This window comes from Falsiroseomonas sp. CW058, from assembly GCF_050563535.1.
GTDB lineage: Bacteria > Pseudomonadota > Alphaproteobacteria > Acetobacterales > Acetobacteraceae > Falsiroseomonas.
In genome coordinates this window covers 1-56,184 of the sequence record NZ_JBNXUO010000010.1, presented here as the reverse complement: position 1 = coordinate 56,184, position 56,184 = coordinate 1, and the positions used below count along the sequence as shown (strand labels likewise).

The 56,184-nt window shown below is 74.0% G+C and carries 49 protein-coding genes (1 of these 49 only partly in view); 33 read left to right on the top strand and 16 right to left on the bottom strand.

Going from position 1 to position 56,184, the window contains the following annotated elements:
* Nucleotides 1-684: the 5' portion of an SDR family NAD(P)-dependent oxidoreductase gene (locus tag ACK8OX_RS10370; RefSeq protein WP_430663965.1), read on the bottom strand. Its footprint begins 72 nt before the window's first position; only the first 684 of its 756 coding nucleotides appear in the window; it begins with the start codon at nt 682-684; its stop codon lies beyond the left edge, outside the window.
* A gap of 128 nt (nt 685-812) precedes the next feature.
* Here ACK8OX_RS10370 and ACK8OX_RS10365 point away from each other — a divergent pair, with 128 nt between their 5' ends.
* Nucleotides 813-1,658 carry a universal stress protein gene (locus ACK8OX_RS10365; RefSeq protein ID WP_430663964.1) on the top strand — a complete coding sequence of 282 codons (846 nt, stop codon included), beginning with the start codon at nt 813-815 and terminating at the stop codon, nt 1,656-1,658.
* 36 nt (nt 1,659-1,694) lie between these two features.
* Here the strand turns inward: ACK8OX_RS10365 and ACK8OX_RS10360 are convergent, their stop codons facing one another.
* Nucleotides 1,695-2,603: a DUF6282 family protein gene (locus tag ACK8OX_RS10360; RefSeq protein ID WP_430663963.1), complete on the bottom strand. Its 909-nt coding sequence runs from the start codon at nt 2,601-2,603 to the stop codon at nt 1,695-1,697.
* Nucleotides 2,604-2,617: 14 nt separating this feature from the next.
* Entirely contained in the window at nt 2,618-3,358 is a 741-nt protein-coding gene (locus ACK8OX_RS10355) for an amino acid ABC transporter ATP-binding protein (protein ID WP_430663962.1), read from the bottom strand.
* An 83-nt stretch (nt 3,359-3,441) separates the two neighbouring features.
* Here ACK8OX_RS10355 and ACK8OX_RS10350 point away from each other — a divergent pair, with 83 nt between their 5' ends.
* From ACK8OX_RS10350 to ACK8OX_RS10335, 4 genes are read left to right on the top strand one after another with little or no spacing between them, the layout of a single operon-like run.
* A complete protein-coding gene (locus ACK8OX_RS10350) occupies nt 3,442-3,714 on the top strand; it encodes a (2Fe-2S)-binding protein (RefSeq protein ID WP_430663961.1) in 273 nt (90 codons plus the stop codon).
* The gene (locus tag ACK8OX_RS10345; protein WP_430663960.1) at nt 3,711-5,168 is read left to right on the top strand and encodes an FAD-dependent oxidoreductase; all 1,458 of its coding nucleotides are present in this window, start codon (nt 3,711-3,713) and stop codon (nt 5,166-5,168) included. Before ACK8OX_RS10350 ends, ACK8OX_RS10345 begins: the two co-directional genes overlap by 4 nt.
* Complete coding sequence (locus ACK8OX_RS10340) at nt 5,168-6,292, top strand: NAD(P)/FAD-dependent oxidoreductase (RefSeq protein ID WP_430663959.1); 1,125 nt, start codon at nt 5,168-5,170, stop codon at nt 6,290-6,292. The genes ACK8OX_RS10345 and ACK8OX_RS10340 overlap by 1 nt, the downstream gene beginning before the upstream one ends.
* Nucleotides 6,289-7,221, top strand: a complete 933-nt coding sequence (locus tag ACK8OX_RS10335) for a dihydrodipicolinate synthase family protein (protein WP_430663958.1) — start codon at nt 6,289-6,291, stop codon at nt 7,219-7,221. The genes ACK8OX_RS10340 and ACK8OX_RS10335 overlap by 4 nt, the downstream gene beginning before the upstream one ends.
* On the opposite strand, the gene ACK8OX_RS10330 is transcribed toward ACK8OX_RS10335, so the two are convergent.
* From ACK8OX_RS10330 to ACK8OX_RS10310, 5 genes are all read right to left on the bottom strand, one after another.
* Nucleotides 7,166-7,906, bottom strand: a complete 741-nt coding sequence (locus ACK8OX_RS10330; protein ID WP_430663957.1) for an amino acid ABC transporter permease — start codon at nt 7,904-7,906, stop codon at nt 7,166-7,168. The genes ACK8OX_RS10335 and ACK8OX_RS10330 overlap by 56 nt on opposite strands.
* Nucleotides 7,906-8,574 (bottom strand): amino acid ABC transporter permease, encoded by a 669-nt coding sequence (locus ACK8OX_RS10325; protein ID WP_430663956.1) that lies wholly within the window; start codon nt 8,572-8,574, stop codon nt 7,906-7,908. Before ACK8OX_RS10325 ends, ACK8OX_RS10330 begins: the two co-directional genes overlap by 1 nt.
* Nucleotides 8,575-8,641: 67 nt before the next feature.
* Complete coding sequence (locus ACK8OX_RS10320) at nt 8,642-9,469, bottom strand: transporter substrate-binding domain-containing protein (protein WP_430663955.1); 828 nt, start codon at nt 9,467-9,469, stop codon at nt 8,642-8,644.
* A gap of 195 nt (nt 9,470-9,664) precedes the next feature.
* A complete protein-coding gene (locus tag ACK8OX_RS10315) occupies nt 9,665-10,837 on the bottom strand; it encodes an MFS transporter (RefSeq protein WP_430663954.1) in 1,173 nt (390 codons plus the stop codon).
* Nucleotides 10,834-11,214, bottom strand: coding sequence for a VOC family protein (locus ACK8OX_RS10310; RefSeq protein ID WP_430663953.1), 381 nt, complete (start codon nt 11,212-11,214; stop codon nt 10,834-10,836). Before ACK8OX_RS10310 ends, ACK8OX_RS10315 begins: the two co-directional genes overlap by 4 nt.
* A 124-nt stretch (nt 11,215-11,338) precedes the next feature.
* On the opposite strand from ACK8OX_RS10310, the gene ACK8OX_RS10305 reads away from it, so the two are divergent.
* Together ACK8OX_RS10305 and ACK8OX_RS10300 are read left to right on the top strand one after the other, a co-directional pair.
* Entirely contained in the window at nt 11,339-12,451 is a 1,113-nt protein-coding gene (locus ACK8OX_RS10305) for an FAD-dependent oxidoreductase (protein WP_430663952.1), read from the top strand.
* Nucleotides 12,448-13,146 (top strand): TVP38/TMEM64 family protein, encoded by a 699-nt coding sequence (locus tag ACK8OX_RS10300; protein WP_430663951.1) that lies wholly within the window; start codon nt 12,448-12,450, stop codon nt 13,144-13,146. Before ACK8OX_RS10305 ends, ACK8OX_RS10300 begins: the two co-directional genes overlap by 4 nt.
* On the opposite strand, the gene ACK8OX_RS10295 is transcribed toward ACK8OX_RS10300, so the two are convergent.
* Nucleotides 13,135-13,848 (bottom strand): aspartate/glutamate racemase family protein, encoded by a 714-nt coding sequence (locus tag ACK8OX_RS10295; protein ID WP_430663950.1) that lies wholly within the window; start codon nt 13,846-13,848, stop codon nt 13,135-13,137. The genes ACK8OX_RS10300 and ACK8OX_RS10295 overlap by 12 nt on opposite strands.
* A 126-nt stretch (nt 13,849-13,974) precedes the next feature.
* On the opposite strand from ACK8OX_RS10295, the gene ACK8OX_RS10290 reads away from it, so the two are divergent.
* From ACK8OX_RS10290 to ACK8OX_RS10280, 3 genes are all read left to right on the top strand, one after another.
* Nucleotides 13,975-15,087, top strand: coding sequence for an S-(hydroxymethyl)glutathione dehydrogenase/class III alcohol dehydrogenase (locus ACK8OX_RS10290; RefSeq protein ID WP_430664069.1), 1,113 nt, complete (start codon nt 13,975-13,977; stop codon nt 15,085-15,087).
* Nucleotides 15,088-15,181: 94 nt separating this feature from the next.
* Nucleotides 15,182-16,828 carry an NAD(P)/FAD-dependent oxidoreductase gene (locus tag ACK8OX_RS10285; protein ID WP_430663949.1) on the top strand — a complete coding sequence of 549 codons (1,647 nt, stop codon included), beginning with the start codon at nt 15,182-15,184 and terminating at the stop codon, nt 16,826-16,828.
* A gap of 1 nt (nt 16,829) precedes the next feature.
* On the top strand, nt 16,830-18,005 hold the full coding sequence (locus ACK8OX_RS10280) for an NAD(P)/FAD-dependent oxidoreductase (RefSeq protein WP_430663948.1): 1,176 nt from the start codon (nt 16,830-16,832) through the stop codon (nt 18,003-18,005).
* On the opposite strand, the gene ACK8OX_RS10275 is transcribed toward ACK8OX_RS10280, so the two are convergent.
* Together ACK8OX_RS10275 and ACK8OX_RS10270 are read right to left on the bottom strand one after the other, a co-directional pair.
* A complete protein-coding gene (locus ACK8OX_RS10275) occupies nt 18,006-18,386 on the bottom strand; it encodes a carboxymuconolactone decarboxylase family protein (protein WP_430663947.1) in 381 nt (126 codons plus the stop codon).
* Nucleotides 18,387-18,439: 53 nt separating this feature from the next.
* Nucleotides 18,440-19,783, bottom strand: a complete 1,344-nt coding sequence (locus ACK8OX_RS10270) for a hydrolase (RefSeq protein WP_430663946.1) — start codon at nt 19,781-19,783, stop codon at nt 18,440-18,442.
* A gap of 142 nt (nt 19,784-19,925) precedes the next feature.
* On the opposite strand from ACK8OX_RS10270, the gene ACK8OX_RS10265 reads away from it, so the two are divergent.
* The 18 genes from ACK8OX_RS10265 to ACK8OX_RS10180 all read left to right on the top strand — a co-directional run bounded on the left by ACK8OX_RS10265 (nt 19,926) and on the right by ACK8OX_RS10180 (nt 43,009).
* Nucleotides 19,926-21,656 (top strand): M28 family peptidase, encoded by a 1,731-nt coding sequence (locus tag ACK8OX_RS10265; RefSeq protein WP_430663945.1) that lies wholly within the window; start codon nt 19,926-19,928, stop codon nt 21,654-21,656.
* A gap of 94 nt (nt 21,657-21,750) precedes the next feature.
* Nucleotides 21,751-23,454 carry a M28 family peptidase gene (locus tag ACK8OX_RS10260; RefSeq protein ID WP_430663944.1) on the top strand — a complete coding sequence of 568 codons (1,704 nt, stop codon included), beginning with the start codon at nt 21,751-21,753 and terminating at the stop codon, nt 23,452-23,454.
* A complete protein-coding gene (locus ACK8OX_RS10255; RefSeq protein WP_430663943.1) occupies nt 23,451-24,209 on the top strand; it encodes an SDR family NAD(P)-dependent oxidoreductase in 759 nt (252 codons plus the stop codon). Before ACK8OX_RS10260 ends, ACK8OX_RS10255 begins: the two co-directional genes overlap by 4 nt.
* A gap of 12 nt (nt 24,210-24,221) precedes the next feature.
* Entirely contained in the window at nt 24,222-25,646 is a 1,425-nt protein-coding gene (locus tag ACK8OX_RS10250) for a M20 family metallopeptidase (RefSeq protein ID WP_430663942.1), read from the top strand.
* 79 nt (nt 25,647-25,725) lie between these two features.
* Nucleotides 25,726-27,297 (top strand): ABC transporter substrate-binding protein, encoded by a 1,572-nt coding sequence (locus ACK8OX_RS10245; protein WP_430663941.1) that lies wholly within the window; start codon nt 25,726-25,728, stop codon nt 27,295-27,297.
* 104 nt (nt 27,298-27,401) lie between these two features.
* The gene (locus ACK8OX_RS10240) at nt 27,402-28,751 is read left to right on the top strand and encodes a hypothetical protein (protein WP_430663940.1); all 1,350 of its coding nucleotides are present in this window, start codon (nt 27,402-27,404) and stop codon (nt 28,749-28,751) included.
* Nucleotides 28,752-28,765: 14 nt separating this feature from the next.
* On the top strand, nt 28,766-29,725 hold the full coding sequence (locus ACK8OX_RS10235) for a TAXI family TRAP transporter solute-binding subunit (RefSeq protein ID WP_430663939.1): 960 nt from the start codon (nt 28,766-28,768) through the stop codon (nt 29,723-29,725).
* Between the two features lie 75 nt (nt 29,726-29,800).
* On the top strand, nt 29,801-33,670 hold the full coding sequence (locus ACK8OX_RS10230) for a hydantoinase B/oxoprolinase family protein (RefSeq protein WP_430663938.1): 3,870 nt from the start codon (nt 29,801-29,803) through the stop codon (nt 33,668-33,670).
* Nucleotides 33,671-33,688: 18 nt separating this feature from the next.
* Nucleotides 33,689-35,293 (top strand): ABC transporter substrate-binding protein, encoded by a 1,605-nt coding sequence (locus ACK8OX_RS10225; protein ID WP_430663937.1) that lies wholly within the window; start codon nt 33,689-33,691, stop codon nt 35,291-35,293.
* Nucleotides 35,283-36,308 carry an ABC transporter permease gene (locus ACK8OX_RS10220; protein WP_430663936.1) on the top strand — a complete coding sequence of 342 codons (1,026 nt, stop codon included), beginning with the start codon at nt 35,283-35,285 and terminating at the stop codon, nt 36,306-36,308. The genes ACK8OX_RS10225 and ACK8OX_RS10220 overlap by 11 nt, the downstream gene beginning before the upstream one ends.
* On the top strand, nt 36,305-37,210 hold the full coding sequence (locus tag ACK8OX_RS10215; protein WP_430663935.1) for an ABC transporter permease: 906 nt from the start codon (nt 36,305-36,307) through the stop codon (nt 37,208-37,210). The genes ACK8OX_RS10220 and ACK8OX_RS10215 overlap by 4 nt, the downstream gene beginning before the upstream one ends.
* Nucleotides 37,207-38,202, top strand: a complete 996-nt coding sequence (locus tag ACK8OX_RS10210) for an ABC transporter ATP-binding protein (protein WP_430663934.1) — start codon at nt 37,207-37,209, stop codon at nt 38,200-38,202. Before ACK8OX_RS10215 ends, ACK8OX_RS10210 begins: the two co-directional genes overlap by 4 nt.
* The gene (locus ACK8OX_RS10205) at nt 38,199-39,155 is read left to right on the top strand and encodes an ABC transporter ATP-binding protein (protein WP_430663933.1); all 957 of its coding nucleotides are present in this window, start codon (nt 38,199-38,201) and stop codon (nt 39,153-39,155) included. The genes ACK8OX_RS10210 and ACK8OX_RS10205 overlap by 4 nt, the downstream gene beginning before the upstream one ends.
* 43 nt (nt 39,156-39,198) lie before the next feature.
* A complete protein-coding gene (locus ACK8OX_RS10200; RefSeq protein ID WP_430663932.1) occupies nt 39,199-39,564 on the top strand; it encodes a hypothetical protein in 366 nt (121 codons plus the stop codon).
* A 101-nt stretch (nt 39,565-39,665) separates the two neighbouring features.
* On the top strand, nt 39,666-39,914 hold the full coding sequence (locus ACK8OX_RS10195; RefSeq protein ID WP_430663930.1) for a hypothetical protein: 249 nt from the start codon (nt 39,666-39,668) through the stop codon (nt 39,912-39,914).
* Nucleotides 39,915-40,004: 90 nt separating this feature from the next.
* The gene (locus tag ACK8OX_RS10190) at nt 40,005-41,402 is read left to right on the top strand and encodes an aspartate aminotransferase family protein (protein ID WP_430663929.1); all 1,398 of its coding nucleotides are present in this window, start codon (nt 40,005-40,007) and stop codon (nt 41,400-41,402) included.
* Between the two features lie 126 nt (nt 41,403-41,528).
* Complete coding sequence (locus ACK8OX_RS10185) at nt 41,529-42,503, top strand: uroporphyrinogen decarboxylase family protein (RefSeq protein WP_430663928.1); 975 nt, start codon at nt 41,529-41,531, stop codon at nt 42,501-42,503.
* Nucleotides 42,504-42,559: 56 nt separating this feature from the next.
* Complete coding sequence (locus tag ACK8OX_RS10180; RefSeq protein WP_430663927.1) at nt 42,560-43,009, top strand: MgtC/SapB family protein; 450 nt, start codon at nt 42,560-42,562, stop codon at nt 43,007-43,009.
* A 163-nt stretch (nt 43,010-43,172) separates the two neighbouring features.
* Here the strand turns inward: ACK8OX_RS10180 and ACK8OX_RS10175 are convergent, their stop codons facing one another.
* Genes ACK8OX_RS10175 through ACK8OX_RS10155 form a run of 5 tightly spaced genes read right to left on the bottom strand, consistent with a single transcriptional unit; the run spans nt 43,173 to nt 49,051 of the window.
* On the bottom strand, nt 43,173-44,459 hold the full coding sequence (locus ACK8OX_RS10175; RefSeq protein WP_430663926.1) for an amidase: 1,287 nt from the start codon (nt 44,457-44,459) through the stop codon (nt 43,173-43,175).
* Nucleotides 44,456-45,745: an amidase gene (locus ACK8OX_RS10170; RefSeq protein WP_430663925.1), complete on the bottom strand. Its 1,290-nt coding sequence runs from the start codon at nt 45,743-45,745 to the stop codon at nt 44,456-44,458. Before ACK8OX_RS10170 ends, ACK8OX_RS10175 begins: the two co-directional genes overlap by 4 nt.
* Entirely contained in the window at nt 45,742-46,809 is a 1,068-nt protein-coding gene (locus ACK8OX_RS10165) for a GntG family PLP-dependent aldolase (RefSeq protein ID WP_430663924.1), read from the bottom strand. The genes ACK8OX_RS10170 and ACK8OX_RS10165 overlap by 4 nt, the downstream gene beginning before the upstream one ends.
* 14 nt (nt 46,810-46,823) lie before the next feature.
* The gene (locus tag ACK8OX_RS10160; protein WP_430663922.1) at nt 46,824-47,807 is read right to left on the bottom strand and encodes a Bug family tripartite tricarboxylate transporter substrate binding protein; all 984 of its coding nucleotides are present in this window, start codon (nt 47,805-47,807) and stop codon (nt 46,824-46,826) included.
* A gap of 23 nt (nt 47,808-47,830) precedes the next feature.
* Complete coding sequence (locus ACK8OX_RS10155; RefSeq protein ID WP_430663921.1) at nt 47,831-49,051, bottom strand: aminotransferase class V-fold PLP-dependent enzyme; 1,221 nt, start codon at nt 49,049-49,051, stop codon at nt 47,831-47,833.
* Between the two features lie 46 nt (nt 49,052-49,097).
* On the opposite strand from ACK8OX_RS10155, the gene ACK8OX_RS10150 reads away from it, so the two are divergent.
* The 5 genes from ACK8OX_RS10150 (at nt 49,098) to ACK8OX_RS10130 (ending at nt 56,107) form a co-directional block, all read left to right on the top strand.
* A complete protein-coding gene (locus ACK8OX_RS10150; protein WP_430663920.1) occupies nt 49,098-51,176 on the top strand; it encodes a hydantoinase/oxoprolinase family protein in 2,079 nt (692 codons plus the stop codon).
* On the top strand, nt 51,173-52,756 hold the full coding sequence (locus ACK8OX_RS10145; RefSeq protein WP_430663919.1) for a hydantoinase B/oxoprolinase family protein: 1,584 nt from the start codon (nt 51,173-51,175) through the stop codon (nt 52,754-52,756). Before ACK8OX_RS10150 ends, ACK8OX_RS10145 begins: the two co-directional genes overlap by 4 nt.
* A 13-nt stretch (nt 52,757-52,769) precedes the next feature.
* Nucleotides 52,770-53,609 (top strand): creatininase family protein, encoded by an 840-nt coding sequence (locus tag ACK8OX_RS10140; protein WP_430663918.1) that lies wholly within the window; start codon nt 52,770-52,772, stop codon nt 53,607-53,609.
* Nucleotides 53,610-53,676: 67 nt separating this feature from the next.
* On the top strand, nt 53,677-54,927 hold the full coding sequence (locus tag ACK8OX_RS10135; protein WP_430663917.1) for an NAD(P)/FAD-dependent oxidoreductase: 1,251 nt from the start codon (nt 53,677-53,679) through the stop codon (nt 54,925-54,927).
* A gap of 88 nt (nt 54,928-55,015) precedes the next feature.
* Nucleotides 55,016-56,107 carry an isocitrate/isopropylmalate dehydrogenase family protein gene (locus ACK8OX_RS10130; protein ID WP_430663916.1) on the top strand — a complete coding sequence of 364 codons (1,092 nt, stop codon included), beginning with the start codon at nt 55,016-55,018 and terminating at the stop codon, nt 56,105-56,107.
* Nucleotides 56,108-56,184: the final 77 nt, after the last annotated feature.

Sequence of the window (56,184 nt, the reverse complement as noted above, 5' to 3'; positions counted from 1 at the left end):
GGCAAGCAGCAGCAGCGGGCCCGTCAGGTCCCCGACCTGGCCCAGGCGCCGCTGCGGGATGCGCCGGACCAGGGCCTGCCCGGCCTCGGTGGCGAAGAAGTCGCGGTTGATGTCGGTCTCGATGTAGCCGGGCGCGATCGCGTTCACCCGGATGCGGTGGCGGGCGAGTTCCACCGCCATCTGCCGCGTCAGGTGAACCAGCCCCGCCTTCGCCGCGCTGTAGCCCGCGACGCCCGGGATCACGCGGGCCGCGAGGATGGAGGCGATGTTGACGATGCTGCCGCCACGCCCCGCCGCGACCATCCGCCGCGCCGCCTCCTGCGCGACCAGGAAGGCGCCGCGCAGGTCCACGTCCAGCACGGCGTCCCAATCCGCCTCGGTCTGTTCCAGGAAGGGGCGGGTGGCGGCGATCCCGGCATTGTTGACCAGCAGGTCGCAGGGGCCGAAGGCGGCCTGCACGGCCTCGAAGGCCGCCGCGACGGAGTCCGGGCGCGTGACGTCGAGCGCCACGGCCATCGCGGCCGGGCCGAGCGCCGCGACCTCCGCCTCCACCGCCGCCGGGCGGCGCGCGGCAAGCGCCACGCGGGCGCCGGCGCCGTGCAGCACGCGGGCGAAATGCCGCCCCAGCGCGCCGGAGGCGCCGGTCACGAGCGCCACGCGCCCTTCGAGCGAGAACAGGTCCATGCCGCCCCTCCCTGCCGGGCAGTTAGGCGGCCGGGCGCCGCCGGGTCAACCGGGCGCCGCTTGCGCGGGATCAACGCCGCGCGCCGGCGCGGGCGACATATGCTGAGGCATCACGCGGAGGGACGAAGATGCGGATGAAGGACATCCTGGTTCACCTCGATGGCTCGCCCCTGGCGGCCAGGCGGCTCGACGTCGCGGTCGCGCTTGCGGGGGCGCAGGGCGCGCATCTGGCGGCCCTGCATGCGGTGGAGGCGCTGCTGCCGCCCGGGCTGACGGCCGATGCGGGCGGCGCCGCGCTGGGCACCCTGCTGGAACGCCTGCGGGAGGAGGCGGATGCGCTGGCGCAGCGCCAGCGCGCGGCCTTCGAGGCGCGGGTGGCGCGCGACGGCATCGCGGCCGAATGGCGGCAGGCGGATTTCGCGGCGGCGGAGACGGTGGCGCTGCACGCCCGATACGCGGACCTGACGGTGCTCGGCCAGCCCGAGCCCGGCAGCGGGGCGGAGGGGGCGGCGACCGCGATGCTGGAGGCGGTGCTGTTCGGGTCCGGCCGGCCGGTGCTGATGGTGCCCTATGCGGGCGACCATGCCGGGCTCGGCCGGCGGGTGATGGTGGCCTGGAACGCCAGCAAGGAAGCGGCGCGCGCGGTGGCGGATGCGCTGCCGCTTCTGCGGGCGGCGGCCGAGGTGACGGTGCTGGCGGTCAACCCGCGCCGCGGCATCGGCGGCCATGGGGATGTGCCGGCCGCCGACATCACGCTGCACCTGGCCCGCCACGGCGTGAGGGCCACCGCCGAGCATGTGGTGGCGGAGGACATCCGGGAGGCCGATGCGCTGCTGAACGCGGTGTCCGACCGCGGGGCGGACCTGCTGGTGATGGGCGCCTACGGCCATTCGCGCATCCGCGAATTCATGCTGGGCGGCGTCACGCGCAGCATCCTCCAGCGCATGACCGTGCCCGTCCTGCTGGCGCATTGAGGCGAAGCGCCCCTTCCCGCGGGGGCGGTGGAGCGCTCAGTCCAGGCCGAACAGCGCCGCCGGGTTGGTCGCGGTCATGCGCCGGATCTCGGCCTCGGTGAAGCCGGCGCTCTCGGCCAGCAGCAGGTATTCGCGGAAGGACTCGACCGGCGGCGGCAGCAGGTACACGCCGGCGTCGGAGGACAGGATGCAGCGATCCCCCGCGGCGCGGATGCGGGGGGCGAAGTCGTGGATCGTGGCACCGCCCGAGATGCGGTGCTTCTCCTCGTCCACATGCGTCAGGCCGACCTGGGTCGCATGGGTCAGGATGAAGAAGGACAGCTCCACGTAGCCGCCGAGCGCGGTGATGGCGCGGATCTCGTCCTCGGCGTAGCGCGACCCGTGGGTGCGCAGCCGCGTCACGCCGCGGCGCCGCGCCTCCTCCGCCAGCGCAACCGCCTCCGGGCCCGAGACATGGCCGCAGTCGAACACCACGTCCCGCGCGGCGCAGAGCTCCATGATCGCGGGCACCGGGTCCGGCACGCGGCCACTGGAGGGGACGGCGAAGGTGGTCTCCAGGAAGGCGGGGCTGCGGCCCTCGCGTTCGGCGATGTAGCGGGTGTGGTGGGTGGGCAGGCTGACGAAGCGCGCCCCCGTGCCGGGACCGTAGCCGTAGCCGATCGCGGCCTTCGCGACTTCCAGCGTGATGCCGCCCGCGGTCGGCTGCATGATGACGCCGCCGAAGGCCCGGCAGCCGAGATGGCCGAGCTCGTCATTCGCCAGCGCGGCATAGCCGGAGCTGTTCTGGAAGTTGCACATGATGCCGATGGCGCGCATCCCCGCCGCGGCCGCCTGGCGCACCGCCTCGAAGACGTTGACGGAACGGCCGTTCAGGTGCGGCGCGCAATGGACGTGGCAGTCGATCGCGCCTTGCAGCAGGTGCATGCCGGGCGGGCTGTAGGGCATGGCTGCGCCTCCGTTCAATGTCGCAGGATCTTGGCGGTGAAGTCGCGCAGCCGCGGGCTTTCCGGCGCATCGAGGATGCGCGCGGGCGGCCCCGCCTCCACCACGCGGCCGGCATCCATGAAGACGACGGTGGTCGCGACCTCGCGGATGAAGGCCATCTCGTGGCTGACGACCAGCATCGTCATCCCGTCGGCCCGCAGCGTGCGGATGGTGTCCAGCACCTCCGTCACCAGTTCGGGGTCGAGCGCGCTCGTCACCTCGTCCAGCAGCAGGATGTCGGGCTTCAGCGCCAGGGCGCGCGCGATGGCGACCCGCTGCTGCTGCCCGCCCGACAATTCGTCCGGATAGGCGTCGTATTTCCGCGCGAGCCCGACCTTCGCGAGCAGCGCCTTCGCCTCCGCCTCCACCTCCGCCGCCGGGCGCTTCTTCACCAGCACCGGCGCGATGCAGACATTCCGCAGCGCCGTCATGTTCTGGAACAGGTTGTACTGCTGGAAGACGATGGCGAAGCGGTCGCGCGCGGCGCGCAGGCTGGCGCGGCTGGAATAGTCCACCGCCTGCCCGCCGATCTCGACGCGCCCGGCGCGCGGCGGCAGCAGCCCGACCAGCGCGCGGAGCAGCGAGGACTTGCCCGAGCCGGACGGGCCGATCAGCCCCACCACCTCGCCCTTCCCGATGGACAGCGTGACATCGTTCAGCACGTCGCCGCGGCCGCCATAGCTGGCGGACAATCCCTCGAGCGCGAGGAAGCTCACCCGGCAGGTCCCCTCTCGTTGCCGGGCGGGAGTGTCCGGGGCGGCGGGTGGCGGCGTCAAGCCGGGGCGGATAGCATCGCGCGATGGACCACGGACTGCGCATCGCCGGCATCGCCCGCCCCGCGGAGGTTGCCTTCACCTTCGAGGGCGAGCCCCTGCGCGCGCCGGAGGGCGAGAGCCTGGCGGCGGCGCTGATGGCGGCGGGGCGGCGGAAGCTCGGCGACGGGCCGGGCGCGTCGCGTGCGGCCTTCTGCATGATGGGCGTGTGCCAGCAATGCCTGCTGCGCGTGGACGGGCGGCTGGCGCAGGCCTGCCTGGTGCCGGTGCGCGCCGGGCTGGTGGTGACGCGGGCATGAGCGCCGCCGCGGACCGCGGGACGCCGCATGATGTGGCGGTGCTCGGCGCCGGGCCGGCCGGCATGGCCGCGGCGGCCGAGGCGGCGTCGCGCGGCGCGCGGGTGGCGTTGCTGGAGGAATCCCCGGCCCCGGGCGGGCAGGTGTACCGCGCGCCGCCGCCGGGCTTCGCCGTGCCGCGCGATGCCGATGGCCGCGCGGGCGATGCGCTGCGCGCGGCGCTGGCCGCGAGCGGGGCGGAGGTCCGGACCGGCTGCCGCGTCTGGGGCGTCGGCGGCGGGCCGATGGTGCCGGCGGGCCAGCCGGCCGCGCCCTTCCGGCTGGATGCGCTCGGCCCCGATGGCCGGCCCTTCACGCTGGAGGCGCGCGCGCTGGTGCTCTGCCCCGGCACGCATGAGCGGATCATCCCCTTCACCGGCTGGACCACGCCGGGCGTCATCGGGCTGGCGGCGGCGACCATCCTGCTGAAGGCGCAGGGGCTGCTGCCCGGCCGGCGCGTGGTGGTGGCGGGGGCGGGGCCGCTGCTCTACGCGGTCGCGGCGAAGCTGCGGAAGGCGGGCGCGGGGGTCGCGGCGGTGGTGGACCTGGCGTCGCGCGGCGAATGGGCGCGCGCGCTGCCCGCGCTCGCCGCGCGGCCGGACCTGCTGGCGCGCGGTGCGGCCTGGCGGGCGGGTCTGCTGGCCGCCCGCATCCCGGTGCTCGCGGCGCATCGCGTAGTGGCGGCGGAAGGCGGCGACACCCTGCGCCGCGTGCGCGCCGCGCCGCTGGCCGGCGGGGTGGAACGCGCCTTCGACTGCGACGCGCTCTGCGTCGGGCACGGGCTGGTGCCCGCCACCGAGGCGACGCGCGCCTTCCGCGCCGCCCATCGGCACGAGGCGGCGTCGGGCGGCTGGGTGCCGGTGCTGGACGCGGACCGCCGGACCAGCGTGCCGCTGCTCCATGTCGCGGGCGATGGCGGGGGCGTGCGCGGCGCGGCGGCGGCGCCGGCGGCGGGCAGGCTGGCGGCGCTTGCCGCGCTGCGCGACCTCGGGCTGCTGGACGCGGCGGGACATGCAGCGGCGCGCGCGGCGCCGGCGGCGGAATTCGCCCGCGCCTCCCGCACCGGCGCGGCGATGGCGGCGATGATGGCGCTGCGCCCGGCCCTGGTGGTCGCCATCCCGCCGGAGACCACGGTCTGCCGCTGCGAGGGCGTGACGCGGGCGGAGATCGAGGCCGCGCTGGACGACGGGGCGGAGGACATGAACCAGCTGAAGCAGTTCACCCGCTGCGGGATGGGACCCTGCCAGGGACGGCTCTGCGGCGAGGCTGCGGCGGAACTGGTGGCGATGCGCGTCGGCGGGCGCGAACGCGCGGGCTTCGCCACCGGGCGGCTGCCGCTGCGCCCGGTGCCGATGGACGCGCTGCTCGGCGATTTCGACTATGCGGACATTCCCGTGCCGGCACCGGCGCCGCTGTGATGACCCACGACGTCGCGGTAGTCGGCGCGGGCGTGATGGGGTGCAGCACGGCGCTGCACCTGGCACGCGGCGGCATGAAGGTGGCGCTGCTCGACCGCGGCGCGATCTGCCGCGAGGCGTCGGGCGTGAATGCCGGCACGCTGACCATGCAGATGACCCGCGCCGCGCTGATCCCCTATGCGCTCCGCGCGCATGAGATGTGGCTGCGCATGCCCGAATGGTGCGATGGCGGGGATGTGCTGGCCACCGCATGCCCCGGCCTGTCCGTCGCCTTCACCGACCGCGAGGCGGCGATGCTGGAGGAACGCGCGACGGCACGCCGCGCCGCCGGCGCGCCGATCGAGCTGGTCACCCCCGCCCGCGCGCGGGAGATCGAGCCCGGCCTGTCCGACCGCATCATCGCCGCCGGGCACTGCCCGGTGGATGGCTTCACCAGCGCCTACCTCACCGGCCGCGCCTTCCGCCCGGCGCTGCTGCGCGCCGGGGTCGACCTGTCCGAGGGGCGCGCGGTGCGCGGCATCGACCGCGGGACGGGCGGCTTCACGCTCGACACCGCCGCCGGGCCGCTGCACGCGCGGCGCGTCGTGCTGGCCGGCGGCGTCTGGCTGGAGGAGATGGCCGCCTGGCTCGGGCTGCGCCTGCCGGTCAAGGTGCTGGTCAACCAGCTTGTGGTGACGGAGCGCGTCGCGCCGGTGATGCGCACGGTGCTCGGCGTCGCCTCCGGCCTGCTGTCGCTGAAGCAGTATGCCAACGGCACGGTGCTGATCGGCGGCGGCTGGCAGGGCATCGGGGACCGCCGGCGCGGCGGCCTGGCCGTGCGGGCCGAGAATTTCCAGGGCAATGTCCGCCTTGCCGCATTCACCATCCCGGCGCTGAAGCAGGCGCGGGTTGTGCGGTCCTGGCTGGGGCTGGAGGCGGAGACGGCGGATGCGCTGCCGGCCATCGGGCCGATCCCCGGCGTGCCGGATGCCTGGATCATCGGCAGCGTGCATTCCGGCTACACCAGCGGCCCCTATTTCGGGAAGCTGCTGGCGCAGACCGTGCTGGGGCAGCCGCCGGACCTGCCGTTGTTTCCCATCGACCGGCTGCTGGCCCCGGCCGCGCAAGCACAGGAAGACGCATGATCCCGCCAGGCCCGCGCCGCTTCCACGGCATCTATCCCTCCACCGTGCTGCCGATGCGGGAGGACTTCTCGCCCGACTGGGACGCCTATGCCCGCCACACCGGCCATTGCACGCTGCGCGACGGCATCGCGGGCGTGCTGATGAACGGCCATGCGGGGGAGAACTTCGTCCTCTCGCGCGCGGAGAAGCGGCGCGCGGTGGAGGTGACGGTCGCGACCGTCGGCGCGACGCGCATCGTCGTCGCCGGGGTGAACGCCGAGGCGAGCCTGGACGCAGCCGAGGAGGCGCGCGACGCGCGCGAGGCCGGGGCGGATGCCGTGATGGTCTTCCTGCCCAACGCCTTCGCGCTGAGCCACACGCCGGAGATGGCGCTGCTGCACCACCGGACCATCGCCGCCGCCGTGCCCGGCCTGCCGATCTTCCTGTTCCAGGCGCATCACGCCGCCGGCCGCATGGCCTTCACGCCGGAGACGATGGACGCGCTGCTCGACATCCCCGAGGTGGTGGGCATCAAGGAAGGCGGGTGGGAGGTGGACAGCTACGACGCGCTGCGCCGCCGGGTGAAGGCGAAGCGCCCCGACGTCGCGGTCTGCGCGAGCGGGGACGAACACCTGTTCGCCTGCTACGTCCATGGCTCCGACGGATCGCTGGTGTCGCTGGCGGACATCCTGCCCGATGCGGTCGCGGCGCTGGACCGCGCGGTGCGGGAAGGGGACCTGCCGCTGGCCCGCAGCCTGCACGAGCGGCTGGAGCCGCTGGCCGAGGCGATCTACGGCGCGCCCCCCGGCGGGCGCGCCACCGCGCGGCTGAAGTTCTGCCTGGCCGAGATGGGCATCATCCCATGCCCGGCGGTGCGCCCGCCGCAGCCCCCGGTCACGGGGCCGGAAGCGCGGATGCTGCAGGCGGCGATGCGGGAGACGGGGCTTTAGATCGCCGCGTCAGCCGCCTTTCCACCCAGCGGCCGAGGCTGGCGAGCGCCCAGCTGACCAGGAAATACAGCACCAGCGCCGTGCCATAGGTGATCAGCGCGGAGAAGCCGCGCTGCGTCAGCATCTTCGCGGCGAAGGTGATCTCGATGAAGCCGATCTGGCTGACCAGCGACGTCTCCTTCACCATGCTGAGCACATGCACGATGGAGGGCGGCAGGATCACCCGCCAGGCCTGCGGCAGCACGACGCGGCCGAGCACCTGCCAGGGCGGAATGTTCATGGTCAGCGCCGCCTCCCACTGCGTCGGGCGGACGGATTCGAGGCCGGCGCGGATGTTCTCGGCGGCCAGCGCGCTCATCCGGAGCGCGACCGCGGTGACGGCGACGGCCCAGAGCGGCGCTTCCAGCCGGGCGAACTGGCTGACGAAGAAGACCAGCAGCAGCAGCACCAGGAAGGGGATGCGGCGGAAGGTCTCGACCCACAGGATGCAGGCGGCGCGCACCACGCCCACCGGCATCAGCGGCCGCAGCCGCAGCGCCGCGAGCAGGAAACCCAGTGCATAGCCCGCCGCGCATCCCGCCACGCTCGCCAGCAGCGTGTTCAGCACCGCCTGCATCAGGAACTGCAGGTTCCACCAGCTGTAGAAGCGCGGCGCCTCGGCCACCAGCATGTCCCAGGCCGACATCAGAACGCCTTCGCCTTCACCCGGAACAGCCACCGCCCGACCAGCCACAGCAGGGTGGAGGCGACGATGGTGAGCGCGATGTAGATGACCGCCACGGTCGAGAAGATCTCGACCGAGCGGAAGGAGACGGCATTGGCGTTCAGCGCGCGCCCGGTCAGTTCTTCCACGCCGAAAATCGCGGCCATGGAGGTGCCGAGCGTCATGATGATGTAGTGGTTCGACAGCGCCGGATAGAGCGCGCGGACCACATGCGGCGCGATCACGTACCAGACCGTCTGCGTCCGGCTGAAGCCCATGCAGGCGGCCGCGTCCAGCTCGGCCTGCGGCACGCTCGCGAAGCCCGCGCGCTCGATCTCGGTCAGGTAGGCGCCGGCGTTCAGCGTCATCCCGATCAGCACGGCGGCGACGGGGGACAGGATGATGCCGATCTCCGGCAGGGCGAAGAACAGGAAGAACACCTGCACCAGCTGCGGCGTGTAGGTGAAGAAGCGCACATAGGCGGTGACGAGCGCGCGAACCGGCCAGGCGCCGAAGGTCAGCGCCGCCGCGCCCGCCAGCCCGATCAGCAGCCCGCCCGCGAAGGCCACCGCCGCGATCCACAGCGCGACGAAGGCCCCCGCGAGGAAATCCGGCAGGTATTGGACGATCTGGCCGTACTGGAGGGTCAAGCGACGGGGCCTCGGAGCCCTCTCCCGCCGGCGGGGGAGGGTTGGGTTGGGGCGGGGCGGCGGGCCTTCAGAACATCGGGTTGAAGGGGATCGGCGTCTTCATCGGCTCGCCGAACCACTTCTCCCAGCTGCGGCCGACGAAGCCTTCCCGGTGCATCTCGAACAGCACGACGTTCAGCACGTCCTTCAGCCCGTGGTTGCCCTTCTGCACGCCGATGCCGACCCAGGTGCTGGCCAGCACCTGGTCCAGCACCTTCCACTGCACCTGCGGGAAGTTCCGCAGCGGCACCACCACGCTTTCCAGCACGTCCACCATCGCATCCGCCCTTCCCTGCGCCAGCGCACGGAAGCAGTCGGGATAGTTGTCGAGCAGCGTCACCTGCGCCTGCGCCGCATTGGCCTGGATCCAGGGAACCCCCACCGTGCCGCGCACCTGCACCAGCCGCGCCTGGCGGTTGTTGAGGTCGGAGGGCTGGTTGATCGGCACCGCGGTGCCGGACTGCTTCGTCAGCACCACCACCGACTGCGTGTGCAGCGGCACCGTGTAGTCGATGACCAGCGCGCGTTCCACGGTGCGGGTGATGGCGCCGAGCACGATGTCGATGCGGTCCGCCTGCAGGAAGGGGATGCGGTCGGGGCTGCCGACCTGCACGATCTCCAGCTCCACATTCATGCGCCGCGCGATCTCGCGCGCGATGTCGGCGTCGAAGCCGTCGATCTGGTTGCGCTCGTTGAAGGTGCCGAAGGGCGGCAGGGTGGGGTTGATGCCGGCGCGCAGCCGGCGGGAGGACAGCACCTGTTCCAGCGGGCGCGCGCCCGCGGCGGCGGGCAGCAGCCCCGCACCGGCGGCACCCGCGACGAGCGCGAGGAGGTGGCGGCGGTCGAATCTCGGCATGTCGGGCTTCCCTGTCGGCGGCGTCGCTGCGCTGCCGAAAGGCTAGGACGCCTTCGCGATGCCTCGCAAGGGCATGACGCCCGGCGTGACATCCCCCGCGCGCTCAGCGCGACATCCCCCGCGCGCTCAGCGCGACATCCCCCGCGCGCTCAGCGCGACATCCCCCGCGCGCTCAGCGCGACATCCCCCGCGCGCTCAGCGCGACATCCCCCGCGCGCTCAGCGCCGCCAGCAGGCCGCAGACCAGCAGCGGCGGCGCCACCATCCACCAGGCCACCGTGGCCAGCGCGCCGAGCGCCGGCGGCACCAGCAGCTGCGCCAGGTTGTTGCCCTGGATCACCAGCCCGACCGCCGGCGCGACCAGCGCCGGCACCGGCACCGCCCGCGGCACCAGCGCGAAGCAGGCCGCCGGCAGCAGCCCGCCCACCCCGCAGGCGGCGATCGCCAGCAGCACCGCCGCGGCGGGATGCGGCACGATATAGACGCCGGCCGCCAGCACCGACATGCAGGCCGCCCCCGCCAGCACCAGCCGTTCCGGCGCAGCGCCGCGCTGCATCAGCAGGCCGGACACCAGGTTGCCCGCGGCATTCGCCAGCGCCGCCAGCGCCGCCGCCGCGCCCGCCGCCCCGGTCCCCGCGCCGAGATGCTCGAGCCGCGCGGGAAGGAAGGCGGCGATGCCGAGATACATGACGTTGTAGGCCGCGAATGCCGCCGCCACCCGCATCGGCCGCCGCGCGGCCCGCAGCGCCGAAAGCTGCGCGCGCATGGAAGGCCGCGTCGTCGTGTCCGGCTCGGCATCCGGCACCAGGCGCCAGCACAGCAGCAGCGTCGCGCCCAGCAGGGCGGCGAGCGCCAGCCAGGCGCTGCGCCAGCCGAACGCCTCCACCACCGGTGCCGTCACCAGCCCCAGCGCGACGCCGAGCGGCATGTAGGTGCCCCACAGCCCCATCGCGAGGCTGCGGTCCCGCCCCGCCGTCGCGGCCGAGATCAGCGCCGGCGCCGCCACCGTCAGCAGCAGGAAGCCCGCGCCCTCCGCGATGCGCGCCAGCAGCAGCGGCGGGGTCGATGGCGCCAGCGCCGCCGCGAAGGCCGCCGCCGCGCCGATCCCGATGCCGCCGAGCAGCGCCCGCCGCGGCCCGATCCGCGCGGCGCCGAGCCCGATGGCCAGCCCGCCCAGCCCCGCCAGCAGCGCGAACAGCGACACCAGCAGCGCGGCGCCGGACAGGCCGAGCCCGAATTCCGCGCCGATCGTGGTCATCGCCGCCGGCACCTTGCCGATCTGCGCCGCCCCCGCGATGCCGGCGAGCAGCATGGCCCAGACCGCCGGCCAGTCGGTCGGCCGCCCGGGCGCGGAGGCCCGGCCCGTCACCGACGCTCGATCAGTTCCACCTGCGCGCCATCCGGCGCCGCGAAGAAGGCGATCCGCACGCCCGGCCGCGCCTCCTTCGGGCCGGAGACCAGAGGAACCCCCTTTGCCGCTAGGTCGGCGACCGCGGCATCGAGGTCGTCGGTGCCAAGGCCGATATGCTCGATGCCCAGGAAGGGTGGCGCAGGAGGGGCATGGGTGCCGGGCGGCACCTGTTCGATGAACAGGGTGACGCCGGCGAGGTCCAGCACGACGCGCAGCCGGCCCGAGACCTGCACGCGGCTGCGGATGGCCGCGCCGAAGGCATCCGCCCAGACCGCGGCGGCGGCTTCGGGGTCGGGGCTGCGGAGGTGGATGTGGTCGAAGCGATAGGGGCTCATCCCCGAAGTCTCGCGCATTCGTTGCTGCCGCGCCACCCGGCGCCGTCACCCCGGCTTGTCCGCCGACAAGGTAGGAAGCAGCGGGCGCAGGCCCTACCCTGTCCGCGACCGGCTGGGAGAACACATGGCGGAGGGTCGGCATCTGCTGCTGGCGGGCGGCGGGCACGCGCATGTCGAGGTGCTGCGCCGCCTGGCGCTGAAGCCCCTGCCCGGCTGGCGCGTCACGCTGCTGACGCGGGAGCCGCGCGCGCCCTATTCCGGGATGCTGCCGGGGGTCGCGGCGGGGCTGTACCGGCCGGACCAGGCGCTGATCGACCTTGCGCCGCTGGCCCGCCGCGCAGGTGCGGAGCTGGTGGTGGACCGGGTGGCCGGGCTCGACCCCGCCGCGCGGCTGCTGCGGCGCGAAGGGGGCGCGCCGCTGGCCTTCGACCTGCTCTCGATCAACACGGGGGCGACGCCGGACCTGGCGCGCGTGCCGGGCGCGGCGCGCCACGCCCTGCCGCTGAAGCCGATCGACGCGCTGCTGCCGCGGCTGGATGCGCTGGTCGCCGCCGCGCGGGAGGGGATGGTGGTGGCGGTGGTGGGCGGCGGCGCGGCAGGGTCCGAGATGGCGCTGGCGCTGGCCGCGCGGCTGCGGCCGCGGGGGGTGCGGCTGGTGCTGGTGGCGGGCGCGGCCGGCCTGCTGCCGGGCTTCCCGGACCGGCTGCGGGAGAGGCTGCGCGCGGCGCTCGCGGCGCGGAAGGTGGCGTTGATGGAGGGCGACGACGTGGCCGAGGTGGTGGCCGAGGGGCTGGTCTTCCGCCGTTCCCCCCCGCTCGCCGCCGAGGCCGTGCTCTGGGCCACCGGCGCGGCGCCTGCGCCCTGGCTGGCGGAAAGCGGGCTGCGGCGCGACGCCGCCGGCTTCCTCCGCGTGGAGGACACGCTGCTGGCGGAAGGGCAGGCCGGCATCTTCGCGGCCGGCGACGTGGCGAGCTTCGCCGCGCGCCCGCTGCCCAAGGCCGGCGTCCATGCCGTGCGGCAGGGGCCGCTGCTGGCACGCAACCTGCGCGCCGCGGCGGAAGGGCGCGGGCTGAAGCCCCATCGCCCGCAGGCCGACACGCTGTTCCTGATCTCGCTCGGCGACCGGCAGGCGATCGGCACGCGCAACGGCTTCGTCTTCGGCGGGCGCTGGGCCTGGCGGTGGAAGGACTGGATCGACCGCCGGTTCATGCGCCGCTACGCGGAGGAAACGGCATGACCTGGCGCGACCGGCGCATCTGGATCGCGGCCGCGGCGGTCGCGCTGCTGGCGGCGCTGCGCTTCACCCCGCTGGGCGAGGCGCTGTCGCTGGAGACGCTGGCGCGCCACCGGCAGGCGCTGGCGGGCTTCGTCGCGGCGAATGCGCTGCTGGCGGCGGGGGCCTATCTGCTGGTCTATGTCGCGGCGGTCGCCTTCTCGGTCCCCGGCGCGGTGGTGCTGACGCTGGCGGGGGGATTCCTGTTCGGCGCGGCGGCCGGCACGGCGCTGACGGTGGTGGCGGCGACGGTGGGCGCGACGCTCGTCTTCCTCCTGGCGCGGCGGATCTTCGGGGCGGATGCTCTGGACCGGCTCGGCCCCCGCGCGGCGGGGCTGGCGGAGGGCATCCGGCGCGACGCCGCCTCCTACCTGCTGGTGCTGCGGCTGGTGCCGCTGTTCCCCTTCTTCCTGGTGAACCTGGTGCCGGCCTTCTGCGGCGTGCGGCTGCCGGTCTTCGTCGCCACCACGCTGCTGGGCATCCTGCCCGGCACCGCGGTGTTCAGCCTGGCCGGCGCGGGGCTGGGCGAGGTGCTGGAGGCCGGCGGCACCTTCGAGATCGGGCGCGTGCTGACGCCGACGATCCTCGGCGCGCTGCTTGGCCTCGCGGCACTGTCGCTGCTGGCGATCCCGCTCCGCCGCCGCTTCTCACGCGAGTAGCGCGGCAAGCTCCGGCGAGAGGCCGACCGTTTCCATCCCCGCGCGCGCCGGCGGCGGCACGCGCGCGGCATCCATCACGGCGCGGATGCCGGTGGCGACGGAACAGAGCACCGGCGCGGGCACCCGCCCCTCCAGCTTCGGCGCGAGGCCGGCAAGGCCGGCGCCGCCGAGCACGACCACATCCGCCCCGTCCACTTCCACGCTGGCGCGGCAGGCTTCGGCCAGCAGCGCGACCGCACCTTCCGGGTCGCGGGCGATGTCGCCGCCGGAAGGTGCTACGGTGCGCACCCCCGCCAGGCGCGCGGCAAGGCCCCGGCCGGCGAAGAACTCGGTCAGCATCGGGCCCCAGGCGGCGCCGCCGGTCACCACGCCGAAGCGCCGCCCGATGCGGCAGGCGGCCTCGGCCGAGGCGTCCGCCAGGCCCACCACCGGCACCGGCGCGACCTCCCGCAGGGCGTCGAGCCCAGGGTCGCCGAAGCAGGCCAGCAGCACCGCGTCGCAGCCCGCGCCGTGGGCCGCATAGGCATCGAGCGCCGCATGGGCCGCGATGGCGGAGGCCGCGCGGCTGGCGATGTAGCGCGCGCCGAAGCGGCCGGTGGCGCCGACGAAGCGGGTGCCGGGCGGCGCCATGGACTGCGCCATGGCGACCAGCGTGCCGGTGATGGCCTCGGTCGTGTTGGCGTTGAGGAGGAGGATGCGCATCCCCCCGGCATGGCGCGCCGGCCGGCGGAGCGCAAGACGCGATCGGGTGCGCCCCCCGGGATGCCCCCGCCCCGTGACGCGCGCCGCCGGCCGCCGCACAATGGGGGCGGCATCGAGGAGTGGATGATGAAGACGCGCGCCGCCGTGGCCTGGGCAGCCGGCAAGCCCCTGCAGGTGATGGATGTCGAGATCGGCGGCCCGAGGGCCGGCGAGGTGCTGGTGGAGGTGAAGGCCACCGGGCTCTGCCACACCGACCTCTACACCCTGTCGGGCGCCGACCCCGAAGGGCTGTTCCCCGCCATCCTGGGGCATGAGGGCGCTGGGATCGTGCGGGAAGTGGGGGCCGGCGTCACCAGCGTGAAGCCGGGCGACCACGTCATTCCGCTGTACACACCGGAATGCCGGCAGTGCAAGACCTGCCTGTCGCAGCGGTCCAACCTCTGCACCGCCATCCGCGGCACCCAGGGCAAGGGGGTGATGCCGGACGGCAGCAGCCGCTTCTCCTGCGAGGGGACGCAGGTGATGCACTACATGGGCTGCTCCACCTTCGCGAACTTCACCATCCTGCCGGAGATCGCGCTCGCGAAGGTGCGCGACGACGCGCCCTTCGAGAAGATCTGCTACATCGGCTGCGGCGTCACCACCGGCATCGGCGCGGTGATCAACACCGCGAAGGTCTGGCCGGGCGCCAACGTGGCGGTGTTCGGCCTGGGCGGCATCGGGCTGAACGTCATCCAGGGCGCGCGGATGGTCGGGGCCGACCGCATCATCGGCATCGACCTGAACCCGGGGCGTGAGGAGATGGCCCGGAAGTTCGGCATGACGGACTTCATCAACCCCGACGCGATCGGCCGCGACAAGGTGGTGCAGGCGATCGTCGACCTGACCGGCGGCGGCGCCGATTTCAGCTTCGAATGCATCGGCAACGTCCAGGTGATGCGCCAGGCCCTGGAATGCACGCATCGCGGCTGGGGGGAGAGCATCATCATCGGCGTCGCCGGCGCGGGGCAGGAGATCGCGACCCGCCCCTTCCAGCTCGTCACCGGCCGGGTCTGGAAGGGCACGGCCTTCGGGGGCGCGCGCGGGCGGACCGACGTGCCGAAGATCGTGGACTGGTACATGCAGGGGAAGATCGACATCGACAGCCTGATCACCCATGTGATGCCGCTGGACCGGATCAACCACGGCTTCGAGCTGATGGAGCGGGGCGAATCGATCCGGTCGGTGGTCGTCTACTAAGTCGTCGCGCCGCGCCCCGCACCCCCTCCGCCCCACCCCGCCCGCGGGACGGGGCGGGTTCGGGGGCAAGGGGCCGGGGCGGGTTGAGGGATCGATGCTGCGCCTGACGGAAGTGAAGCTGCCGCTGGACCACGCCGAGGGCGCGATCGAGGCGGCGGTGAAGGATCGGCTTGGCCTGCGGGAGGGGGAGCTGCTCGGGCTCTCGGTGGCTCGCCGCGGCTGGGACGCTCGGCGGAAATCCGCGATCGAGCTGGTCTACACGCTCGACCTGCGGCTGGCGGACGAGGCGGGGGTGCTGCGGCGCGCACAGCGCGACCGGCAGCTGGCGCGCACGCTCGCCCCCTCCCCCGACATCCGCTACCGCCCGGTGGCGCGGGCGCCGGACGGCCTGGCGGAACGCCCGGTGGTGGTCGGCGCCGGCCCCTGCGGGCTGATGGCCACGCTGGTGCTGGCCGAGATGGGCTTCCGGCCCATCCTGCTGGAACGCGGCAAGGCGGTGCGGGAACGCACGAAGGACACCTGGGCGCTCTGGCGCCGCGGCGTGCTGACCGAGGAGAGCAACGTCCAGTATGGCGAGGGCGGGGCCGGCCTGTTCTCCGACGGGAAGCTCTATTCCGGCATCAAGGACCCGCTGAACTACGGCCGCAAGCTGATGGAGGAATTCGTCGCCGCCGGCGCGCCGGAGGAGATCCTGTTCGTCTCCAAGCCGCATATCGGCACCTTCCGCCTGGTCACGGTGGCGGAAGGCCTGCGCGCCAAGATCGAGGCGCTGGGCGGCGAGTACCGGTTCGGCGCGAAGGTCGTCGACCTCGACATCGAGGAGAGGCGCGACGGCACGCGGGACCTCCGCGGCCTGGTGCTGGAGGACGGCGCGACCCTGGCGGCGCGGCACGTCATCCTCGCGCTCGGCCACTCCGCGCGGGACGGCTTCGCGATGCTGCATGCGCGCGGCGTCGCGATGGAGCAGAAGCCGTTCAGCATCGGCGTGCGGATCGAGCATCCGCAGGGCCTGATCGACCGCGCCCGCTACGGCGACTGCGCGCGCCACCCCATCCTCGGCCCCGCCGACTACAAGCTGGTGCATCACGGCGCCAATGGCCGCAGCACCTATTCCTTCTGCATGTGTCCCGGCGGCACCGTGGTCGCCGCCACGAGCGAGGCGGGGCGCGTGGTGACCAACGGGATGAGCCAGTACCTGCGCGCGGAGCGCAACGCCAATGCCGGCATCGTCGTGGGCATCGACCCCGCGGACTATCCCGGCGGGCCGCTCGCCGGCATCGACTTCCAGCGCCACTGGGAGGAACGGGCCTTTGCGGCCGGCGGCGGCGGCTACCGCGCGCCGGCGCAGCGCGTGGGGGACTTCCTCGAGGGCCGCGCCTCCACCGCGCTCGGCGCCGTGGAGCCCAGCTACAAGCCCGGCGTGACGCCGACCGACCTGTCGCTCTGCCTGCCGGATTTCGTGGTGGGCGCGATCCGCGAGGCGCTGCCCGCCTTCGGCCGCCAGATCCGCGGCTTCGACATGGCGGATGCGGTGATGACGGGGGTGGAGACGCGCACCTCCTCCCCCCTCCGCATCCCGCGCGGCGCGGATTTCCAGAGCCTCAACACCGGCGGGCTCTACCCCGCCGGGGAAGGCGCGGGTTATGCCGGCGGCATCTATTCCGCCGGCGTGGACGGCATCCGCGTGGCGGAGGCACTGGCGCGCCGGATGCTGGCCCAGGCGCAGGCACAGGCCGCCTGAGATGACGGACTACGATGTCGTTGTGCTCGGCGCCGGGGCGGCGGGGCTGTTCTGCGCGATGCGCGCGGGCCAGCGCGGGCGGAGCGTGCTGTTGCTCGACCATGCCGAGGAGGCGGGGAAGAAGATCCTCATCTCCGGCGGCGGGCGCTGCAACTTCACCAACACGGGCTGCGTGCCGGACCGCTTCCTGTCGGGCAACCCGCATTTCGCGCGCTCCGCCCTGGCGCGCTACACCGCGCAGGACTTCGTGGAGCTGGTGCGCAAGCATCGCATCGCCTTCCACGAGAAGACGCTGGGACAGCTGTTCTGCGACGGGTCGGCGCGGCAGATCGTGGCGATGCTGCTGGCGGAATGCGCCGCGGCGGGGGTGGACCTGCGGCTCGGCCATCGCGTCACCGACGTCACGCGCGCGGACCGCTTCCGCATCGCGACCGGCCATGGGGAGTTCACGGCGCAGAGCCTGGTGCTGGCCACCGGTGGCCTCTCCATCCCGAAGATGGGCGCGACGGGGCTCGCGTACGACATCGCGCAGCGCTTCGGCCTGGCGCTGACCGAATGCCGCCCGGCGCTGGTGCCGCTGACCTTCGGCGATTCGCTGCTGGAGCTGATGCGCCCGCTCGCCGGCGTCGCGCTCGATGCCGTCGCGCGCTGCGGCCGCGCGGCCTTCCGGGAAGCGATGCTGTTCACCCATCGCGGCCTGTCGGGCCCGGCCATCCTGCAGGCCTCCTCCTACTGGCGGGAAGGGCAGCCCGTCACGCTCGACCTGCTGCCGGACCGCGACGCACCCGCCCTGCTGCTGGCGGCGAAGCGCGGCCGCCCGCGCGCGGAATCGCGCACCGTGCTGGCCGAGATGTTGCCCGCGCGGCTGGCCGGGGCGCTGGCCGCGCAGCACCTCCCCCCGCGCCCGATCGGCGAGACCGGCGACGCCGATCTCCGCCGGCTCGGCGCCATGCTGAAGGCCTGGCAGCTGAAGCCGAGCGGGACGGAGGGCTATGCCAAGGCCGAGGTGACGCTCGGCGGCATCGACACCGCCGCGCTCTCCTCCCGCAGCATGGAGGCGAAGGCGGTGCCGGGGCTGTTCGCCATAGGCGAGGCGGTGGACGTCACCGGCTGGCTCGGCGGCTACAATTTCCAATGGGCCTGGTCGAGCGGCTGGGCGGCCGGCGAGGCCGCCTGATCAGCGCGGCGTCCCGGACCGCGGCGTCCCGGACCGCGGCGTCCCAGACCGTGACGTCCCCGGGTCCGTGATGTCCTCGATCCAGGTCAGCGCGGCAACAGCGCGCGGGAAGCCCAGCGTCGGGATGGCCAGCAGCGCGACCTGCTTCAGCGCCTCGGGCGCGATCCCTTCCTCCATCGCGCGGCGGCAATGGGAATGGGTGCCGCCTTCCGACCAGGCGCCGATGGCCAGGGCCAGCTTCACCAGCCGCAGCGTCTCGCCGGAGATGGGGCCGGCTTCGGAACAGGCGGCGCCCAGGCTGGCGAAGGCGCGATAGACCTCCGGATAGGACCGCGCCACATGGCCGGCGGCAGCGGGCAGGTCTTCCTTCGTCTCGGCCATCCTCGTCTCCTCGGGCTTGATGCGCGGGGCCAACGCGCCAGGGCCGGCCGGGATCACCAGGTGAGTTCGGCCACCGCGATCCGGTTCTCGGCCGCCGGCCAGGCGCGGGCGACCACGCGCTCCTCGTTGAAGATGCAGGGGACCGGCCGGCCGAGTTCCGCCGCCGGCAGCCGCAGCGTGGCGGTGGCGGCGATGGCGACGCCGGGGCGCAGTTCCGGCGGCTGGCGGCCATCCACCAGGACCACGTCGCGCGGGATGCCGAAATAGCCGCGCGGGCGGGTGAACAGCAGCACGCCGCCGCCCGACTCGCGCTCCGCCGCCGTCAGCGGCCGGGCGGGGCGCAGATGGACCACATCGGAGGACCGGGGATAGGGCCCGCGATAGGAATGGGTCACCGGGTGGTCCGGCGCGGCGATCACGAATTCCAGCGACCAGTCCGGCGCGACCGTCACCGGGCCCCAGCTGCCGTCGGCGCCCGTCGTCTCCCGGTGCAGCGGTTCCTCCCCGATGCGCTCGGCAGTGGCGGGATGGACGCGCCAGACCTCCACCACCGCGCCGGTGACCGGCCGGTTGGTCGCCGGGCCGCCGCGGGTCGAGGTGACGAGCCCGTCCAGCACCGGCTCGGCCTCCGCCGTCACGGCCAGGGTCGCGGGCTCCCGCCCGGCGATGAAGCGGAACTGTTCCCGGAAGGCGCGCCAGTGATAGGCGACCTCCCGGTGGTCGAGCCCGGGCAGGACGAGGTTGGTGGCGCCCCGCAGCTCCGGCCCGTCCACGTCGGTGCCCGTCGGCCGGTCCGGCGTGGGGGACCAGATGGCGCGGGGCTGGGCGAAGACGTCGTTGGCGTCGCTCCGCAGCGTCAGGAACTCCGTCCCCGGCACCACATCCGTCGTCCCGCCGTTCAGGCGGCGGAGGAAGTCGCTGTTCGCGTTGAACTCGCGGTTGCGGATTTCCGGCCAGTCATAGACGCCGCGGTTCGGCGTGCCGCAGAGCACGGCATGGGAGAGGCCGGCGCCGCCGCCCCGATGCGCCGCGAGGTCGCGGATCGGATAGCCGCCGCGGGAATTGCCGATGGCGGCGATGCGCGGGCTGCCGGTGCGGCGGCGCAGTTCCTCGGCGAAGGCGGCCAGGCGGTCCGTCTGCTCGGCGCTGCCGCTGCGGCCGGGCTGGGGCACCGCGTCGTCGTCGCGCGCCAGCGGGTCCGGCATGTTCACCGCCATCAGGCGATCGCGCGGCCAGCCGTTGCTCTCCCAGCGCCACAGCGTCGTCATCCACAAGGCGGCGTGGTCCCCGTTGCCGTGGACGAACAGCACCGGCGGCAGCGGCGGCTGGGCGCGGGCGCCGCGCGGGGCGGCCAGGGCGAGGGCGGAGAGCAGGGCGGCGCGGCGGGTGATCTGCATGACCCCGAGGCTAGCGCATTTCCGGCCGGCGCCCATGCGCCGCGGCGGGGAAAATGCGCGCGCAACGATGGCTCGGCCCTTCCCGCCCCGGCCATCCGGTGCGAGCCTCACCCGAAGGTGGGACTGGTCGGGGGATCGCGGGATGGATGGGTTCGAGCGGCGGCTGCTGGACCAGTGCGGGCTGGACGTGCCGTGGGAACTGGTGGAGGCCTTCTCCCGCACGCCGCGCTGGATGCCGGAGGATGTGAACCGCGGCGGGGCGATGATCGCCGACCGCCTGCGCGCGCTCGGCATTCCCGTCACGGTCCACATGCCGGAGATCTACCTGGCCGTGCCGCTCTCGGCCTCGGTCGAGGCGGGGGGCGTGGTCCACCGGGCGAAGCCGCCCACCTCCTCTCTCCCGGTGCCGGAGGGGCGGACGGCTCCGCTGGTCCACCTGCCGGCGAACCCGCAGGCGTTGCGGTCCTACTCCCGCGACATCGGGGAGCTGTTCGGCGGCGCGGTGCGGGACGAGGCGGAGGCGCGGGCGAAGGTGGCGGGGAAGATCCTGCTGACCGAGGGCTTCGGCAACCCGGCCATCGCCTCCCTGGTCGAGGAATGGGGCGGGGTCGGCGTGATCGCCGCCAATCCGGGCGTCGATGTCCACTGGGGCACCTGCACCACCATCTGGGGCACGCCCGACCTCGACGACCTGCCGCGCAAGCCGAAGATCCCGATGGCGACGGTGAACAGGGCCTCGGGCGAGGCGCTGCGGCGTGTGGCGGAGGCCGGCGGCAGCGCGACGATGCGGAGCGAACTGCTGGAGGGCCTGTTCCCCCAGGCCGTGCCGGTGGTGGACATCCCCGGCACCGACGGCACCGGGGACTTCGTGCTGCTGCACGGCCACTACGACAGCTGGGATGTCGGCGTCGGCGACAACGCCACCGGCAACGCGGCGCTGCTGGAGATCGCGCGCGTGCTCTGGGCCAACCGCACGGCGCTGCGGCGGGGCGTGCGCATCTGCTGGTGGCCCGGCCATTCCACCGGCCGCTACGCCGGCAGCACCTGGTACGCGGACGCCTTCGCGATCGAGCTGGACGAGCATTGCGTGGCGCAGGTGAACTGCGACAGCCCGGGATGCCGCTGGGCGTCGAGCTTCCACGACACCACCACCATGTCGGAGACGCGCGCCCTGGTGGAAGCCGCGATCGGGGCGGTGGCGCCGGGCGCGCCCTTCGCCACCAAGCGGCCGAAGCAGGCCGGCGACTACAGCTTCTCCAACATCGGCATCACGGGCTTCTACATGCTGAGTTCCACCATGCCGAAGGCGCTGCTGGCGGAGAAGGGCTACTACGAGGTCTCGGGCTGCGGCGGCAACATCGCCTGGCACACCGAGAACGACACGATCGAGATCGCGGACCGCGACAACCTGCTGCGGGACATCCGCATCTACCTGCTGTCGGTCCTGCGCGTCACGCAGCCGGAACGCCTGCCCTACGACTTCGCGGCGACGGCGGAGGAATTCCTGGCGACGGTCGAACGCTACGCGAGCGCCGCCGGCGCCCATGCCGACCTGACGCCGGCGCTGGAGGCGACGCGCGCGTTGCGCGACGCGCTGCCGAAGCTGGCCGCGGCGCCCGCGCCGCGCGCCAATGCCGCGATGAAGCGGCTGGCGCGCATCCTGGTGCCGGTCAACTTCACCACCGGGCCGCGCTTCACGCATGACCCCGCCTACACCGCGCCGCCCCTGCCCTGCCTGGCGGTCGCCACGGATCTGCGCCGCCATTCCGGCCAGATGCTGGGCTTCGCGAAGACGCAGATGATGCGCGGGCGGAACCGCTACGTGGCGGCGCTGCGGGAAGCGCGGCGGGTGGTGGACGCGGCGGCCGTCTGAACCGGCCGGGCGGCATCTTCACGGCGGCGGCGCGGGCGTGCAGCATCGCCGCATCCGGCCCGCCGCCGCCCGCCCGACCCAGGAAGGAACCCCGATGACCGACGCCCTGCCCGACAGCCTCGCCGCCGCCGTCAGCGGGCCCGGGATGATGGCGAACCTGCGCGAGATTGCGCGCTGGGTGAAGCTGTCCGGCACGGCGGAGGAGCGGGAGGCGCTCGGCTTCGTCGAGGGGCGGATGCGGGAGTACGGCTACCGCACGCAGGTGCTGCTGCACGACGCCTTCATCAGCCTGCCCGGAAAGGCGGGGGTGAGCGTGGACGGCAAGGCGGTCACCGCCATCACGCAGTCCTTCTCCCAACCCTCGCCGGCCGGCGGGCTCTCGGGCGTGCCGGTCTATATCGGCCACGGGACGGAAGCGGATTTCGCGCGCACGGATGTCGCCGGCCGCATCGTGCTGGTGGAAGGCATGGCCACGCCCGCCGTAGCGCAGCGGGCATCGCGGGCGGGGGCGGCGGGGCAGCTGCACATCAGCCACCACGGGCACATCCACGAGATGTGCATCTCCCCCGTCTGGGGCAGCCCGGGCACGAGCACGCTGGACGACCTGCCGCGGACCGTGGTGTGCAGCGTGGACGACGCCGATGGCGGCGCAATCCGCGATGCGCTGAAGGCCGGTGGGTCCCCGGTGGTGACCCTGCATGCCGAGGTCGACACGGGCTGGCGCAGGACGCCGATCCTGGTCTGCGACCTGGACGCCCCGGACGGGCCGGATGCGCCCTTCGTGCTGATGTCGGGCCACCACGACACCTGGTATTTCGGCGTGATGGACAACGGCTCGGCCAATGCCGGGATGATGGAGGTGGCGCGGCTGGTGGCACAGCGTCGCTCCGCGCTGCGGCGGGGCTTCCGCATCTGCTTCTGGTCCGGCCATTCGCATGGCCGCTATTCCGGCTCCGCCTGGTACGCCGATGCGCATTGGGACGAGCTGGACCGGCGCTGCGCCGCCCATGTCAACGTGGACAGCTTGGGCGGCGCCGGCGCGACGGTGCTGGAGAACGCCGCGGCGATGACGGAGCTTCGCCACCTCGCGGCGGAAGCGGTGCAGGCGGTCACCGGCCAGGCCTATGCGGGCAAGCGCAAGGCGCGCAATTCCGACGAGAGCTTCGTCGGCATCGGCGTGCCGTCGATGCTGGGGTCGATCAGCGAACAGCCGGCGAAGCATGCGCAGGCGCGCAACGCGCTGGGCTGGTGGTGGCACACGCCGCACGACCTGATCGACAAGGTGGACGAGGCCAACCTGGTGCGCGACACGCGCGTGCTGCTGGCGGTCTGCTGGCGGCTGCTCTCCTCCACGGTCCTGCCGCTCGACCACGCCGCGACGGCGGCGGCGCTGGTGGCGGAGCTGAAGGCGCTGGCCGCCCCGCTCGACGGGCGCTTCCCGATCGGGGAGCTGGTGGCGAAGGCCGAGGCGCTGCACGCGCTGGCCGCCGCCATCCCGGCCGCCGCCGAGGTGCCGGAAGCCTCGGCGAGGGCGGCGGATGCGGCGCTGATGCGGGCGTCGCGCGCGCTGGTGCCGGTGGACTACGCGCTGGGCGACCGCTTCCTGCACACGGCCGCGCTGCCGCTGCCGGCCTGGGCGGCGCTGCAGCCGCTCCGCGACCTCGCCGCCACCCCGGCCGGGACGGATGCGGAGAGACACGCGGCGGTGGACGCGCTGCGCGCGCGCAACCGCGTGGCCCACGCAATCCGCGAAGCCGCCGCGGCGCTCGGCGCCGCCCGTGCGGCGCTGGCGGCATGAACATCCGCTTCGACGGCCGGGCGGTCGCGGTCAGCGGCGGCGCCATCGGCTTCGGCCGCGCCATCTCCCGCCGCTTCGCGGCGCTCGGCGCGCGGGTCTTCAGCTGCGACCTGGACGCGGCGGGGCTGGAGGAGGCGCGGGCCGGCACCACCATCGAGACCGCGGTGGTGGACCTGGCCGACCGCGCGGCGGCGGGCGCCTGGATCGCCGGGGTGGAGGCCGCGGCCGGCGGCCCGCTCGACGTGCTGGTGCACAATGCCGGTGGCACGCTCGGCCGCGCCTTCGCCCGGATCGAGGACGCGACGGACGAGGCCTGGGACGCGATCCTGGCGGTGAACCTCAACGCTGCCTTCGCGCTGTGCCGCGCCGCGGCGGGCGGGATGCGGCGCGCGGGGCGGGGGCGGATCGTCACCATCTCCTCCACCGCCGGGCTCCAGGCCTCCCGCACCGGCATCCAGGCCTACACGGCGGCGAAGCACGGGCTGGTCGGGCTGACGAAGCAGCTCGCCGCGGAACTCGGGCCGCACGGCATCACCGTCAACAGCGTGGCGCCGGGGCTGCAGTACAGCACGCCCGACAGGATGACGCTGTGGCAGGCGCGGCCGGAGGCGGAGCGGCAGGCGGTGCTGAACACCATCGCGCTGCGCCGCCTGGGCGAGCCCGACGACATCGCCGACGGCGTCGTCTTCCTCGCTTCGGACCATGCGAAGCTCATCACGGGACATGTGCTGCCGGTGAATGGCGGCCGGCTGTAGGGAATGACGGACATGCGCAACGACGAACAGGTCTGGCGCCTGGTGGACGAGAGGCGGGACGCCTATGCCGCGCTCAGCGACAAGGTCTGGGGCACGCCGGAACTCTGCTATGCCGAGCACCGGTCGGCGGCCGAGCATGTGGCGATGCTGGAAGCCGAGGGCTTCCGCGTGACGCGCAACGTGGCCGACATCCCGACCGCGGTGATGGGCGAAGCCGGCGAGGGTGGGCCGGTCATCGCCATCCTCGGCGAATACGACGCGCTGCCGGGCCTCGCGCAGGAAGCGGGGGTGGCGGAGAAGCGGCCGGTCCCCGGCGACGGCAACGGCCATGGCTGCGGCCACAACCTGCTCGGCGCCGGGTCGCTGCTGGCGGCGGCGGCGGTGAAGGACTGGCTGAAGGCCAACGGGCTGCCGGGCCGCGTGCGCTACTACGGCTGCCCGGCCGAGGAAGGGGGGGCGGCCAAGGGCTTCATGGTGCGCGCGGGCGCCTTCGACGACGTGGACATCGCCATCTCCTGGCACCCCGCCGCCTTCTCCGGCGTGAACGAGCCGGTGTCGCTGGCGAACACCCGCATCGACTTCAGCTTCGCCGGCCGCGCGGCCCATGCCGCGAGCAGCCCGCATCTCGGCCGTTCCGCGCTGGATGCGGTGGAGCTGATGAATGTCGGCGTGAACTACATGCGCGAGCACATGCCGTCGGATGCGCGCATCCACTACGCCTATCTCGATGCCGGCGGCATCGCGCCGAATGTCGTGCAGTCCCGCACGAAGGTCCGCTACCTGATCCGCGCGCGGAACCTGCAGGAGCTGAACGGCCTGGTCGCGCGGGTGCGGAAGATCGCCGACGGCGCGGCGCTGATGACGGAGACGACCGTGACCACGCAGGTGATCTCCGCCGTGTCCAACCTGCTGGGCAACACCCCGCTCGAAGCGGCGATGCACGACAACTTCATGCGCCTCGGCCCGCCCCCCTTCACCGACGCGGACCGGGCCTTCGCCGCCGAGATCCAGAAGACGCTGAGCGAGGAGGACATCCTGTCCACCTACCGCCGGCAGGGTGTCGTGCCGGAGAGGGGCAAGTCGCTCTGCGACGCCATCGTGCCGCTTGGCGCCAAGGGCGCGGGGATGAACGGGTCGACCGATGTGGGCGACGTGTCGTGGAAGGTGCCGACCGTGCAGGCCCGCGGCGCGACCTACGCCATCGGCACGCCGGGCCATTCCTGGCAGGTGGTGGCGCAGGGGAAGAACGCGGCGGCGCATACGGGGATGGTGCATGTGGCGAAGGTGATGGCGGGGACGGCGGTGGATGCCCTGCTGCACCCCGACCTGATCGCCCGCGCCAGGGCCGACCACCAGGCGCGCACCGGCGGCAGGCCGTATCAGAGCCCGCTGCCGCCGGACGCGAAGCCTGCGCTCGGCATGTCGCTCGCGGAGTGAGGGGCGCGGGCGGTGATGCCCGCTTGCGGGACCGCCGCCGCCGCGTCACGCTGCGTGAAACTCCGCCGGGAGTGCCGGGATGAAGACGCGCCTGCTCGCCGCCCTGATGCTGTCCGGGATCGCCGCCCAGGCCCCGGCACAGGAATTGCGGATCGGCTTCAAGGCGGCGGTGGATGGCGCCGACCCGCACCTGAACTACACGCCGAACCGCAACGTCCAGCTGCATGTCTGGGAACCCCTGGCACTCCAGGATCCCTTCATGCGCCTGCTGCCGGGGGCGGCGACCTCCTGGCGCGCCATCGACGACACCACCTGGGAATTCACCCTGCGCGAAGGGCTGCGCTTCCACGACGGCACGCCGGTGACGGCGGAGGACGTGGTCTTCTCCGTCCGCCGCGCGCGCGACGTCACCGGCATCCGCACCTTCATCGCCCAGACCCGCAACGTGGAGAGCGTGGAGGCGAAGGACGCCCGCACCGTCCTGGTCCGCACCCGCGGCCCGGCGCCGCTGCTGCCGCACCAGATGGCCGTGGTCGCCATCGTCTCCGCCCGCGGGGCCGAAGGCGCGACGGAGGCGGATTTCAACGGCGGCCGCGCTGCCATGGGCACCGGCCCCTATCGCTGGGTGCGGCTCAGCCCGGGGCAGGAGGTGGTGATCGAACGCGCCGCGTCGCACTGGCGGGAGCCGGAGCCCTGGCAGCGCGTGTCCTTCCGCTTCATCGGCAACGACAGCGCGCGGGTGGCGGCGCTGCTGGCGGGCGACGTGGACGTGATCGACCAGGTGCCGCCCTCGCTCTACGCCCGCGTGCGAGAGAGCGAGCGCAGCCAGCTCGTCGGCACGACCGGGCTGTTCACGCTCTATATGTATCTCGACCACCACCGGGACCGCGTGGCCTTCGCCACCGGCGCCGATGGCCAGCCGCTGGACCGCAACCCGATCCGCGACCCGCGCATCCGCCAGGCGATGAACCTGGCGATCAACCGCGCGGCGCTGGCGGAACGCGCGATGGAAGGCGGGGCGGAGCCGATCGGCCAGTTCGCCGCGCGCGGCTTCATCGGGCATGAGCCCTCGCTCGGCATCCCGCCCTTCGACCCGGCGCGGGCCCGCGCCCTGCTGGCGGAAGCCGGGCATCCGAACGGCTTCAACCTGACGATCCAGTGCACCAATGACCGCTTCGCGGGGGATGCGCGGACCTGCCAGGCGGTGGCGCAGATGTTCACCGCGGTCGGCATCCGCACCACGGTGGAGGCGCTGCCCTCCTCCGTCTTCTTCCGGCGTGCCAACGGGGCGCAGGGGATGGACCCGGAATTCACCGCCTTCCTGGCGATCTTCGCCTCCTCCACCGGCGTCGGGAGCGAGAGCATGACGACCATCCTCCGCACGCGCGATCCGGTGCGCGGCGCGGGGTCGCTGAACCGCGGGCGCTATTCCAACCCGGCCTTCGATGCGGCGCTGGACCGGGTGGATTCCGCCTTCGACGAGGCCGAGCGCGACCGCCTGTCCGGCATCGCCGCGCGCATCGCGATGGAGGACAACGCCATCCTGCCGATCTTCGCGCTGCGCGCCACCTACGGCGTCCGCCGCGGGCTGACGATCACCCCCCGTGGCGACGGCTACACCTTCGCCACGACGATCCGCGCAACGCGCTGACCGGCGGCGTCGCGCCGGCGTTGACGGAACCCGGCCACGGCGCCATCGTATACAATGATGGTTGTCGGCGATGCCCGGCTTGGATTCCGGGAAGGGGGCGTTGCATGCTCGACGTGCCTTGCCCGATCGAGGGAATGCGCCCGGGGCCGTCCTCGATGCCGCCGGGCTGGACGGTGCTGCCGGGCGCCGCGCTGGTGGCCCTGGCCGAGTCGTCGCGCCCGCCCGAACGCCGGGTGGCGCTGCTGAACCCGACCTTCGGCCTCGCCCTGGTCGATGTGCTGCCGGCCGGCGCGCCGCCGCTCGACCGTGACGAGGTGGAGGCGACGGCGGCGCGGGTCCGGCGGCGGCTCGACCTGGCGCGGTTCGGCTGCATCTTCCCCGGGCATCTGCCGGTCCTGCATCTCGGCCTGACGGAGGCGGAACTGCCGCGGATCGGCGCGGTGATCGAGGCCGCCTTCGCGGCGCGCGCGCCGCTCGACCTTCCGGCGGGGGGGGCCTGGCTTCCCGCGGTGGCGCGCGCGCTGACGACCACGCCGGTGGAGGTGCCGCTGGCCTCCGCGGCCGAGTTGCGGCGGCAGGGACGGACGCGCATGCGGCACCTCCGCCAGGGCCTCGGCGCGGCATCCGCGCTGGCGGTCGCGCTCGCCGGCGTGGTGATGCTGCGCGCGCCGGGGGAGGAGGATGCGCCGGCGGCGCCGCGCGCCGGCAGCCCCATCGCGCTGTTGTCGATGCCGATCGAGGGCCTGGCCGGGATGCGCCCCGCCGAGGCCGCGGCCCCGGGCGAGCCCAAGGACCCGGCGCAGGCGGATGCCACCGGGGCCGAGGCGTCCCCGGGCGCGGCACCGGCCGGGGCGGCCGCTGCCGCCGGGGGCGGCACTGGCGACACGCCGCCCGAGGCCGCCACGCCGACCGCACCGGTGCCCGAGCCCGACGCGCCGCGCCTCGGCGACCTCGCGCGCGAGACGCCGGCCGTCACGCCGCCTGCGCCCGTCGTAGCCACGCCGGCGCTGCCAGTGCCGGAACCCGACGCGCCGCGCCGCGGCGACCTCGCGCGCGAGACGCCTCCGGTCGCGCCGCCTGCGCCCATTGTCGCCTCGCCGATGCCCTCGCCCGAACCGGCGCGCCCTGGCGCGGCAACGGCGCCCGCCCCCACCACATCCGCGCCAACCGCCACGGCCGCGGCGGCGCCCGCGCCGCGGCGGCCGGCGCAGGATGCGGCGCTGCTCCGCGTGCTGCTGACGCGGGGCGAGGAGATGCTCGCGCGCGGCGATGTCTCCGGCGCGCGGCTGATGTTCCGCCGCGCGGCGGAAGGCGGCAGCGGCGAGGCCGCGCGCGCCCTCGCCCGCAGCTACGACCCCGCGGTGCTGGCCGGCCTCGGCGTGCGCGGCATCCGGCCCGACCCAGCCGAGGCGGCGCTGTGGTACCGCCGCGCCGCGGAACTCGGCGTGAACTGACGAGGACCGAGCCGATGACCGCCCTGCCCCGCCGCGCCCTGCTCGCGGCCGCCGCCACGCTCGCTTCCCTGCCCGCCGCCGCCCAGCAGGGCGGCGTCACGACGCTGAACGCCATGGCGGCGCGCGCCAATGCCGGCACCGTCGGCATCGTGGCCGGCGGCATCGACGGCACCTACATCCGCATCGCCGCCGACCTCGCCGCCGTGCTCGACGACAGCGAAAGGCTCCGCGTCATCGCCATGCTCGGCCGCGGCAGCGTGCAGAACATCGCGGACATCATGGTATTGCGCGGCGTCGACCTCGGGATCGTCCAGTCCGACGTGCTCGCCTTCGCACGGCGCGAGAGGCTGTTCCCGATGGTGGAGCGGCTGATCCAGTATGTCTGCAAGCTCTACGACGAGGAGGTGCACATCCTCGCCGCCCCCGGCATCACCCGCGTGCAGGACCTGGCGGGGCGCCGGGTCAATGTGGACCTGCGCGGCAGCGGCACGGCGATGACCGCCTCCCTCATCCTCGAGGCGCTGGGCATCCGCGTGCAGGAGGAGAACGCGACCCAGGACGCCGCGCTGGACCGCCTGCGCCGGGGCGAGATCTCGGCCCTCGTCTATGTCGCCGGGCGGCCGGCGCGGCTGTTCTCCGGCATCCGGCCGGACGAGGGCCTGCACTTCCTGCCCCTGCCGGCCGATGCCGGCCTGCTGCAGACCTACCTGCCCGCGCGGCTCGGCCCGGAGGACTATCCCGGCCTGGTGCCGCCCGAGGGCATCGACACGCTGGCGGTCGGCGCGGTGCTGGCGGTCTATGCCTGGCCGCCGGGGACCGAGCGGCACCGCAAGGTCGCGCGCTTCGTCGAGGCGCTGGGCGCCAATTTCGAGTCCTTCCTGCGCCCGCCCCGCCACCCGAAGTGGCGCGAAGTGAACCTTGCTGCCGAAGTTCCGGGCTGGACGCGCTTCGGCGCGGCGCCGGGGCGCCAATAAGGCAGGATTGCCCGGTTCACCTGCGCCCGGCGCCGTCCTAGGCTTCGCCCGACGGCAAGGGATTGCAGGCGCGCGATGACCCATCGCTTCCGCATCGGCTTCGACATCGGCGGGACCTTCACCGACTTCATCCTGGCGGATGCGCAGACGGGCGAGATCCGGCTGCACAAATGCCTCACCACCCCCGCCGATCCCTCGGTCGGCGCGCTGGACGGGCTGGCGGAGATCACGCAGGCGGCCGGCATCGCGCTGGCCGAGGTGGGGGAAATCCTGCACGGCACCACGCTGGTGACCAACGCCATCATCGAACGCAAGGGCGCGCCGCTCGGCCTCATCACCACGCGGGGCTTCCGGGACCTGCTGGAGATGGGGACCGAGCAGCGCTACGACATCTACGACCTGTTCCTGCAATTCCCCGACCCGCTGGTGCCGCGCCGGCGCCGGATGGAGGTGGCGGAGCGGATGGACCGCGACGGGCGCGTGGTCACGCCGCTCGACCCCGCCGGGGTGGAAGGGGCGGCGCTGGCCCTGAAGGAGGCCGGCGCCCAGGCGGTGGCGATCTGCTTCCTGCACGGCTACCGCAACCCCGCCCATGAACGCGCCGCGGCCGAGATCGTCCGGCGAGTCGCGCCGGGGATGGCGGTGTCCATCTCGTCCGACGTCGTGGCGGAGATGTGGGAATACCAGCGCTGCGTCACGACCTGCGCCAATGCCTATGTCCAGCCGCTGATGGACCGCTACGTCACCCGGCTGGAGCGCGAATTGTGGGCGCGCGGTTTCCGCGGCGCGCTGCGGCTGATGCATTCGGCGGGCGGCCTGGTCAGCCCCGCCGCGGCGCGCGCCTTCCCGATCCGGCTGCTGGAATCGGGGCCGGCGGGCGGCGGGCTCGCCACCGCGCTGTTCGGCGCGCGGGCGGGGCACCGCGACGTCATCTCCTTCGACATGGGCGGCACCACCGCCAAGGCCTGCCTGATCGAGGACGGTCGCGCCGAGATCGCGCCGATGATGGAAGCCGGCCGCGTCCACCGCTTCAAGAAGGGCAGCGGCCTGCCGATCAAGGCGCCGGTCATCGACATGATCGAGATCGGCGCCGGCGGCGGCTCCATCGCGCGGATCGACGAGGTCGGGCTGCTGCGCGTCGGGCCGCACAGCGCGGGCGCCGATCCGGGCCCGGCCTGCTACGGCCGCGGCGGCACCCAGCCCACCGTGACCGACGCCAACCTGGTGCTGGGCTGGTACGACCCGGGCTTCTTCCTCGGCGGGCGGATGACGCTCGACCGCGACGCCGCGGAACGCGCCGTCGCTTCGGTCGGCGCGCGGATCGGGCTCGGCGCGGTCGATGCCGCCTGGGGCATCGCCAAGGTGGTCACGGAAAGCATGGCCGCCGCCGCCCGCGTGCATCTGGTGGAGAAGGGCAAGGACCCGCGGCGCTACGCGATGGTCGGCTTCGGCGGCGCCGGGCCGGCCTATGCGGCGATGGTGGCGCGCGCGCTCGGCGTGGCGGAGGTGATCGTACCGCCGGCCTCGGGGGCTGCCTCCGCGCTGGGCTTCCTCGTCGCGCCGCTGTCCTTCGAACAGGTGCGGTCCATGCCGGTGACCATCGGCGCGGGCTTCGACGCCACGGCGGTGAACGCCCTGCTGGCGGAGCTGGAGGCGGAGGGCCGCGCGATGCTGGCCGAAGCCGGCGTGACGGCGGCCGATGTCACCGTCGAACGCAGCGCCGACATGCGCCTGGTGGGCCAGTTGCACGAGATCGCGGTCGCCCTGCCGGCCGGCGAGATCGGGGAAGGCAGCCTCGGCGCCATCCGCGCCGCCTTCGAGGCTGCCTATGCGCGGCGCTACACCGCCCTGCCGCCGGGCGCCACGGTGGAGGCCATCAACTTCCGCCTGCGCGTCGCCGGGCCCGTGCCGCAGCTCGCGCTGCGCCAGGCGGGCGCCGATGCGGCCGGCCGTGCCAAGCGCAAGGGCACGCGCCGCGCCTTCTTCGGCGAGGATTTCGTCGACGCCACCGTCTGGGACCGCTACGCGCTGGAAGCCGGCGACCGCATCCCCGGCCCCGCCATCGTCGAGGAGCGGGAGGCGACCACCATCATCCCGCCCGGCGACGTGCTGACGGTGGACGCCGCCGGCAACCTGCGCATCGCGGTGGCGACCGCGGCCATCCCCGATGCGGTGGTGACGCCGGAGATGCCGATCGAGGTCGCGATGGCGCGGATCGAGGCGGACCCGATCGCGCTTGAGATCATGTGGTCGCGGCTGGTCAACGTGGTGGAGGAGATGTGGCTGACGGTCTGCCGCACCGCCTTCAGCCTCATCATCAGCGAGGCGCAGGACTTCGCCTGCGAGCTGCTGGACCCGTCGGGCGAGACGCTGGCCCACAGCCCGCGCGCCATGCCGGTCTTCAACCTGACGGTGCAGCGCGCGGCCAAGGCGCTGCTGGCGAAGTTCCCGGCGGAGACGCTGAAGCCGGGCGACGTGCTCTGCACCAACGACCCCTGGCTCTGCGCCGGGCATCTGTTCGACATCGCCATCGCCACGCCGGTCTTCAAGGACGGGCGGATGGTGGCGCTGATGACCTGCGTCGGCCACGTCTCCGACATCGGCGGCACGAAGGACAGCCTGCGCGCGCGGGAGATCTACGAGGAAGGGCTGCAGATCCCGCCGATGAAGCTGGTGCGGGAGGGGCGGCCGAACGAGGACCTGTTCACGCTGATCGGGGAGAATGTCCGCAACCCCTGGATGGTGATCGGCGACATCCATTCGATGATCGCGGCCAACGCCATCGGGGCGGAACGGCTGGCTGCCTTCATGGACGAATACGGGATGCACGACCTGAAGGCGCTGGCCGCCGTCGTGCAGGACCGCGCCGAGGCCGCGATGCGCGACGCCATCCGCGCCCTGCCGGACGGCACCTACCACTCCACCATCCAGAACAGCCCGCTGGGGGAGGTGCTGACCTATCCCCTGAAGCTGACCGTGCGGGGCGACGCGATCGAGCTGGACTTCGAGGGCACGCCCGCGCAGCTGCCGCGCGGCGGGCTGAACTGCACGCTGAACTACGCGGAAGCGCATGCGACCTATCCGCTGAAATGCATGCTCTCCCCCGGGGTGCGCGGCAATGCGGGCTGCTTCCGGCCCTTCACGGTGAAGGCGCCGGAAGGGTCGATGCTGAACGCCACCAGGCCGGTCGCGGTGAACCTGCGCACGCGGACGGGCTGGTACATCGCGCCCAACATCTTCCGCGCGCTGTCCGACGCGGCGCCGGGCCATGTGCAGGCGATGACCGGGTTGCCGGTCTCCATCTCGATCTACGGCCATGACGCGGCGAAGCGGCTCTATTCCGACCACCTGTTCATGGGCGGCGGGCAGGGCGGGTCGGCGCGGGGGGACGGCAAGTCGTCCCTGCTGTGGCCGACCTCGGCCGCCAACACCTCGATCGAGCTGCTGGAGCAGCGCGTGCCGGTGCTGGTGGAGGAGAAGGCCTATGTGGCCGATACCGGCGGCGCCGGCCGCAGCCGCGGCGGGCTCGGCCAGCGGGTGCGGGTGCGGAAGCTGCATGATGACGGGCTGCCGACGCTTGCCTCGCTCTATCCGGAAGGCACGGTGGTGGAGACGCCGGGCCTGTTCGGCGGCCATCCCGGCGGCAGGGCCTGGGGCGGCGTGCGGACGCCGGACGGGGCCGTGCTGAAGGACACCGGCACGGGCGAGCTGGTGACGCTGACCCGGCCGGAGGAGATCGCGGAGGTCGTGCTCTGCGGCGGCGCCGGCTACGGCGACCCGCTGGAACGGCCGCTGTCCGCCGTGGCCGAGGACCTGGCCGACGGCATGATCTCGCCCGAGGCGGCGGCGCGCGACTACGGCGTGGTGCTGCGCCCCGACGGGCGCATCGACGAGGAGGCAAGCCGGGCGCGGCGCCGGCAGGCGCGGCAGGCCGCGGCGGAATAGGCAACGGGGAGAAACACGATGACGGGCATGACGATCGGCCGGCGCGGGGCGCTGGCGGCCGGCTTCGGCGCGGCGGGCATGGCGGCGGGCATCCGCCCGACCATGGCCTTCGAACGCGACGGGCAGCGCAAGATCCTGGTCTTCGCCGGCGGGCAGCCGGTGCCGGTGCTGGACCCGCATGTGCGCTACGACTGGTCCACGCGCATGATCCAGCAGGGCGTCTACGACGCGCTGGTGAAATACGTGAACAACCCGCCCCAGATCGTGCCCTGGCTGGCCGAGCGGTGGGAGACGAACGCGGACCAGACCGTCTGGACTTTCCACCTGGTCGGCAACGCGAAGTTCCACAACGGCGACCCGGTGGACGCCGAGGCCGTGCGCTATTCCTTCGAACGCGGGCTGCGCCTGAACAAGGGCGTCGCCTGGATGCTGAAGGACGTCCTGGCGCCGGACGCGATCCAGGCGGTGGACGCGCGGACGGTGCGCTTCACCCTGACGCGGCCGATGCCGTCCTTCCTGACCTACATCCCGATGTGGTACGTGGTGAACCCGAAGCAGGTGCAGCCCAACGTCGTCAACAACGACTTCGGCGAGGCCTGGCTCACCTCCAACGGTGCAGGATCCGGGCCCTTCCGGCTGCGCCGGTTCGACGCGCAGACGCTGATCCACCTCGATGCCGTGCCGGAGTACTGGAAAGGCTGGCCGATGCCGGAACGCAACCGGCTGTCCGGCGTGATCTACCGCATCGTGCGCGAACCCGCCGCGCGCCGCGCCCTGGTGCAGCGCGGCGAGGCCGACATCATCACGGAAATCCCGGCCGACGACTTCGAGCTGCTGAAGGGCATGCGCGGGATGAAGCCCGAGGACCATGTCGGGCTGACCACCTTCGCCATCACCATGAACACGACGAAGGGCCCGACGGCGGACATCAACGTCCGCAAGGCGATCGCGCATGCGATGGACTACGACGCGCTGATCCAGATCCACAACGGCGCCGCCAGCCTGATGACCAGCCCCTTCCCCGAACCCATCCCGGGCCACATCCCGGTGCCCGGGATGCCGCGCCGCAACCTCGACCGCGCGCGGTCGCTGCTGGCGCAGAGCCGCTTCCCGAATGGCGGGTTCGAGCTGGAATACGTGCATGTCCAGGGGCTGGAGGACCCGCGCCGGATCGGGTTGACGCTGCTCAACTCCCTCCAGCCGCTCAACATCCGCGTCAACATCGTGGCGCAGCCCTGGCCGACCATGGTCTCCCGCGGGGCGCGGGCGGAGACGGCGCCGGACATGGTCTCGGTCTATGTCACGCCGGTCTCGATGGACCCGGACGTGATCGCGGGGAAGTACCACACCCGCGCCCATGGCCAGTTCTGGGGGATGCACCACCTGAACGACCCGCAGATCGACCAGTGGGTGGACGCCGCGAAGGTCGAGACGGACGAGGCGAAGCGCAACGCGCTCTACGCCGACGTGCAGCGCCGCGTGGTGGACCTCCAGCCGGAGGTGTTCGGCATGCTGGCCAACCGCCGCTGGATCATGCGCGACTACGTGCGCGGCTTCCAGTACTGCCCGCTGCGCCTGACGGGCGAGGTGGACCTGCATCCGCTCTGGGTGGATGCGGCGTGACCTGATGCTGCTCTACGTCGCGCGGCGGGTGGCGCTGACCGGGCTGATGCTGTTCGGCCTGGTCTGCATCACCTTCGCCGTCTCCAACATCGCGCCGTCCGACCCCGCGGCGCTGGCCGCGGGGCCGGATGCCACGCGCGACATGGTGGAGACGATCCGCCGCGAATACGGGCTCGACCGACCGCTGCCGGAGCAGTTCCTGCGCTACGTCGCGGGGGTGGCGGGGGGCGACCTCGGCCGCTCCATCGTCACCACGCGGCCGGTGATGCAGGACCTGGCCCGCTTCTTCCCGGCGACGCTGGAACTGGTGCTGCTGTCGATGACGCTCGGCGTCGCGCTCGGCGTGCCGTTCGGCATGGTGTCGGCGGTGCTGAAGAACCGCGCGCCGGACCACCTGACGCGCTTCGTCGCCGTATCCCTCGTCGCGCTGCCGGCCTTCTGGTTCGGCATCCTGCTGCAGCTGTTCTTCTCGGTCTGGCTGGAATGGCTGCCCACCTCCGGCCGGCTGGAGGTGTCCACGCCGCCGCCGCCCGCCATCACCGGCATGTACCTGTTCGACAGCCTGGCGGCCGGCGAATGGGACACCTTCCGACAGGCCTTCGCGCATGCGCTGCTGCCGGCGCTGGTGCTGTCCTTCCCCTGCCTCGCCTCCATCCTGCGGGTGAACCGCGCCGAGATGATCGAGGTGCTGTCGGCGGACTACGTCACCGCCGCGCGGGCGCATGGCGTCTCCCGCCTCCGCGTCGTCTGCGTCCATGCGCTGCGCAACGCCATGCTGCCGACGCTCGCCATCATCGGGCTGCGCTGGGGCTGGATGCTGGGATCGACCGTGCTGGTGGAGACGGTGTTCGACTGGCCGGGGATCGGGCTCTATGCCGTCTCCTCCGCCATCGCGGGCGACTTCAAGCCGGTGATGGGGGTGACGCTGCTGATCGGGCTGAACTTCATGATCGCCAACCTGGTGGTGGACCTCCTCTACGGCGTGCTCGACCCGCGCCTGCGCGCCGCGCCATGAGCTCGACCACCGCCGCGCCGCCCCCCTTCGCGCAGCGCCATGCCGCGACGCTGCGGCAGATCCGCTTCTTCGCCTGGAGCTTCGCGCGCAGCCCGTCCGCGATGCTCGGCCTCGCCATCGTGTCGGCTTTCCTGTTCCTCGCAGCCTTCGGGCCCTCCATCGTGCCCTATCCGGGGGATGCGGCGGGGGCGATGAACCTCGGCAACCGGCTGAAGCCGCCTTCCGCCGCGCACTGGTTCGGCACGGACGAGATGGGGAACGACCTGTTCTCCCGCGTCGTCGTCGCCACGCGCACCTCGCTCTGGGTCGGGCTCACCATCGTCGGCATCGCGGCCGCGGTGGGCGTGCCGCTCGGCATCGCGGCGGGGTATTTCGGCGGCTGGGTGCGCGCGCTCATCATGCGCGTGACGGACGTGTTCCTCTCCGTCCCCGGCATCGTCCTCGCGCTGGCCATCGTGGCGGCGCTGGGGCCGGGCATCCTGAACGGCATCGTCGCGCTGTCGATCGTGTGGTGGCCGGGCTATGTCCGACTGGTGGAGGCGAAGGCGCTGGCGCTGCGGCACGAACCCTTCGTGGAGGCCGCGCGCAGCGTCGGCGCCGGGCATCTCCGCATCCTCGGCCTGCACATCCTGCCGAACTGCACCTCGCCCATCATCGTCAAGGCGTCGATGGACATGGGGCTCGCCATCCTGGCCGCCGCCTCGCTCGGCTTCATCGGGCTCGGCGCCAAGCCGCCGGCGCCGGAATGGGGGGCGATGATCTCGGTCGCGCGGACCTACATGCCGAACTGGTGGTGGTACGCGGTCTTCCCCGGCTTCGCGATCTACCTGACGGTGCTCGGCTTCAACCTGTTCGGCGACGGGCTGCGCGACGTGCTGGACCCGAAGAGCAGCAGAAGTTGACCGCCCCCCTCCTCGACATCGCCGGCTGGCGCCTCGCCTTCGACGGGTTCGAGGGCCGGGCGCAGGTGCTGGACGGCATCGACCTGGCCGTGCAGGCGGGCGAGACGGTCGGCATCGTGGGCGAGACGGGCTGCGGCAAGTCCGTGCTCGCCCGCTCCGTCGCGCGGCTGGTGGAGATGCCGCCGGGGCGCGTGCTCGGCGGCAGCATCCGCTTCGAGGGCCAGGACGTGATGGCGATGGACCAGCGCGCGCTCGCGCGGCTGCGCGGCCATGGCGTCGCGATGATCTTCCAGGACCCGATGACCTACCTCAACCCCGTCTTCCGGATCGGGTCGCAGCTGGTCGACGTGATCCGCGCCCATGACAAGGCCGCGGGCCGCCCCGCCCGTGGCCGCGACGCCGCCCGCGCACGGGCGGCCGAACTGCTGGGCCAGGTCCGCCTGCCGGAGCCCGACCGCCTGCTCGACCGCTACCCGCACGAATTGTCCGGCGGGATGCGCCAGCGCGTGCTGATCGCCATGGCGCTGACCGGCACGCCGAAGCTGCTGATCGCCGACGAGCCGACCACCGCGCTCGACGTCACCATCCAGGCGCAGGTGCTGCGGCTGATCGCCGATCTCGTCGCGGCGCAGGCGCTGACGCTGATGCTGATCAGCCACGACCTCGGCGTCATCGGCGCGCTCTGCCGGCGCGTCGTCGTGATGTATGCCGGCACGGTGGTCGAGGACGGCGCGGCGGAGGCGATCTTCGCCGATCCCCGCCACCCCTACACGCGCGGCCTGCTCGCCGCCGTGCCGGACCTGGAACGCCCGGGGCACCGCGCGCGGCCGATCCCGGGCCACATCCCGAACCTGCTCTCCCCCCCGCCCGGCTGCCGCTTCCACCCGCGCTGCCCGCTGGCCGTGGCGCGCTGCGCGGGGGAGAAGCCGGCGCTGCGCGACCTGGCCGGGCGCCGCGTCGCCTGTCACCGGGCCGAGGAGGTCGCGGCGTGACCGCGCTGCTCGACGTGACGGGCCTGGCCAGGCACTTCCCGCTGAAGGGCGGGCGCGTCCTGCGCGCGGTGGATGGCGTGGACCTCACCCTCGCGCCGGGCGAGGCGCTGGGCCTCGTCGGCGAATCCGGCTGCGGCAAGTCCACCGTCGCCCGCCTGGTGCTGCGGCTGGCCGAGCCGAGCGGCGGGTCGATCCGCTTCGCGGGGCGGGAGATCGCGACGCTGGGCGAATCCGCGCTGCGGCCGCTCCGGCGCGACATGCAGATGATCTTCCAGAACCCGCATGCCGCGCTGAACCCGCGCCGCAGCGTGTTCCATTCGGTGGCAGAGCCGCTGGTGGTGCAGGGGCTGGCGCAGGGGGCGGAGCTGCGCGCCCGCGTCGCCGGCCTGCTGGCCGAGGTCGGGCTGCCGGAGACCTTCCTGTGGCGCTACCCGCATGAGCTGTCCGGCGGGCAGAAGCAGCGCGTCTGCATCGCCCGCGCGCTCGCCCTCGCCCCGAAGCTGGTCGTGCTGGACGAGCCGACCAGCGCGCTCGACGTCTCGGTGCAGGCGCAGATCCTGGACTTCCTGCGGGACCTGCGGGCGCGGCAGGGCCTCGCCTACCTGTTCATCAGCCACAACCTCGCGGTGGTGCGCCAGGTCTGCGACCGGGTGGCCGTGATGTATCTCGGCCGGATCGTGGAGGAGGGACCGGCGGAAGCGATCTTCGCCGCGCCCCGCCATCCCTACACCCGCGCGCTGGTCGCGGCGGTCCTGCCGCCGCGCCCCGGCGCGCTGCCGGCCGCGACCCTGGCCGGGGACGTGCCGAACGCCGCCGCCATCCCCCCGGGCTGCCGCTTCGCCCCGCGCTGCCCGCTGCGGATGCCGGTCTGCGACGCGCGCGACCCGGCGCTCGCCCCGGTCGCGCCGGGGGCGGCGCAGCGCGTTGCGTGCTGGGCTGTCACGGAAGGCTGAGCCACCCTCCGCGCGCGGCCCGGACCATGCTAAGCCGCGCCGCATGGAGCTTTCCCCCGACCAGGTCCGCGCCGCCGAGGCTGCGGGCTGCGCCTTCATCCCCGCGACCCCCGAACAGGTGGCGCGGCTCACCATGCAGCGCCGGATCTTCCTGATCGACGGCCAGCCCCACCTGGCCCGCCGCCACGGCGCCGGCATCTTCGAGACGCAGGGCACGCTTGCCCCGCTCATCGCGGCGGCCAGCGCCGGCGTGGTGCCGTCCATGCCCGAGACCCTGCAGGAGGCCGAGGAGGCCGACGCCTCCGCGACGCTCGAGATCGCTGCGGAGAACCGCGGCGCAGGCGGCGGCGGCGCCAAGGTGGTGCGCCGCGGGCGCGGCCGGCCGCCGCGGGTCGGCCGCGGCGCCTGAGGGCCGCATGCGGTGCCGCAATCGTGCACCGCGGGCGGCCCCGGCCGATGCTAGTCACGGGTCCTGAAGGTGGCCGCCGGAAGGCCGCCGCAGCCGGAGTCGTGACCATCAGCAAGCCGTCACCTTCCCCCGAAGCCGTCGCCGCCCGCCACCAGGCGGCGCGGGAACGTCACCAGCGCAGCATGCGCATCGCGGCGGCCGTGGCGCGCGGCCGCAGCGCCGGCGCCCCGCCGGACGATGCCGACACGGCAAGGCTGGTCGCGGAATTCCACGCCCGCGGCGGCACCGTGACCCAGTGCGAGCCCGGCAGCGGCATGCCCGTCCCGGCCGAGGACAAGCCCAAGGGCTGACCCCGCGCGGCGGCGCCCTGGGCGCCGCGGCCCGGTTGTCTTCCGCGCAGGATGCTGTTTCATCCAGCGGTCGCCAACCGGAGCCCGCGCATGGTCGAGATGGCCCCATCCGCCCTGCTGCACCGCAACCTGCGCCAGGTGCCGCCCATGGTGGTGCGCGGCGAGGGCAGCTGGCTGGTCGACGCGGAGGGCCGGCGCTACCTCGATGCCTCGGGCGGCGCGGCGGTGTCCTGCCTTGGCCATGGGCATCCGCGCGTCGCCGCGGCCATCCGCGCGCAGCTCGACCAGGTCGCCTATGTCCATTCGTCCTTCTTCACCAACGCACCGGCCGAGGCGCTGGCGCGGCGCCTGATCGACCGCGCGCCGCCCGGCTTCGGCCAGGGCCTCGCCACCTTCGTCGGCAGCGGGTCCGAGGCGATGGAGGCCGCGCTGAAGCTGGCGCGGCAATACCATGTGGAACGGGGCGAGCCGCGGCGCGGCCGCATGATCTCGCGGCGGATGAGCTACCACGGCAACACGCTCGGCGCGCTCGCGGTCGGCGGCCATGCCGGGCGGCGCGCGCTCTATGCGCCGCTGCTGGTCGGGACCTCGCAGGTCGCGCCCTGCTTCGCCTACCGCTTCCGCCGCGAGGACGAGAGCGAGGAAGCCTACGGCCTCCGCGTGGCGGATGAGCTGGAGGCGGAGATCCTGCGCCTGGGGCCGGAGACGGTGGCCGCCTTCGTGGCGGAGCCGGTGGTGGGCGCCACCATCGGCACCGTCCCCCCCGTGCCCGGCTATTTCCGCCGCATCCGGGAGATCTGCGACCGCCACGGCGTGCTGTTCATCGCCGACGAGGTGATGTGCGGCATGGGCCGCTGCGGCAGCCTCTTCGCCATCGTGGATGAGGGGGTGGCGCCCGACATCATCATCGTGGCCAAGGGCCTGGGCGCCGGCTTCCAGCCGATCGGCGCGATGCTCGCCTCCGGCCGGGTGGCGGATGCGCTGCGCCGGGGCTCGGGCGTCCTGCAGCACGGCCACACCTACATGAGCCACGCGGTCGCCTGCGCCGGCGCGCTCGCCGTGCTCGACGTGATCGAGGAGGACGGGCTGCTCGGCGCCGTGCGGCGCCAGGGCGCGGCGCTGGATGCGGCGCTGCGGGCGGAATTCGGCGCGCATCCCCTGGTCGGCGACATCCGCGGCCGCGGGCTGTTCCGCACGCTGGAGATCGTGGCCGACCGCGCCAGCAAGGCACCCTTCCCGCCCTCGCTGCGGCTCGCCGCGCGGATCAAGGCGGAAGCGCAGGCGCGCGGGCTGATCTGCTATCCCTCATCCGGCACGGCGGATGGGGAGGCCGGGGACCATGTCCTGCTCGCCCCTCCCTTCACCGTCAGCGCGGAGGAGATCGGGCAGATCGTCGCGATGCTGCGCGGGACCTTCGACGCGGTGCTACCGGACCAGGGTCGAAGCCGGGCTCCGGCAGCCACGGGCCAGGCCGCGGCCGCGTCGTGACCACCACCTTCGCCGGGAAGCGGGCCGGGGGCGGCGCATAGGACAGCGCGGCCCTGCCCACCCTCCCGCCCGGCGGGCCGATATGCGACCCAGGGCGGCAGCCGACCAATCCGCAGGATGCCCCATATGAGCGACCTCGTGCGCGCCGCCCTCGCCGGGGAGGCGACGCCGCGCCCGCCCTACGCCTTCTGGACCCATTTCCCGGACACCGACCTCGACCCCGACGCCATCGCGCGGGAAACGGTGGCCTTCGCGCGGGCGACGCGGCAGGACTTCGTGAAATCCATGCCCAACGGGCTCTACGCCGTGGAGGACTGGGGCATCCGCGCCGACTTCTCCGACATCGCCCGGGGCGGGGTGGCGAAGGTGACCGCCAGCCCGATCGCGGCGCCGGAGGACTGGGCGCGCGTGACGCGGCGCGACCCCGCCTCTGGCGCGCTGGGGCGGGAATTGCGCCACCTGTCGCTGCTGGTGGAGGCGCTGGGGCCGGGGGTGCCGGTGCTGGCCACCGTCTTCTCGCCGGTGACGACCGCGAAGAAGCTCTCGGGCGGCGCCTTCGCCGCGCATGCGGCGTCCCACCCCGCGCCCGTCCGCGCCGCGCTGGACGAGATTGCGGCCACCACCGCCGCCTTCGCGGCGCGCGCCATCGCACTCGGCTGCGCGGGCGTCTTCTTCGCGGTGCAGGACGCCACCGCGACGCGGGGCGCCGCGGCGTGGCGGGAGCTCGGCCTCGATCACGACCTGGCGGCGCTGGACGGCGCGCGGGGCGGCTGGTTCAACGCCGTCCACATGCATGGGGACGACATCGCCTTCGACCTGCTGGCGACCTATCCCGTCCACGCGCTGAACTGGCATGTCGGGGAGACCCCGCCCGGCATCGCGGAGTACCGCGCCGCCGGGGGGCGGCGCGCCGTGCTCGGCGGGCTGCGCCGCGCGGCGATCACCGCGCGCGACATGGCGGCGGTGGATGCCGACATCGCCGCCGCGCTCTCGGCCGATGGCGGGCGCGGCGTGCTGCTCGCCCCGGGCTGCGTCATCCGCCACCCGGTCGATGCCGGCATGCTGCGGCGCATCGCGGAGCGCATCCGCGGCGAGGCGTGACCTCCGCGCAGCCGCGCCAGGCGGAACGAAACGGCGCGGCGGGTGTTGTACGCGGCATGGACGCCTCCGACCTCCTCGCCGGGCTGCGCCCGCTCGCGGTCCTGCCGCATGTGCGCGACCTGGCCATCGCCTATGTGCTCGCCCTGCTCATCGGCTGGAACCGGGAGAAGGAGGACCGCAGCGCAGGGATGCGCACCTTCCCCCTCGTTGCCATCGCCGCTTGCGGCTTCATCCAGGCGACCGAGCACATCACCGCGCAGGAGCCCGAGGCCGCGGCCCGCATCGTGGAGGGCATCATCACCGGCGTCGGCTTCATCGGCGGCGGCGCCATCCTGAAAGGCGGCGGGGAGGTGCACGGGACGGCGACCGCGGCCTCGCTCTGGGTGACAGGCGCGATCGGGATCGCGGTCGGGCTTTCGGCCTATGACGTCGCCGTGGTGCTGTGCCTGTTCACCGTCGTCACGCTCTACGTGCTGAGCCGCCTGAAGCCGAAGGAGAAGGGTTGATACGATCGGTCGAGTGCTTCGACCGATCATATGTCTTTCCTGTGCCCTCATGCGCCGGGCGCCGGCATCCGCCGGCTGGGCTGCGCGCCACCTGGCGCGGCGGCCATCCGGCCGCTCGGCGGGCTGCACTGGCCGCATGGGTCAGCCGATGCCGCCGGCCGTATCAGCCCGGCAGGATGCGCCGCACCCAGCCCGCGGTGGCGAACAGCCGCTCATCCTCGTGCCGCGCCGCGGCGAGTTGCAGGCCGAGCGGCAGCCCGGCGGGACCGGTGCCGCAGGGCAGCGTCAGGCAGGGCGTGCCTAGCAGGGTCCAGAGGGCGTTGAACACCGAATCCCCGGTGTCGCCGAGGCCCTCCGGCGCCTCACCCGGCGCGGCGGGGGTCAGCACCGCGTCGAAGGGCGCGAGCGCATCGTCCGCCCATTCGCGCATCGCCTCCGCCCGGCGCTGCGCGGCGGCGTAGTCCGCCAGCGGCAGCGCCTCGCCATCGCGGATCCAGCCCTCGGCCAGGTCGCGGCTGAGCGCGGCGCGGTGGAGGTGGCGTTCATGGGCGAGGTTCCGCGCGCATTCGAAGCCGGCGATGCGGCGATGCGTCGCCGGCCAGTCGCCGAACAGGGCGGGCGGCAGGGTCAGGTCCGCCAGCTTCGCCCCCGCCGCGGCCAGGCGCCGCGCCGCATCCTCCAGCGCATCACGGGTCGCGTCCCCCGCCCGGTCCCATTGCGGCGTGCGGCAGAGCGCAAGGCGCGGCGGGGAGGCGGGCGCGGCGACGGGTTCGTGCGGCAGGCGCAGCAGCACCGCTCGCAGCCGTGCCAGGTCCCCGATGTCGCGCGCCACCAGGCCGAGCGTGTCGAGCGAGCCCGCCTGCAGGAGCACGCCGACGCGGCTCATCTCCCCGAAGCTCGGCTTGTAGCCGAGCACGCCGCAGAAGGCGGCCGGGCGTATGGTGGAACCGCCGGTCTGCGTCGCCAGCGCCAGGGGCACCTGGAAATCCGCCACCGCCGCCGCCGAGCCGGAGGAGGAGCCGCCCGGCGTATGCGCAGGCGCCAGCGGATGCCGCGTCGGCCCCGGATGGCGGTTGGCGAATTCGGTCGTCACCGTCTTGCCGAGGATGATGCCCCCCGCCGCGCGGATCAGCGCCGCCGCGGCCGCATCGGCGCGCGGGCGCCGCCCCGCCCAGACCGGCGAGCCCTGGGCGGTCGGCATGTCGAAGGTGTCGATCACGTCCTTCAGCCCGACCGGCACGCCATGCAGCGGCCCGAGCGGCGCGCTGCGGTCGGCGGCGCGCGCCGCCGCGAGGGCGAGGTCCGGGTCGAGGAAGGCCCAGGCGCGCACCGCCCCGTCCCGCGCCGCGATGCGCGCCAGGCAGGCGCGCACCAGCGCCTCCGAGGTCAGGCGCCCGGCCGCGATGGCATCGGCGGCGGCGCCCGCGGTGAGGGTCGCGGGGTCGGTCACCGCAGCACCGCCTCGGCCCAGGCGGCGACCGCAAGCAGCGCCGCATCCTCGTGCCGCCGCGCCACCAGCTGCACGCCGAGCGGCATTCCCGCCGGCCCGGTGCCGGCCGGCAGGGTGAGGCAGGGCATGTGCAGATGGGTCCAGAGATAGTTGAAGGTCGCAGCGCCGGTATCCGCCAGGCCCCGCGGCGCCTCGCCCGGCGCGGCGGGGGTCAGCAGCACGTCCACCCCGTGCTCCTCCATCAGCGCATCCATCCGCGCGCGGCAGGCGCGGCCGAGGCGCAGCGCGGCGCGGAACTCGCCGAGCGTCACCGCCCCGCCCGGCACCACCCGCCCGGCCAGGAAATCCGCGCTGACGAGATGGCCGGCGCGCGCCAGTTCGTCGGCGTAGTTCCGCGGCGCCTCGAAGCTGCAGACGGTCTCGTGCGCGGCGCGCAGCCCGGCGAAACACGGCGGGAGGTCGAGCTCGCCCACCACCGCGCCGGCACGGGCGAAGGCCAGCGCCGCGGCGGTGACGGCGGCGTGGGTCCCGGGCGCGGCCTCGTCCCAGTGCGGCGTGCGGCAGATGGCGATGCGCGGGGCAGCGATGCCCGCGGCACCGGGCGGGACGAAGGGGATCTCCAGGCAGGCGGCATGCAGCAGCGCCACGTCCTCCACCCCGCGGGCCATCAGCCCCACCGTGTCGAAGGCTTCCGTGTTGGCGCGCACGCCGCCATTGCCGAGGTGCCCGAAGCTCGGCTTGAAGCCGACCACGCCGCAATAGGCGGCCGGCCGCAGCACCGACCCGCCGGTCTGCGTGCCGAGCGCGAGCGGCACCTGGAAATCCGCCACCGCCGCCGCCGAGCCGGAGGAGGAGCCGCCCGGCGTGCGCGCGGCATCCAGCGGGTTGCGCGTGGCGCCGGCGCGGCGGTTGGCGAATTCCGTCGTCACCGTCTTGCCCAGCACCACCGCGCCCGCGGCGCGGGCCGAGGCGACGGAGGCGGAATCACGCCCCGGCCGATGCCCGGCATGGATGGCAGAGCCGTATTCCGCCGGCTGGTCATGCGTGTCGATGATGTCCTTCACGCCGATCGGCAGCCCGTGCAGCGGGCCGCGATCCGGCCCCGCATCCAGCGCCCGGGCCCGCGCGCGGGCCGCCCCGGGGTCGAGGAAGGCCCAGGCCGCGACCGCCCCGTCGCGCGCCGCGATCCGTTCCAGGCAGGCTTCCAGCAGCGCCGTCGCGGTCAGCCGGCCGGCGGCGATGGCGCGCCGCGCCTCGGCGGCGCCCAGCCGTTCCGGCGCGGTCATGGCCAGAGCCCGGCCACCGCGCCGACCAGCGCCTCCACATCCGCGTCGTCGAGATCGGCATGCAGCACCAGCCGCATCCGCGTGGCGTCGGACGCCCGGCAGGTGATGCCGCGCGCCGCCAGCAGCCGCACCCATTCCGCGGCCGGCCGGCCGCTCGCCGCGAAGTCGGTGAACACCATGTTGGTCTCGACCGCGGCGGGGTCGCAGATCGTTGGATGGATGGCGGCCAGCCCCTCGGCCAGGCGGCGCGCGCGGCGGTGATCCTCGGGCAGGCGGTCCACCATGCCGCGCAGCGCGACCAGGCCCGCGGCGGCCAGCACGCCGCTCTGCCGCATCGTGCCGCCGACCATGCGGCGGAAGAAGCGGGCGCGCGCGATCCAGGCCGCGGGTCCGCACAGCACCGATCCCGCCGGCGCGCCGAGCCCCTTGGACAGGCAGAAGGTCACGCTGTCCGCGTGCCGGGCGATGGCCTCGGCGGGCACGCCGAGCGCGGCGGCGGCGTTGAACAGCCGCGCGCCGTCGATGTGGACCGCCATGCCGTGCCGACCGGCCGCCGCGCGGGCCCCGGCGAGGTAGTCGAGCGGCAGCACCGCCCCGCCTGCGGCGTTGTGCGTCGTCTCCAGGCACAGCAGCGACGGGCGCAGCCGCGTGTTGTAGTCGGTGCCGCCGGTGCAGGCGGCCTCGATCGCGGCGATGGGGATGGCGCCGCGGACCCCCGGCAGCGCGCGATGCGCGACGCCGGCGAGCGCGGCGATGCCGCCCATCTCGGACCGCAGGATGTGGCAGCCGGATTCCAGCAGCACCTCCTCCCCCCGGCCGGTATGGGTCAGCAGCGCGACGAGGTTGCCCATCGTGCCGCTCGGCACGAACAGCCCGGCCTCCTTGCCGAGCATCCGGGCGGCCAGCGCCTCCAGCTCGCGCACGGTCGGGTCGTCGGCATAGCCGTCGTCGCCGACCTCGGCGGCGGCCATGGCGGCGCGCATCGCCGGCGTCGGGCGCGTCACGGTGTCGCTGCGGAAATCAGCTGTTCGGTTGCGCCGCGCCGCCGCGGTCGGCGCCGCCATCGCCATGTCCATGCTCAGTCCACCGTGATGTTGGCCTCGCGCACGATGCGGATCCAGCGCGTGACCTCCGCATCGATGTGCCGCGCGAGGAAGGCGGGGCCGCGGTCGGCCGGGGCGGGGATCTCGGCCGCCAGGTCGCGGAAGCGCTGCTGCACCTCCGGGTCGTCCTGCGCCGCCGACAGGGCGGCGACCAGGCGCGCCACCACCGGCTCCGGCGTGCCGCGCGGCGCGGCGAGCGCCTGCCAGTTGCCGGCGTCGAAGGCGGGCAGCCCGGCCTCGGCGAAGGTCGGCACGTCGGGCACCTGCTCGATCCGCTGCCGCGTGGTGACGGCCAGGGCGCGGATGATGCCGCTGCGATGCGCGGGGATCAGGGTCAGCGTCTGCTCCATCACCGCGTCGATGGTCCCCGCCGCCAGGTCCTGCACGGCCGGTCCGGAGCCGCGATAGGCGACGATGGTGCCGCGCAGCCCGGTCAGGTTCAGGAACAGCGCCGCCGCCAGGTGGGTCTGGGACCCGGACCCGGCGGTGCCGAAGGTGGCCTCGCCCTGCTTCGCGCGCACATGCTCGATGAAGCCGCGCAGGTCGCGCACGCCGCTCCTCAGGCTGACGCCGAGCATGGCGGGGTTGCGCACCACCAGCCCGATCGGCGCGAAGTCCCGCCGCGGGTCGTAGCCCAGGTTCGGGTAGAGCGGCACATTCGCCGCCAGCGTGCCGATATGGCCGAGCGTCAGCATGTAGCCATCCGCCGGCGCGCGCGCGACGCGCACCGTGCCGATGCTGCCGCCCGCGCCGGCCACGTTCTCCACCACCACCGGATGGCCGAGCTGCGTCTGCAGCCCGCGCGCGATGATGCGGCCCACGATGTCGCTCGCGCCACCCGGCGCGAAGGGCACCACGATGGTGACGGCGCGCGCCGGGAAGGACTGCGCGAGGGCCGGCCGCGCAAGCCCGGCGGCCATGGCGGAGAGGAGGAGGCGGCGTGTGACGCGGCGGCTCATGCGGGGGGTCCTCTCCGGCTGGGTCATCCTGACCGATCGCCCCGCCAATCGGCGATGACGTCGAGCGCGCGCCCCGCCACCTCCGGCAGGACATGCACATGGGTGGAAAGGCGCAGCACGCCGCGCCGCACCGAATGCACCACCCCCGCGGCGCGCAGATGCGCGCCCAGGGCGTTGACCCAGGGCAGGTCGGCGGTGTCGTGCCCGCTGCCGATCGCCTCCCCCACCGCGACGATGTGGCCGCGATGCGCGGGCGGGACGGGCAGCACCGGCAGGCCCAGCGCCTCGATCCCCGCGCGCAGAGCGGCGGCGGCGGCGGTGGAGCGGCGCTCGACCTCCGCCGGGCCGAGCCGCAGCAGGAGGTCGAGCGAGGCTTCGAGCGCGGCGAGGGCGACGAAGTTGTGGTTGCCGACCTCGAAGCGGCCCGCGCCGTCGCGCAGGCGCCAGCCACCATCCGGCCCCGCCGCCTCGTGCCCCTCCGCCAGTTCCACCGAGAAGCGGGCGAGGTGGACGGGCCGCATCATCTCCGCCCGGTCGCGCCGCACATAGAGCAGCCCGAGGCCGTAGAGGCCGAGCAGCCCCTTCTGCGCCGCCGTCGCCCAGCCATCCACCGGCAGGCCGGAGAGGTCCTCGGCCAGCACGCCGGCCGACTGCGCGGCATCGACGAGCAGGAAGACGTCCCGCGCGCGGCAGGCGGTGCCGATCCTCCGCAGGTCGGTGCGCCGGCCGGTCGCGAAGTCCATCGAGGTGACGGCGACCAGCCGCGTGCGGCCATCGAGCGCGGCGGCCAGCGCATCCTCCAGCGGCTCGCCGGGCGCGGGCGTCACGCGGTGCAGTTCCGCGCCGGCCTGTTCCGCCTGCCACAGCCAGGGGAAGACGTTGTTCGGATGCTCGACGGAAGGGGCGATGACGATGCGGTCGCCGCGCCCCAGCCGCAGCGAGGCCGCGACGATGTTCAGCCCCTCCGACGCGTTCTTGGTGAAGGCGAGGTCCCCGGGCGCGACGCCGAGCAGCCGCGCCGCCTTCGCGCGGGTGCGTTCCGCCATCGCGAACCATTCGAGCTTCGGCACCGCGCCGCTGGCCTGGCCGAGCAGCATCGCCTCCGCCGCGCGACGCGCCGCGAAGGGCAGCGGGCCGCGCGCCGCGACGTCGAGATAGACGGTGCTGCCGAGGTCGCGGAAGGCGGCGCGCAGCAGGGCGTCGGTCTCGGCCGCAGGATTGCCAGGCAGGTCCATGTGCCGCATCGTCCCGATTATCCGGGGATATTCGGGACGGGATTCCAACGCGTCAATGACCCGCGCCACGCGACCCGAGACGACGGCAAGGCAAGCGCCCCTCCTGATCGGCATCGACACCGGCGGCACCTTCACCGACGTGGTGCTCTGCGACGCCGCGAGCGGCCGCTACCGCTTCCGCAAGGTCCCCTCCAACCCCGCCGACCCGGCAGAGGCGGTGCTGCGCGGGATGGACGAGATCCTGGCCGAGGAAGGCGCGACCGGCGCGCAGGTCGGCGGCATCGCGCTCGGCACCACGCTGGCGACCAATGCGGTGCTGGAAGGCAAGACCGGTCGCGCCGCGCTGGTCACCACGGCGGGATTCGCGGATGTGCTCGACCTCGGGCGGCAGCGCCGGCCGCATCTCTACAACCTCGACATCCCGAAGCCGCGGCCGCCGGTCGCGGCCGGCGACCGGATCGAGGTCGAGGAACGGCTCGACGCCGCGGGCGGCGTGGTGCGCGCGCTGGACGGGGTGCAGGCGGAAGCGGCGCTCGGCACCATCGCGCCCGGCGTGCGGGCGGTGGCGGTCTGCCTGCTGCACAGCTACCGCAACCCGGCGCATGAACGCCGCATCGCGGAGCTGCTGCGCCGGCTGCGGCCCGACCTCCACCTGTGCCTGTCGTCGGAGGTGAGCCCGGAATTCCGCGAATACGAACGCTGCGCCACCACCGCGGTGAACGCCGCGCTGATGCCGGTGATGAGCGGCTACCTCGCCCGCTTCCGCGACGGCATGCGCGACCGCGCCGTGCCGGGGGAGCCGGTGGTGATGCAGTCGAGCGGCGGGCTCGTCTCCACCGCCACGCTGCGCGGGCGGCCGGTGAACACCTTCCTCTCGGGCCCTGCCGGCGGGGTGATCGGCGCCGCGCTGGCCGGGGCGGCGGCGGGGCTGCCGGACCTCGTCACCTTCGACATCGGCGGCACCAGCACCGATGTCTGCCTGGTGAAGGAAGGCCGCCCCGCGCGGTCCGGCCTGCGGGAGATGGCGGGCCTGCCGGTGCGCGCGGCCAGCATCGATGTCCACACCATCGGCGCCGGGGGCGGCAGCCTGGCCTGGGTGGATGCGGGCGGGCTGCCCAAGGTGGGGCCGGACAGCGCCGGCGCCCTGCCCGGCCCGGCCTGCTACGGCCGCGGCGGCACCCGGCCCACGGTGACGGACGCGAACATGCTGCTCGGCCGGCTGAACCCGGTGGCGCTGCTGGACGGGCGGATGCCCGTGCACCCCGACCGCGCGCGTGCCGCGATCGAGGCGCATGTCGCGCGGCCGCTCGGCCTCGACACCGTGGCGGCGGCGGCAGGGATGCTGGAGATCGCCAACGTCAACATGGCCGGCGCGGTGCGCGTGATCTCGGTGGAGAAGGGGGAGGACCCGCGCCGCTACGCGCTGTTCGCCTTCGGCGGCGGCGGGCCGCTGCATGCGGCCGAGGTCGCGGAGGCGCTGGGCATGACGCGCGTGATCGTGCCCGCGCATCCCGGGCTGATGTCGGCGCTCGGCCTGCTGGCCGCCGACATCCGCGGCGATTTCGGCCTGACCTGCCTGACCGAGGCGACGTCCGACGGCCTGCCCGGCATCCGCGCCGCCTTCGACGCGCTGGATGCGCGCTGCGCCGCCTGGGCGGAAGGCGAGGCGCTGGACCCCGCCGCGCTGCGCTTCGAACGCGCGCTGGACCTGCGCTATCGCGGGCAAAGCTCCGAACTGGCCATCCCGCTGCCCGCGACGCCGGATGCCGCCGGCCTCGCGGCCTGCGTCGAGGCCTTCCACGCCCGCCATGCCGGCCGCTTCGGCTATGCCCTGCCGCACCAGGTGGTGGAGGCGGTGACGGCGCGGCTCGTCGCCGTCGCGGCGCGCCCCGCGCCGCCGCCGGAAGGGCCGCCCCCGCCCGCCGCCGCCCCGCCGGCGGCGCGGCGCGAGGTCTGGTTCCCCGCCACCGGCTTCGTGCCGACGCCGGTGCTGCACCGCGCCTCGCTCGGGCCCGGCGACGCGCTGCGGGGACCCGCCGTGATCGAGCAGATGGACACCACCACCATCGTCCCGCCCGGCTGGGCGGCGCGCTGCGACCGCCTTGGCAACCTGCTGCTGGAGCACGGCGCATGAGCCGCCCCGACCCGGTGCTGACCGAGGTGGTCGCGCGCTACCTGGCGCTGGCGGCGGAGGAGATAGCGGCGACGCTCGTCGCCCTCGCCTTCTCGCCCAACATCAAGGAACGCGCCGACTGCTCCTCGGCCATCTTCGATGCGGCAGGCCGCGTGGTGGCGCAGGCCAACCGCATCCCCATCCATCTCGGCTCCATGATCGGCGCGATCGAGGCGATCGGGGCGAAGTATCCCGCCGCGGCCATGGCGCCCGGCGACATGTTCCTGGCGAACGACCCCTTCAACGGCGGCGGCACCCACCTGCCCGACCTCAACCTGGTGGCGCCGGTCTTCGTGGACGGGACGGTGGTGGCCTTCGTCGCGAACATCGCGCACCACGCCGATGTCGGGGGCATGGTGCCGGGGTCCGAATCCGCGCTCTGCACCAGCATCTTCCAGGAGGGCATCCGCATACCGGTGGTGCGCGTGCTGCGCGGCGGCACGCCGGACCCCGACATCCTCGACCTCGTGCTGCTGAACAGCCGCACGCCGGAGGAGCGGATGGGCGACCTGCAGGCGCAGTTCGCCGCCAACCGCGTGGGCGCCGAACGGGTGGCGGGGCTGTTCGCGAAATACCCGCGCGCCGTGGTGGAGGGCTGCATCGAGGGCTTCCTCGCCGCCACCGGTCAGCGTTTCGCCGCCGCCGTCGCCGCCCTGCCGGATGGCAGCCACGAGGCCGAGGAGGCGCTGGACGAAGGCGATGCCGGCCAGCCCGCGCGGCTGCACCTGCGCCTGACCGTGGGCGGCGGGCGCCTGCGCTTCGACTTCACCGGCAGCGCGCCGCAACTGACCGGCAGCAGCCGCAACGTGCCGCGCAAGGCGGTGCTTGCGGTGGTCTATGCGGTGGCGAAGTCGCTGCTGGATCCCGACGTGCCGCCCAATGCCGGCTACTACGACGCGATCGAGGTGGTGACGCGCCCGGGCACGCTGCTGGACCCCGTGGCGCCGGCGGCGGTGGGCACGCGCGCCATCACCTGCGGGGTGCTCGGCGACCTCATAGTCGCGGCCATGGGACGGGCGCTGGGCGGTGCCGGCATGGCCGACAGCGGGCCGCATCACCTGGTCATCCTCTCCGGCCCCGATCCGCGGCATGGCGGCGTCTTCGTGGACTACGAGACGATCGCGGGCGGTAGCGGCGGGCGCGGGCGGGGGCCGGGGATGGATGCGGTGCGCGTCCATGCCTCGGGCGCCGCCAACCTGCCGGTGGAGGCGCTGGAGAACGCCTATCCCCTGCGGGTCGAACGCTACGCGCTGCGCCAGGGCTCGGGCGGCGATGGGCGGAACCGGGGCGGGCACGGGGTGGTGCGCGACTGGCGGGTGCTGACGGAAGGCGTCACCGTCAGCCTCTCCTCGGAACGCCAGAGGCGACCGGCGCGGGGCACGGCCGGCGGCGGGGACGGCGCGACCGGCGCCTTCCTGCTGAATCCGGGAACGGAGCGGGAGCGCCGCCTGCCCTCCGCCGCCGTCGACCTGCCGCTGGCGCCCGGCGACGTGCTGCGCGTGCTGACGCCGGGCGGCGGCGGCTTCGGCAAGGCGGATTGAGGAGGAGGCGGGGATGCCCGGACGGCCGAGCGTGTGGATGCAGGAACTCTCCTGGGACGAGATCGCGGCGCATCTCGGCACGGACGACGTCGCGCTCGTGCCGATCGGCGCGACCGAACAGCATGGCCACCACGCGCCGCTGCTGCTCGACACCGGATGGGCCAGCGTGGTGGCGGAGGAGGCTGCGAAGCTGGCGGGCTGCCTGGTCGCGCCGCCCATGCATTACGGCTGGTCGCATGGCCACATGGCCTTCCCCGGCACCATCGGCCTGAAGGCGGAGACGCTGACCGCGGTGGCGGTCGATATCGGCGAATGCCTGATCCGCCACGGCGTGCGGCGCATCGTGCTGGTGAACGGCAACCGCATGGCCAACCTCGCCCCCATGGAGATCGCGGCGGTGAAGCTGCGCATGTCCACCGGCGCGCTGGTGGCGGTCGCCGATTGCGGCCTGCTGGCGCGGGAGGCGATCGCCAGGCTGGCGGAAGGCGCGCCCGGCACGCTGGGCCATGCGGGGGAGAGCGAGACGGCGCTGGTGCTGGCCTACTACGCCCACCTGACCGACATGGCGCGCGCACCCGGCGGCTTCGTGCCGACGCCGAAGGGCGCCGCGCCGCGGCACGGCCACCACACGCTGGACCCGCGGCTCGACGGCGACGGGTTCTACCTTCCGGCGCTGCCGGAGGAATTCCGCGCGAGGACCGAGGCACGGCAGGGCGTGGTCGGCGACGACTCGCTCGCCACGGCCGGGAAGGGGCGCGCCATGGTGGCGGCCATCGCCGGACGCCTGGCGGGCGTGGTCGCGGAGCTGCGGCGGATGCCGGTCAGCGTGCGGGTGCCGCCCATCGTCGCCTGACCGGGCTGCCCTGGCGCGACGCGGCGCGGCGCGGCAGCATGGGCCGGGCAGCAGGGGGAATGCCAGCTTGAGCGCGCGCAGGGTTCTCGTCATCGGCGCCGGCATCGTGGGCCTCGCCCTCGCCTGGCGGCTTCGCCAGGGGGGTGCGGAGGTCGCCATCGTGGACCCGGAGCCGCCGGGCGAGGGCGGCGCGAGCTTCGGCAATGCGGGGTCGATCAGTTCAAGCTCCGTGGCGCCGCTGGCGATGCCCGGCCTGCTGAAGCAGGTGCCGCGGATGCTGCTGGACCCGGCGGCGCCGCTGCACATCCCGCCCGGCTACTGGCTGCGCGCCGCGCCCTGGCTGCTGCGCTTCGTTGCCTCTGCCCGGCCGGAGGCGGTGGCGCGCGCGGCCGCGGCGATCGACACGCTGCAGCGCCTGGCGACGGAGCAGCACCTGGAACTCGCGCGTGAGGTGGGCGTGCCGGAGCTGATCCTGCCGCACGGCAACCTGTACCTGTACAGGAGCCGCGAGCAGCTGGCGAAGGACCAGGCCGGCTGGGACCTGCGGCGCGCCTATGGCGCCCGGGTGGAGCTGCTGGACCGCGACGGGATCCTCGCGCTCGAACCCGAGATCGGCCCGGCCTACCAGGTCGGCGTGTCGCTGCCGGACCACGCGCATTGCGCCTCTCCGCAGCGGTACTCGCGCGCGGTGGCGGACGCCTTCCAGCGCGCCGGAGGAGAGGTGCGGCGCGACCGCATCCGGGCCCTGACGGTGGCGGAAGGCCGCGTCACCGGCGCGGAGGGGGAGGCACGGCGGCACGAGGCGGAGGAGGTGGTGGTTGCGGCCGGCGCCTGGTCGGCGCGGCTGCTCGCGCCACTCGGCTACCGAATCCCGCTCGAGACGCAGCGCGGCTACCATGTGAACCTGCCCGCGCCCGGCATCTCGATCAGCCGCCCCGTCGTGCCGGCCGACCGCAAGGTGTTCATCACGCCAATGGAAGGTGCGGTCCGGGTTGCCGGTACGGTGGAGTTCGGCGGGCTGGAGCGTGCCCCGAACGAGACCCGCGCGGCGCTGCTCTACGACGACCTCGCGGCCGTCTTCCCGCAGGCGCGGCTCGACCGGTCGGGAGGGTTCTGGATGGGCCACCGGCCCTGCCTGCCGGATTCGGTGCCGGTGGTCGGGCCCTCGCAGCGCCTGCGCGGATTGTGGTTCGCCTTCGGGCATGGGCATCTCGGCCTCACCGGCTCGGCGCCCACGGCAGCGATGCTCGCCCCCGCCATCCTCGGGCGGCCGGTCAACCAGGATTTCGCGCCCTTCGCCGCGGAGCGCTTCGCGTGACCATGGCCGCGGCCGGCACGGTGCGATGCGCCGCGATGCGGGTGAACGGCACAAGGCTGATCAACCCCGTCGAGTGGAGCAGTCCGGCATGAGCCTTCGCGGCAACGGCGTGCATGTGGCGGCGATGCCCGGCGACGGCATCGGCGTGGAGGTGATGGAAGCGGCGCTGGCGGTGCTCGACAAGCTGGCGCGCCGGCACGGCCTGGGCCTGACGATCGAGACGCTGCGGGCCGGCGCCTTCGCCTATCGCGACACCGGCTCCGCCATGACCGAGGAAGTGTTCCGGCGCGCCGAAGCCGCCGATGCCATCCTGCTCGGCGCCATGGGCTGGCCGGGCATCCGCTACCCGGATGGCACGGAGATCGCGCCGCAGCTCGAGCTCCGCCAGCGGCTCGGCCTCTATGCCGGCGTCCGGCCGATCCGCGCGATCCCGGGCGTGCCCCTCGCGCTGGCCGACCCGCGGGCGCGCGACATCGACCTGGTGATCATTCGGGAGAGCACGGAAGGCCTGTTCTGGGCACGCGGCCGTGGCGAGGTGATCGGCGACAGCGAGGCGCGCGACACCATGGTGATCACCCGCGTCACCACCGAACGCCTCTCCCGCTTCGCCTTCCGCCTGGCGGAGCGCCGCGCCGGGCGGCTCGGCCGGCCGCAGAAGGTGACGCTGGTGGACAAGGCGAATGTGTTCACCTCGATGGCCTTCATGCGGAAGGTGTTCCGCGAGGTCGCGGCCGGCTTTCCACATGTGCCGACCGGGGAGCACTACGTGGATGCCATGGCGCTCGACCTGCTGCGCCGCCCGTGGGACTTCGACGTGCTGCCGATGGAGAACATGTTCGGCGACATCCTGTCGGATCTCGGCGCCGGCCTGATCGGCGGCATGGGCTATGCGCCGTCGGCTGATATCGGGGACGCGCATGCGGTCTTCCAGCCCAGCCACGGGACCGGGCCGGACATCGCGGGGAAGGGCCTGGCCAATCCCACGGCCATGCTGCTGTCCGCGGCGATGATGCTGGACTGGCTGGCCGAACGCGGGGCGGGCCAGGCCTGGATGGATGCGGGCGCCGAACTGCGGGGCGCGGTGGACAGGGCATTTGCGGGCGGTCTGCGCACGGCGGAATTCGGCGGCGCCGGAACGGCGGAGGTCACGGCCTGCATCATAGACCGAACCGGGAAGTGAGCAGGGTTCAGCGGGCCATGCCGATGCCTGGAATCAAAAAGCCCCGCTGGATATCTCCTGCGGGTTTGCTGTGTTCG

Bases quoted from the DNA above. Each gene is read 5' to 3' on its own strand.
- ACK8OX_RS10365 (WP_430663964.1), top strand. From the start codon at position 813: ATGCGGATGAAGGACATCCTGGTTCACCTCGATGGCTCGCCCCTGGCG.
- ACK8OX_RS10360 (WP_430663963.1), bottom strand. From the start codon at position 2,603: ATGCCCTACAGCCCGCCCGGCATGCACCTGCTGCAAGGCGCGATCGAC.
- ACK8OX_RS10350 (WP_430663961.1), top strand. From the start codon at position 3,442: ATGGACCACGGACTGCGCATCGCCGGCATCGCCCGCCCCGCGGAGGTT.
- ACK8OX_RS10345 (WP_430663960.1), top strand. From the start codon at position 3,711: ATGAGCGCCGCCGCGGACCGCGGGACGCCGCATGATGTGGCGGTGCTC.
- ACK8OX_RS10340 (WP_430663959.1), top strand. From the start codon at position 5,168: ATGACCCACGACGTCGCGGTAGTCGGCGCGGGCGTGATGGGGTGCAGC.
- ACK8OX_RS10335 (WP_430663958.1), top strand. From the start codon at position 6,289: ATGATCCCGCCAGGCCCGCGCCGCTTCCACGGCATCTATCCCTCCACC.
- ACK8OX_RS10330 (WP_430663957.1), bottom strand. From the start codon at position 7,906: ATGTCGGCCTGGGACATGCTGGTGGCCGAGGCGCCGCGCTTCTACAGC.
- ACK8OX_RS10320 (WP_430663955.1), bottom strand. From the start codon at position 9,469: ATGCCGAGATTCGACCGCCGCCACCTCCTCGCGCTCGTCGCGGGTGCC.
- ACK8OX_RS10310 (WP_430663953.1), bottom strand. From the start codon at position 11,214: ATGAGCCCCTATCGCTTCGACCACATCCACCTCCGCAGCCCCGACCCC.
- ACK8OX_RS10305 (WP_430663952.1), top strand. From the start codon at position 11,339: ATGGCGGAGGGTCGGCATCTGCTGCTGGCGGGCGGCGGGCACGCGCAT.
- ACK8OX_RS10300 (WP_430663951.1), top strand. From the start codon at position 12,448: ATGACCTGGCGCGACCGGCGCATCTGGATCGCGGCCGCGGCGGTCGCG.
- ACK8OX_RS10295 (WP_430663950.1), bottom strand. From the start codon at position 13,848: ATGCGCATCCTCCTCCTCAACGCCAACACGACCGAGGCCATCACCGGC.
- ACK8OX_RS10290 (WP_430664069.1), top strand. From the start codon at position 13,975: ATGAAGACGCGCGCCGCCGTGGCCTGGGCAGCCGGCAAGCCCCTGCAG.
- ACK8OX_RS10285 (WP_430663949.1), top strand. From the start codon at position 15,182: ATGCTGCGCCTGACGGAAGTGAAGCTGCCGCTGGACCACGCCGAGGGC.
- ACK8OX_RS10280 (WP_430663948.1), top strand. From the start codon at position 16,830: ATGACGGACTACGATGTCGTTGTGCTCGGCGCCGGGGCGGCGGGGCTG.
- ACK8OX_RS10275 (WP_430663947.1), bottom strand. From the start codon at position 18,386: ATGGCCGAGACGAAGGAAGACCTGCCCGCTGCCGCCGGCCATGTGGCG.
- ACK8OX_RS10270 (WP_430663946.1), bottom strand. From the start codon at position 19,783: ATGCAGATCACCCGCCGCGCCGCCCTGCTCTCCGCCCTCGCCCTGGCC.
- ACK8OX_RS10265 (WP_430663945.1), top strand. From the start codon at position 19,926: ATGGATGGGTTCGAGCGGCGGCTGCTGGACCAGTGCGGGCTGGACGTG.
- ACK8OX_RS10260 (WP_430663944.1), top strand. From the start codon at position 21,751: ATGACCGACGCCCTGCCCGACAGCCTCGCCGCCGCCGTCAGCGGGCCC.
- ACK8OX_RS10255 (WP_430663943.1), top strand. From the start codon at position 23,451: ATGAACATCCGCTTCGACGGCCGGGCGGTCGCGGTCAGCGGCGGCGCC.
- ACK8OX_RS10250 (WP_430663942.1), top strand. From the start codon at position 24,222: ATGCGCAACGACGAACAGGTCTGGCGCCTGGTGGACGAGAGGCGGGAC.
- ACK8OX_RS10245 (WP_430663941.1), top strand. From the start codon at position 25,726: ATGAAGACGCGCCTGCTCGCCGCCCTGATGCTGTCCGGGATCGCCGCC.
- ACK8OX_RS10240 (WP_430663940.1), top strand. From the start codon at position 27,402: ATGCTCGACGTGCCTTGCCCGATCGAGGGAATGCGCCCGGGGCCGTCC.
- ACK8OX_RS10235 (WP_430663939.1), top strand. From the start codon at position 28,766: ATGACCGCCCTGCCCCGCCGCGCCCTGCTCGCGGCCGCCGCCACGCTC.
- ACK8OX_RS10230 (WP_430663938.1), top strand. From the start codon at position 29,801: ATGACCCATCGCTTCCGCATCGGCTTCGACATCGGCGGGACCTTCACC.
- ACK8OX_RS10225 (WP_430663937.1), top strand. From the start codon at position 33,689: ATGACGGGCATGACGATCGGCCGGCGCGGGGCGCTGGCGGCCGGCTTC.
- ACK8OX_RS10220 (WP_430663936.1), top strand. From the start codon at position 35,283: ATGCGGCGTGACCTGATGCTGCTCTACGTCGCGCGGCGGGTGGCGCTG.
- ACK8OX_RS10215 (WP_430663935.1), top strand. From the start codon at position 36,305: ATGAGCTCGACCACCGCCGCGCCGCCCCCCTTCGCGCAGCGCCATGCC.
- ACK8OX_RS10200 (WP_430663932.1), top strand. From the start codon at position 39,199: ATGGAGCTTTCCCCCGACCAGGTCCGCGCCGCCGAGGCTGCGGGCTGC.
- ACK8OX_RS10190 (WP_430663929.1), top strand. From the start codon at position 40,005: ATGGTCGAGATGGCCCCATCCGCCCTGCTGCACCGCAACCTGCGCCAG.
- ACK8OX_RS10185 (WP_430663928.1), top strand. From the start codon at position 41,529: ATGAGCGACCTCGTGCGCGCCGCCCTCGCCGGGGAGGCGACGCCGCGC.
- ACK8OX_RS10180 (WP_430663927.1), top strand. From the start codon at position 42,560: ATGGACGCCTCCGACCTCCTCGCCGGGCTGCGCCCGCTCGCGGTCCTG.
- ACK8OX_RS10170 (WP_430663925.1), bottom strand. From the start codon at position 45,745: ATGACCGCGCCGGAACGGCTGGGCGCCGCCGAGGCGCGGCGCGCCATC.
- ACK8OX_RS10165 (WP_430663924.1), bottom strand. From the start codon at position 46,809: ATGGCGGCGCCGACCGCGGCGGCGCGGCGCAACCGAACAGCTGATTTC.
- ACK8OX_RS10160 (WP_430663922.1), bottom strand. From the start codon at position 47,807: ATGAGCCGCCGCGTCACACGCCGCCTCCTCCTCTCCGCCATGGCCGCC.
- ACK8OX_RS10155 (WP_430663921.1), bottom strand. From the start codon at position 49,051: ATGCGGCACATGGACCTGCCTGGCAATCCTGCGGCCGAGACCGACGCC.
- ACK8OX_RS10150 (WP_430663920.1), top strand. From the start codon at position 49,098: ATGACCCGCGCCACGCGACCCGAGACGACGGCAAGGCAAGCGCCCCTC.
- ACK8OX_RS10145 (WP_430663919.1), top strand. From the start codon at position 51,173: ATGAGCCGCCCCGACCCGGTGCTGACCGAGGTGGTCGCGCGCTACCTG.
- ACK8OX_RS10140 (WP_430663918.1), top strand. From the start codon at position 52,770: ATGCCCGGACGGCCGAGCGTGTGGATGCAGGAACTCTCCTGGGACGAG.
- ACK8OX_RS10130 (WP_430663916.1), top strand. From the start codon at position 55,016: ATGAGCCTTCGCGGCAACGGCGTGCATGTGGCGGCGATGCCCGGCGAC.